The organism is Pelosinus propionicus DSM 13327 (assembly GCF_900114615.1).
Classification (GTDB): Bacteria; Bacillota; Negativicutes; order DSM-13327; family DSM-13327; genus Pelosinus; species Pelosinus propionicus.
Map to the genome: position 1 here is coordinate 1 of NZ_FOTS01000002.1, position 57,671 is coordinate 57,671.

General features: G+C 38.6%; 56 protein-coding genes and 1 pseudogene (1 of these 57 running past the window's edge). 12 read left to right on the plus strand and 45 right to left on the minus strand.

Annotation, left to right across the window (positions count from 1 at the left end; genetic code table 11):
* Positions 1-197, plus strand: a pseudogene (locus BMZ99_RS26685) (IS110 family transposase); the annotation flags it as partial.
* Positions 198-573: 376 nt separating this feature from the next.
* Here BMZ99_RS26685 and BMZ99_RS01025 read toward each other — a convergent pair.
* The 5 genes from BMZ99_RS01025 to BMZ99_RS01045 all read right to left on the minus strand — a co-directional run bounded on the left by BMZ99_RS01025 (position 574) and on the right by BMZ99_RS01045 (position 5,806).
* Positions 574-1,062, minus strand: coding sequence for a GNAT family N-acetyltransferase (locus BMZ99_RS01025; protein WP_090932071.1), 489 nt, complete (start codon positions 1,060-1,062; stop codon positions 574-576).
* Positions 1,063-1,250: 188 nt separating this feature from the next.
* Positions 1,251-2,033 carry a gamma-glutamyl-gamma-aminobutyrate hydrolase family protein gene (locus tag BMZ99_RS01030; RefSeq protein WP_245754755.1) on the minus strand — a complete coding sequence of 261 codons (783 nt, stop codon included), beginning with the start codon at positions 2,031-2,033 and terminating at the stop codon, positions 1,251-1,253.
* A gap of 205 nt (positions 2,034-2,238) precedes the next feature.
* Entirely contained in the window at positions 2,239-3,570 is a 1,332-nt protein-coding gene (locus BMZ99_RS01035; RefSeq protein WP_090932074.1) for an MATE family efflux transporter, read from the minus strand.
* Positions 3,571-3,616: 46 nt separating this feature from the next.
* Positions 3,617-4,426 carry a MerR family transcriptional regulator gene (locus BMZ99_RS01040; protein ID WP_090932076.1) on the minus strand — a complete coding sequence of 270 codons (810 nt, stop codon included), beginning with the start codon at positions 4,424-4,426 and terminating at the stop codon, positions 3,617-3,619.
* A 36-nt stretch (positions 4,427-4,462) separates the two neighbouring features.
* Positions 4,463-5,806, minus strand: coding sequence for an aminotransferase-like domain-containing protein (locus BMZ99_RS01045; protein WP_090932078.1), 1,344 nt, complete (start codon positions 5,804-5,806; stop codon positions 4,463-4,465).
* A gap of 209 nt (positions 5,807-6,015) precedes the next feature.
* On the opposite strand from BMZ99_RS01045, the gene BMZ99_RS01050 reads away from it, so the two are divergent.
* Positions 6,016-6,933: a DMT family transporter gene (locus BMZ99_RS01050; protein ID WP_090932080.1), complete on the plus strand. Its 918-nt coding sequence runs from the start codon at positions 6,016-6,018 to the stop codon at positions 6,931-6,933.
* A gap of 86 nt (positions 6,934-7,019) precedes the next feature.
* Here BMZ99_RS01050 and BMZ99_RS01055 read toward each other — a convergent pair whose 3' ends face one another.
* Complete coding sequence (locus BMZ99_RS01055; RefSeq protein ID WP_090932082.1) at positions 7,020-7,751, minus strand: AAA family ATPase; 732 nt, start codon at positions 7,749-7,751, stop codon at positions 7,020-7,022.
* Between the two features lie 143 nt (positions 7,752-7,894).
* Positions 7,895-8,530, minus strand: coding sequence for a L,D-transpeptidase family protein (locus BMZ99_RS01060; RefSeq protein WP_090932084.1), 636 nt, complete (start codon positions 8,528-8,530; stop codon positions 7,895-7,897).
* 305 nt (positions 8,531-8,835) lie between these two features.
* Between BMZ99_RS01060 and BMZ99_RS01065 the strand changes: the two genes are divergently transcribed.
* On the plus strand, positions 8,836-9,147 hold the full coding sequence (locus BMZ99_RS01065) for a hypothetical protein (RefSeq protein WP_090932087.1): 312 nt from the start codon (positions 8,836-8,838) through the stop codon (positions 9,145-9,147).
* Positions 9,148-9,181: 34 nt separating this feature from the next.
* Here the strand turns inward: BMZ99_RS01065 and BMZ99_RS01070 are convergent, their stop codons facing one another.
* Positions 9,182-10,069: a LysR substrate-binding domain-containing protein gene (locus tag BMZ99_RS01070; protein WP_090932089.1), complete on the minus strand. Its 888-nt coding sequence runs from the start codon at positions 10,067-10,069 to the stop codon at positions 9,182-9,184.
* A 141-nt stretch (positions 10,070-10,210) separates the two neighbouring features.
* On the opposite strand from BMZ99_RS01070, the gene BMZ99_RS01075 reads away from it, so the two are divergent.
* The gene (locus BMZ99_RS01075) at positions 10,211-11,080 is read left to right on the plus strand and encodes a DMT family transporter (protein WP_090932091.1); all 870 of its coding nucleotides are present in this window, start codon (positions 10,211-10,213) and stop codon (positions 11,078-11,080) included.
* A gap of 13 nt (positions 11,081-11,093) precedes the next feature.
* On the opposite strand, the gene BMZ99_RS01080 is transcribed toward BMZ99_RS01075, so the two are convergent.
* The 9 genes from BMZ99_RS01080 to BMZ99_RS01125 all read right to left on the minus strand — a co-directional run bounded on the left by BMZ99_RS01080 (position 11,094) and on the right by BMZ99_RS01125 (position 18,907).
* Entirely contained in the window at positions 11,094-12,434 is a 1,341-nt protein-coding gene (locus BMZ99_RS01080) for a Na+/H+ antiporter NhaC family protein (protein ID WP_090932093.1), read from the minus strand.
* Positions 12,435-12,727: 293 nt separating this feature from the next.
* Positions 12,728-13,300: an AAA family ATPase gene (locus BMZ99_RS01085; protein ID WP_090932094.1), complete on the minus strand. Its 573-nt coding sequence runs from the start codon at positions 13,298-13,300 to the stop codon at positions 12,728-12,730.
* Positions 13,301-13,370: 70 nt separating this feature from the next.
* The gene (locus BMZ99_RS01090) at positions 13,371-14,024 is read right to left on the minus strand and encodes a bifunctional 4-hydroxy-2-oxoglutarate aldolase/2-dehydro-3-deoxy-phosphogluconate aldolase (RefSeq protein WP_090932095.1); all 654 of its coding nucleotides are present in this window, start codon (positions 14,022-14,024) and stop codon (positions 13,371-13,373) included.
* A gap of 18 nt (positions 14,025-14,042) precedes the next feature.
* Positions 14,043-15,053 (minus strand): LacI family DNA-binding transcriptional regulator, encoded by a 1,011-nt coding sequence (locus tag BMZ99_RS01095; RefSeq protein WP_090932096.1) that lies wholly within the window; start codon positions 15,051-15,053, stop codon positions 14,043-14,045.
* 608 nt (positions 15,054-15,661) lie between these two features.
* Positions 15,662-17,239: a cbb3-type cytochrome c oxidase subunit I gene (locus BMZ99_RS01105; RefSeq protein WP_245754756.1), complete on the minus strand. Its 1,578-nt coding sequence runs from the start codon at positions 17,237-17,239 to the stop codon at positions 15,662-15,664.
* Positions 17,240-17,262: 23 nt separating this feature from the next.
* A complete protein-coding gene (locus BMZ99_RS01110) occupies positions 17,263-17,673 on the minus strand; it encodes a c-type cytochrome (RefSeq protein WP_090932100.1) in 411 nt (136 codons plus the stop codon).
* A gap of 146 nt (positions 17,674-17,819) precedes the next feature.
* Positions 17,820-18,281, minus strand: a complete 462-nt coding sequence (locus BMZ99_RS01115; RefSeq protein ID WP_090932102.1) for a pyridoxamine 5'-phosphate oxidase family protein — start codon at positions 18,279-18,281, stop codon at positions 17,820-17,822.
* A 46-nt stretch (positions 18,282-18,327) separates the two neighbouring features.
* A complete protein-coding gene (locus tag BMZ99_RS01120; RefSeq protein ID WP_090932104.1) occupies positions 18,328-18,642 on the minus strand; it encodes a cupin domain-containing protein in 315 nt (104 codons plus the stop codon).
* A 37-nt stretch (positions 18,643-18,679) separates the two neighbouring features.
* On the minus strand, positions 18,680-18,907 hold the full coding sequence (locus BMZ99_RS01125; RefSeq protein ID WP_090932106.1) for a DUF2798 domain-containing protein: 228 nt from the start codon (positions 18,905-18,907) through the stop codon (positions 18,680-18,682).
* A 165-nt stretch (positions 18,908-19,072) separates the two neighbouring features.
* Between BMZ99_RS01125 and BMZ99_RS01130 the strand changes: the two genes are divergently transcribed.
* Positions 19,073-19,417, plus strand: coding sequence for a winged helix-turn-helix transcriptional regulator (locus BMZ99_RS01130; RefSeq protein ID WP_090932108.1), 345 nt, complete (start codon positions 19,073-19,075; stop codon positions 19,415-19,417).
* A 124-nt stretch (positions 19,418-19,541) separates the two neighbouring features.
* On the opposite strand, the gene BMZ99_RS01135 is transcribed toward BMZ99_RS01130, so the two are convergent.
* The 7 genes from BMZ99_RS01135 to BMZ99_RS01165 form a co-directional block, all read right to left on the minus strand.
* Positions 19,542-20,855: an L-cysteine desulfidase family protein gene (locus BMZ99_RS01135; protein WP_090932110.1), complete on the minus strand. Its 1,314-nt coding sequence runs from the start codon at positions 20,853-20,855 to the stop codon at positions 19,542-19,544.
* Between the two features lie 225 nt (positions 20,856-21,080).
* Positions 21,081-21,560 carry a GNAT family N-acetyltransferase gene (locus BMZ99_RS01140; protein WP_090932112.1) on the minus strand — a complete coding sequence of 160 codons (480 nt, stop codon included), beginning with the start codon at positions 21,558-21,560 and terminating at the stop codon, positions 21,081-21,083.
* A 241-nt stretch (positions 21,561-21,801) separates the two neighbouring features.
* A complete protein-coding gene (locus BMZ99_RS01145; RefSeq protein ID WP_090932114.1) occupies positions 21,802-22,635 on the minus strand; it encodes a PTS system mannose/fructose/sorbose family transporter subunit IID in 834 nt (277 codons plus the stop codon).
* Positions 22,636-23,397, minus strand: coding sequence for a PTS sugar transporter subunit IIC (locus BMZ99_RS01150; RefSeq protein WP_090932116.1), 762 nt, complete (start codon positions 23,395-23,397; stop codon positions 22,636-22,638). It lies immediately after the preceding gene.
* A gap of 57 nt (positions 23,398-23,454) precedes the next feature.
* Positions 23,455-24,231, minus strand: a complete 777-nt coding sequence (locus BMZ99_RS01155) for an SDR family NAD(P)-dependent oxidoreductase (protein WP_090932118.1) — start codon at positions 24,229-24,231, stop codon at positions 23,455-23,457.
* Positions 24,232-24,260: 29 nt separating this feature from the next.
* Entirely contained in the window at positions 24,261-24,737 is a 477-nt protein-coding gene (locus tag BMZ99_RS01160) for a PTS sugar transporter subunit IIB (protein WP_090932120.1), read from the minus strand.
* Complete coding sequence (locus BMZ99_RS01165; RefSeq protein WP_090932122.1) at positions 24,709-25,179, minus strand: PTS sugar transporter subunit IIA; 471 nt, start codon at positions 25,177-25,179, stop codon at positions 24,709-24,711. Before BMZ99_RS01165 ends, BMZ99_RS01160 begins: the two co-directional genes overlap by 29 nt.
* A gap of 324 nt (positions 25,180-25,503) precedes the next feature.
* On the opposite strand from BMZ99_RS01165, the gene BMZ99_RS01170 reads away from it, so the two are divergent.
* Positions 25,504-28,185, plus strand: coding sequence for a sigma-54-dependent transcriptional regulator (locus BMZ99_RS01170; RefSeq protein ID WP_245754757.1), 2,682 nt, complete (start codon positions 25,504-25,506; stop codon positions 28,183-28,185).
* A gap of 142 nt (positions 28,186-28,327) precedes the next feature.
* Here BMZ99_RS01170 and BMZ99_RS01175 read toward each other — a convergent pair whose 3' ends face one another.
* Genes BMZ99_RS01175 through BMZ99_RS01190 form a run of 4 tightly spaced genes read right to left on the minus strand, consistent with a single transcriptional unit; the run spans position 28,328 to position 32,615 of the window.
* Positions 28,328-29,539, minus strand: a complete 1,212-nt coding sequence (locus tag BMZ99_RS01175) for an ABC transporter permease (RefSeq protein WP_090932126.1) — start codon at positions 29,537-29,539, stop codon at positions 28,328-28,330.
* Positions 29,514-30,230 carry an ABC transporter ATP-binding protein gene (locus BMZ99_RS01180; protein WP_090932129.1) on the minus strand — a complete coding sequence of 239 codons (717 nt, stop codon included), beginning with the start codon at positions 30,228-30,230 and terminating at the stop codon, positions 29,514-29,516. The genes BMZ99_RS01175 and BMZ99_RS01180 overlap by 26 nt, the downstream gene beginning before the upstream one ends.
* Positions 30,230-30,766 carry a hypothetical protein gene (locus BMZ99_RS01185; protein WP_090932131.1) on the minus strand — a complete coding sequence of 179 codons (537 nt, stop codon included), beginning with the start codon at positions 30,764-30,766 and terminating at the stop codon, positions 30,230-30,232. Before BMZ99_RS01185 ends, BMZ99_RS01180 begins: the two co-directional genes overlap by 1 nt.
* 34 nt (positions 30,767-30,800) lie before the next feature.
* Positions 30,801-32,615, minus strand: a complete 1,815-nt coding sequence (locus BMZ99_RS01190) for an alkaline phosphatase (RefSeq protein ID WP_090932133.1) — start codon at positions 32,613-32,615, stop codon at positions 30,801-30,803.
* Between the two features lie 244 nt (positions 32,616-32,859).
* On the opposite strand from BMZ99_RS01190, the gene BMZ99_RS01195 reads away from it, so the two are divergent.
* The 3 genes from BMZ99_RS01195 to BMZ99_RS01205 all read left to right on the plus strand — a co-directional run bounded on the left by BMZ99_RS01195 (position 32,860) and on the right by BMZ99_RS01205 (position 36,399).
* Positions 32,860-33,570 (plus strand): MurR/RpiR family transcriptional regulator, encoded by a 711-nt coding sequence (locus tag BMZ99_RS01195; RefSeq protein WP_245754758.1) that lies wholly within the window; start codon positions 32,860-32,862, stop codon positions 33,568-33,570.
* 322 nt (positions 33,571-33,892) lie between these two features.
* Positions 33,893-35,758 (plus strand): glycoside hydrolase family 9 protein, encoded by a 1,866-nt coding sequence (locus BMZ99_RS01200; RefSeq protein ID WP_090932137.1) that lies wholly within the window; start codon positions 33,893-33,895, stop codon positions 35,756-35,758.
* A gap of 83 nt (positions 35,759-35,841) precedes the next feature.
* On the plus strand, positions 35,842-36,399 hold the full coding sequence (locus BMZ99_RS01205; protein ID WP_090932139.1) for a carbohydrate binding domain-containing protein: 558 nt from the start codon (positions 35,842-35,844) through the stop codon (positions 36,397-36,399).
* Between the two features lie 106 nt (positions 36,400-36,505).
* Here BMZ99_RS01205 and nadC read toward each other — a convergent pair whose 3' ends face one another.
* The 13 genes from nadC to BMZ99_RS01270 all read right to left on the minus strand — a co-directional run bounded on the left by nadC (position 36,506) and on the right by BMZ99_RS01270 (position 52,144).
* On the minus strand, positions 36,506-37,336 hold the full coding sequence (nadC, locus tag BMZ99_RS01210) for a carboxylating nicotinate-nucleotide diphosphorylase (RefSeq protein ID WP_090932142.1): 831 nt from the start codon (positions 37,334-37,336) through the stop codon (positions 36,506-36,508).
* Positions 37,314-38,927, minus strand: coding sequence for an L-aspartate oxidase (gene nadB, locus BMZ99_RS01215; RefSeq protein WP_090932144.1), 1,614 nt, complete (start codon positions 38,925-38,927; stop codon positions 37,314-37,316). Before nadB ends, nadC begins: the two co-directional genes overlap by 23 nt.
* Positions 38,927-39,832, minus strand: a complete 906-nt coding sequence (gene nadA, locus BMZ99_RS01220) for a quinolinate synthase NadA (RefSeq protein WP_090932146.1) — start codon at positions 39,830-39,832, stop codon at positions 38,927-38,929. The genes nadB and nadA overlap by 1 nt, the downstream gene beginning before the upstream one ends.
* A 264-nt stretch (positions 39,833-40,096) precedes the next feature.
* Positions 40,097-42,679 (minus strand): RyR domain-containing protein, encoded by a 2,583-nt coding sequence (locus tag BMZ99_RS01225; RefSeq protein WP_090932148.1) that lies wholly within the window; start codon positions 42,677-42,679, stop codon positions 40,097-40,099.
* 230 nt (positions 42,680-42,909) lie between these two features.
* Positions 42,910-43,737, minus strand: coding sequence for an HAD family hydrolase (locus BMZ99_RS01230; RefSeq protein WP_090932150.1), 828 nt, complete (start codon positions 43,735-43,737; stop codon positions 42,910-42,912).
* Between the two features lie 54 nt (positions 43,738-43,791).
* The gene (locus BMZ99_RS01235) at positions 43,792-46,605 is read right to left on the minus strand and encodes a sigma 54-interacting transcriptional regulator (RefSeq protein WP_175490448.1); all 2,814 of its coding nucleotides are present in this window, start codon (positions 46,603-46,605) and stop codon (positions 43,792-43,794) included.
* 171 nt (positions 46,606-46,776) lie between these two features.
* Positions 46,777-47,832: an Ldh family oxidoreductase gene (locus BMZ99_RS01240; RefSeq protein WP_090932152.1), complete on the minus strand. Its 1,056-nt coding sequence runs from the start codon at positions 47,830-47,832 to the stop codon at positions 46,777-46,779.
* A gap of 51 nt (positions 47,833-47,883) precedes the next feature.
* The gene (locus BMZ99_RS01245; protein WP_090932153.1) at positions 47,884-48,714 is read right to left on the minus strand and encodes a PTS system mannose/fructose/sorbose family transporter subunit IID; all 831 of its coding nucleotides are present in this window, start codon (positions 48,712-48,714) and stop codon (positions 47,884-47,886) included.
* The gene (locus tag BMZ99_RS01250) at positions 48,714-49,475 is read right to left on the minus strand and encodes a PTS mannose/fructose/sorbose/N-acetylgalactosamine transporter subunit IIC (RefSeq protein ID WP_090932155.1); all 762 of its coding nucleotides are present in this window, start codon (positions 49,473-49,475) and stop codon (positions 48,714-48,716) included. Before BMZ99_RS01250 ends, BMZ99_RS01245 begins: the two co-directional genes overlap by 1 nt.
* A gap of 24 nt (positions 49,476-49,499) precedes the next feature.
* Positions 49,500-49,991, minus strand: a complete 492-nt coding sequence (locus tag BMZ99_RS01255) for a PTS system mannose/fructose/N-acetylgalactosamine-transporter subunit IIB (protein WP_090932157.1) — start codon at positions 49,989-49,991, stop codon at positions 49,500-49,502.
* A 45-nt stretch (positions 49,992-50,036) separates the two neighbouring features.
* Positions 50,037-50,474, minus strand: coding sequence for a PTS sugar transporter subunit IIA (locus tag BMZ99_RS01260; protein ID WP_090932159.1), 438 nt, complete (start codon positions 50,472-50,474; stop codon positions 50,037-50,039).
* 29 nt (positions 50,475-50,503) lie between these two features.
* Positions 50,504-51,160 (minus strand): bifunctional 2-keto-4-hydroxyglutarate aldolase/2-keto-3-deoxy-6-phosphogluconate aldolase, encoded by a 657-nt coding sequence (locus BMZ99_RS01265; protein WP_090932161.1) that lies wholly within the window; start codon positions 51,158-51,160, stop codon positions 50,504-50,506.
* Positions 51,161-51,187: 27 nt separating this feature from the next.
* Entirely contained in the window at positions 51,188-52,144 is a 957-nt protein-coding gene (locus BMZ99_RS01270; protein WP_090932163.1) for a phosphoglycerate dehydrogenase, read from the minus strand.
* 328 nt (positions 52,145-52,472) lie between these two features.
* Here BMZ99_RS01270 and BMZ99_RS01275 point away from each other — a divergent pair, with 328 nt between their 5' ends.
* A complete protein-coding gene (locus tag BMZ99_RS01275; protein WP_090932165.1) occupies positions 52,473-53,318 on the plus strand; it encodes a serine hydrolase in 846 nt (281 codons plus the stop codon).
* 358 nt (positions 53,319-53,676) lie between these two features.
* Here the strand turns inward: BMZ99_RS01275 and BMZ99_RS01280 are convergent, their stop codons facing one another.
* Positions 53,677-54,306 carry a hypothetical protein gene (locus tag BMZ99_RS01280; protein WP_090932167.1) on the minus strand — a complete coding sequence of 210 codons (630 nt, stop codon included), beginning with the start codon at positions 54,304-54,306 and terminating at the stop codon, positions 53,677-53,679.
* Positions 54,307-54,795: 489 nt separating this feature from the next.
* Entirely contained in the window at positions 54,796-54,999 is a 204-nt protein-coding gene (locus BMZ99_RS01285; protein WP_090932169.1) for a hypothetical protein, read from the minus strand.
* Between the two features lie 146 nt (positions 55,000-55,145).
* Here BMZ99_RS01285 and BMZ99_RS01290 point away from each other — a divergent pair, with 146 nt between their 5' ends.
* Positions 55,146-56,096: a 1,4-dihydroxy-2-naphthoate polyprenyltransferase gene (locus BMZ99_RS01290; protein ID WP_090932171.1), complete on the plus strand. Its 951-nt coding sequence runs from the start codon at positions 55,146-55,148 to the stop codon at positions 56,094-56,096.
* Between the two features lie 117 nt (positions 56,097-56,213).
* Here the strand turns inward: BMZ99_RS01290 and BMZ99_RS01295 are convergent, their stop codons facing one another.
* The gene (locus BMZ99_RS01295) at positions 56,214-56,684 is read right to left on the minus strand and encodes a hypothetical protein (protein WP_090932173.1); all 471 of its coding nucleotides are present in this window, start codon (positions 56,682-56,684) and stop codon (positions 56,214-56,216) included.
* 243 nt (positions 56,685-56,927) lie between these two features.
* On the opposite strand from BMZ99_RS01295, the gene BMZ99_RS01300 reads away from it, so the two are divergent.
* Entirely contained in the window at positions 56,928-57,425 is a 498-nt protein-coding gene (locus BMZ99_RS01300; RefSeq protein ID WP_090932175.1) for a hypothetical protein, read from the plus strand.
* Between the two features lie 139 nt (positions 57,426-57,564).
* On the opposite strand, the gene BMZ99_RS01305 is transcribed toward BMZ99_RS01300, so the two are convergent.
* Positions 57,565-57,671, minus strand: the 3' end of a protein-coding gene (locus tag BMZ99_RS01305) for a ferritin-like domain-containing protein (protein ID WP_090932177.1). The gene runs 397 nt beyond the window's last position; only the last 107 of its 504 coding nucleotides appear in the window; the start codon falls outside the window, past its right edge; it ends in the stop codon at positions 57,565-57,567.

Below are 57,671 nucleotides of genomic sequence, written 5' to 3' on the forward strand. Positions count from 1 at the left end.
ATTTAATTGAAGCTACTAGCCATGTAAAGAATCATTTATCTGAATATGCAGCTTTTTACCAGAAGAAGTATGATGAAGTTAAAACTCATCAGCACAAACGCGCACTCGCACTTACTGCTCGTAAATTCATCCGGCTGATTTTTGGATTGCTGGCCAACCATCAGCTTTACTCTCCAAGTAGAGTAAGCCAAAGTTAATAGATCCCATTTATTTACTTTTTCTTCGGCTTGAAGAAGAGGCTTGTTTAGTGCACCCATTTTTTGCGGATTACTTACAAAACTTATTTTTTATGGGCTTGACATATTACCAGATTGCTTTAATAATATTATTTTTATCTTTATTAATTTTATCAAGATTGTTTAGGAGTGTCAATATCGTCGATTCCTATTTAGCGATTCATAAAATTCATAAAAAAAGGCTGTACTCCAAAATTATGGAATACAGCCTCTAGTAAATGACTAGTCAGTTGTTAAACTAATTGTATTCTATTTTTATAAATATTGTCAAAAGTTATCTTAACAATAAGGCTTTCATTCAGGATGAAAGTCTCTGTATAACATCCATTAGTATTATTTAAAATCTCGTCTTATAAAATCTTGTATCCACTTTCATAATCGGAAATGTATCCGGCAATACCTCTTTTGCGATTTGGATAAAATTATTTTTTTCATAAAAACGATGTGCAGCTACAAATTTCTCGGTAGTACCCAGGTAAATTTCATGTATGTTATGCTCACTAGCCCATGACGTTAACTGTAATAGAAGCAGTTTGGCTACATTATGCCCTTTTCCTCGATAATCAGCTTTCACAAACATTTTTCGTAATGCACCTTGCTGATTGCCAATATCGATCAGTGCAATCGTTCCCACAATCTGTTGATCATAAATAGCAATCCAAAAATTTCCTCGTCCAGATTGATAGAAGTTAGGTATGTCACTTAAATCCGGCTGATCTTCTTTGCTGATCGGAATATTAAACTCACTTCGCTGAATGGTAAGAATTAAATCAATGACTTCATCTTGATATTCTTTAGAAAATTTCTGTACAATAACTGTTTCCACCTTATATTCACCTCTTTATAAAATAACCCTTTACAGTTTAAATTTCTGTAGTTTATAGCACGAATTGACTAAACACCGTAAGCATTCTGACTTCTCAATGAATTTGATATTTCAATTTGGCATGTAAAAGTTCATTTAAGTAGTTGATATTTCAACTACTTAAATTTTAATGCCAACTAGTTGAAATGTCAACCAGTTGGCATTAAAATAATTTTATTACTCGAAGCTAGATACAATAACCGTTTTCTTTGCTGCTTCGACGAAGGCTCTAAAAAGAACATATCAGCAGACTGGGCAACCATCATTTCCGGATGCCACTGAACCCCTACAATAAAGGCTCCCTCCCTTTTTTCAATTCCTTCAACTATACCATCTTTTGCTCTGGCATTCACAATAAATCCCGGTGCAATTTCCTTAACAGACTGATGATGAAAGCTGTTTGTTACAATGGAATCTTTCGAAAAAATTTGAGACAGTACCGTATTTTGAGTCAGTCCCACCGTATGGCTCGGGACATGTCTTTCTCCCTTTTGAAAATGTTTCAAACACTTGCTGGAATATTGGGCTGCTATATCTTGATACAATGTGCCGCCAAAAGCTACGTTGATAACTTGTAAGCCGCGGCAAATTCCTAATATAGGCTTTCCCAATGCCGCGGCAATATTAACAACTCGTATATGATGCTCATCCATCTCTGGAAAGATCGTATCTAATTCTCGCAATGGTTCCTCATCATATAGCAACGGATTGATATCGTACCCGCCTGATAATAATATACCATCTACCTGCTTTATCTGCTCTGTAATATCTTCTTCATCATTAATAGCAGGCAATAAAAGCGGTACTCCTTCGGCTGATACAATTGCTTGTATGTAATCATGACTAACTACTGCTTTCTTCATTCCTGAAAACAAGCCATCCTCGAGAAAAAGTATCGAAACCAGTATACCTATAATGGGTTTCTTAATCACAATCTCCTCCCTCATAATAGATTAAGGTCAAAAAAAGTGATTATGATCCCACTTTTTTTGACCTTTAGTTTCAATAATCAGCCGTTTATAATGATCGCTTTCTAAGCGCAATATCTTGGTAAGATAATAACACTCCTAATCAGCATTGTCAATGCGCTAAAAGCACAGTAAAAACAAAAACGCAATGTTTTTTCTCATCTTAATCTCAGCGCCTGAGGTACTTAAAATGCTTATACATCAATGCTATTGACAGTAACAATGTCATCATTTCAGCAATGGGCACTGTAAGCCAAATGCCCTTAATACCAAATAAAGCTGGTAATATAAGAATTCCTGCGCCAATCCAAAGAATGCCTTTACTCAAAGCAATTAAGGCAGCACTCTTGGGCTTTGAAATCGCAGTAAAGTAACCTGATGCAACAATATTAAGACCACTTACGAGAAATGCAAATGCATATAATTGTGCACCAACTACAGCAAAATTTAGAATATGTTCACTGTTACCACCCAAGAATATCGCAATAATCTCTCTAGCAAGAATAGAAATCACTGCAAAAAATCCTACACCAATCGTTAATGCCGATAAGGTGGCAAGCTTAATTGCCTTTTTTACCCGTTCCATTTTACCGCTGCCATAATTATAACTAATAATCGCACCAACACCGTCTGATAATCCAATCAGTATATTATTGCCAATAAAGGACAAATAGCTAATGGCTGTAAAGGCAGCTACACCGAGCTCGCCGACATAACGCATCAGCACAATATTAAAGAGAAAGGTGGTAACACCTGTTCCAATCTCCGATAACCCTTCGGCTGATCCATTATAAATGATTGTCGCAGCTGACGTTTTCTTAAAACTTCCTTTACATAATTTCAAAGTGGTTTTACCTGTTATAAAAGGAAAAATTGCTAATAAGAATGCGATACTATAGCCTAGTCCAGTAGCTAAAGCAGCACCTTTAACCCCTAATGCCAGCTGTACAATGAATAAATAATTAAACAGCATATGGCTTGTAACAGAAATAACTAAAATCACCATTGCATATGTGGGCTTGCCCATGACTTTTAATACATAATCTAATACAAACATAACCCCGAAAAAAGGCAGAAATAAGCCAATATAACTAATATAAGTTGTTACCATAGGCATTAATTGTTCATTAGCTCCCAGGAATAGAGCAATCTGTGTTGTAGCTCCAATAGCTATTATAGATAATAAGAGCGACACCCCCACAATTAAAATAAGTGCTGTTTTGAAGGTATCATTCGCCTCTTTTATATTGCCCTGTCCTAACATTTGACCAATATGACTCTGTGTCCCAATCCCGATTATCACACCAACGGCAAGCATTACACTCGAAAATGGCATAACAATATTTACACTTGCTAGCGCATCGGCCCCTATATAGTTGCCAACAAAGAAACCATCCACAATTGTATTGAGCCCTAAAAACAGCATCCCCGAAATGGTAGGAATACTGTATTTTAGAAATAAAGTCATAATCTTTTCTTTTCCTAATATACTTTCCCCCATGCTTATCACCCCTTATAAGAGGATAAACCTTGGAGTAACTCCAATGTCAAGAATTATCAGTTGCGATCCACACTTCATAGTAATCAAGACCATCTTTATGCGAGCTTGCCATGTATCTGCCAATTAAAGGTCCCTTTACTTGTCTCCCCTCTTCTTTTAGATAATCTAACGCTTTACTCAGTACATCATGTTCTGGCTCTACGTAACTTGTTCCGACGATTGTATATAAATATTCTGCCCCATTTAAGGAGGAGAGCTCTTGCTGCTCTAAAGAATCAAGTCTATACAAATTTTCTTCATCAAGGCTAATACCCACGCGAGCCGATCGAAAGCTTGGATTTTTTAAAAGTTCTTCCTGTGAGACTAGCAGGGTATAGCGAATACTGTCCAGCCACCCCCAATCCTCTTTTTTGTATTTTCGAATCATATCCACTAGATCATCTGCCTGTTTCTCCAGGAGTTTGTATTTAAAACTAGGAGCAGGGACCAGGACAAACTCACCCAAATGCTGTTCACATGCTTCGTAATGAGAAGCAACTTGATTAATCATTTTTTTCAACTTTATTAATTCCTGTATTCGATCTTCAACAACCCTTTGATTTTGATATAATATTCTTTTAATGTCACCAACATCCATTTGCGTCACAATCTGTTTAATATCTTTTATCGACAGCTCCATATTACGAAAAAATAATGTATCCATCAGAACTACAATTTCGTCATAGGAATAATATCGATATCCATTGGCCTTATCTTTATGAGCTGAAAGTATGCCTGCCTTTTCATAGTATCGCAGTGTATCAGTCGATACGCCAAAGAGCTTTGCTACTTCACCAATTATCCACTTCTCATTCATTCCTCAATCCCCCTCATAACCATGTCGCATCAACTACTAGTTGTTTTCATGTTTCACTTCTTTAACAATCGTCTTGACGCCCTCATCGATTTGCTCCAGCTGCGCTCGTGAAATGCTGATCCGTAGAAATTTCTCCTGCTCCAGGTAATGAGACAAATAAAAACCTTTTCCAGGTACGACACTAACATTTCTGCCAGCAAGCCGCTTCATCAAGCCATCTATATTCACTTTTTTCGGCAGTTTAAACTGCACATAGATACCAGAGCTTCCCTCCGACACTTCTAGCAGCTTATCCTTACTATTATATCGTTTTACTGCCTCATTCAACGCTTGAAAGCGCACTGTATACAAACTGCCAATTTTGTGCTTATGATACTCATACATGCCATTTTTGATATATACTTCAAGCGCTGCCTGAGACAGAAGTGAGGTATCCCCATATCGTTTGTAAGCAAAGAAGGCTTTTTGCAGACTTTCCGGCAAAACGGCCACTCCCAGCCGCAATCCTGGAAAAATAATTTTTGAGAAACTTTTTAGGTAAATAACATGAGAAGTTTGATCGTAGGCGAAAATCGGTTCAAAACCTTGCGCTTCTCCCAAATCCCCCATATAATCGTCTTCCACAATATACACATCATATTGATCAGCCAACTTGGCAATCGCCTTTCTTTCCTCCCTTGTATAAGAGGTACCTAGGGGATTGTGATATCGCGGCATGGTGTAAAAGAATTTAATATTATCATTTTTAAACTTCTCTTCCAATTCTTCCAAATCAATTCCATCTGCCCTACGAGTAATCCCGCAGACCGGCATTCCTTGCGATTCTAAGAAACGTAAGTAAATATCGTAACTAGGCTGTTCAACTAAAACCACTATTTTCTCGTTGGGAAACGGCATCTTCGCCAGAATTTCCAATGCCTGCTGGACACCAGAAGTCACAATGATCTGTTCCTTTTTTGCAAATACTTGGGCATTAGCCAAGTGAGATACAAGCGTTTGCCGCAATGTCTCCAGTCCTTTGGAATCACCGTAGGTGAACAAGTGATACTTATATTTGTCGATCGCTTTATTTAAGCAATGCTGGAAATCCAAATACGGGAATACATTTAAATCCGGAGAGGCTGAAGCAAAATCAATGACTTGACTCTTTTCATTGTTATGTAAATATCCAGGTTTGGCAACAACGTAAAAGCCACTTTGTGGAATTGAATAAATAGCATGACGCTTTTCCAGCTCTACATATGTCCGCATAATTGTGCTGATACTGCACCCATACAATTCTGCAGCGTCGCGAAGAGAAGGCAGCCTTTGACCAGAACGATACTGACCTTCACTAATTCTGCTCTCGATATCAGCTAGAATGGAAAAATATTTTTTCACACCACTTTCCCCCAGTTTAGTATCCCAAATATCAACATGGTATTTGCACTGAAACGAATCTCTTATAGTATTCTTTATTATACCTCATGAAACTGTTACGATACAATTTCACTAAATAAGCATTGTTGGAATCAGTATTTTGTAATACCGTTAAGATAACGGGTGAGACAATTGCAAATACTCCCGATTGTTTAGGAGGGTAATATACGATGAAGCAAAAAGAACTACGACTTGCTTATTTATTCGCTATACTTAATGCGGTGATCATTGGGTTTTCATTTTTATTTACCAAGATAGCTCTTGAATATACACATCCCCTCGACACGCTGACCTACCGTTTTGCTGCCTCTTTTTTTGTTATGTCAATCCCAGTTGTCTTCGGTTGGGTCAAACTTAGGTACCGCGACAAACCCTTGTATAAAGCACTGCTGCTAGCAGGTATTTATCCGCTGGGATTCTTCATGTTTCAATCCTTCGGACTCCAGCAAGCCACCTCTGCCGAAGGGGGCATTATGTACGCATTTACACCAGTTGTGACAATGGTATTCGCTTCTATATTTTTGAAGGAAGCAACAACTCTCTTACAGAAGCTATCCATTTTCCTGTCAGTATTCGGCGTTATATTTATCTTTATTTTGACGGGAAGCAGCATCGATTTATCCAATCTGACGGGGCTCTTCCTATTGTTTTTAACATGCATAACATTTGCCGGTTACAGTGTCTTGGCCCGCTCTCTTTCAAAGCATTTTAATCCAGCAGAACTTTCCTATTTTATGCTGGCAATTGGCTTTGCCGCTTTTGGAATAGTTTCTCTCGTCCACCATGGGTTGGCAGGGACATTGGATCTCTTTTTCTCTCCCCTTGTCAGCATTACTTTTATCACTTCGATCCTATATTTAGGCATCCTGTCTTCCCTCGTCACAGCCTTAACAGCAAACTATGTCTTATCCAAAATAGAAGCTTCAAAAATGAGTGTATTCACCAATCTATCAACAATTGTCTCCATTGCCGCCGGGTCACTATTCCTCAGTGAAAAAGTAACCATGTACCATCTCATCGGTTCACTGATGATTATAACCGGGGTTATTGGAGCGAATCATTTCGGACAGAAAAAGACCGTAGAATAAGCAAATCCCCATGCTATACAAGCTTAGCATAGGGATTTGACTCGCCGTCTTAGGCAATAATTAAATGTTACACTACTACTTTTCAATTATTCTATTAATACATCTAACATTTTTTCGCGATTATTTATAAATTCTTTCATTATGATATAATGCTCTGTTTCTTCATATGCAATTGCTTCAATCCTATTATTTGCTATTTGTAAAATCGTTGCGCCCGGGTATCCCATTAGGATAGGCGAATGAGTTGCAATAATGAATTGCGATTGTTGATCCGCTAAGTCATGCATTCTTAAAATCATTGCCATTTGCCTCATGGGAGATAAGGCGGCTTCTGGCTCATCCAATAGGTATAGTCCTTTTCCCTTAAATTTATTCATGAAAGTCGCAAAGAACGCTTCCCCATGGGACTGCTCATGCAGTGACTTTCCTCCATAGTAATGGCTCACTTGAAGTTCATCAATTTGCGTTGACAGATTATAAAAGGTTTCTGCACGTAAGAAAAATTCATTCTTAGGTTTTCTTATACCTCGTATTAAACGAATGCATTCATGTAACTGGGAATGAGACGTTCTCGTAGAAAAATTAAAGTTGCGAGTCCCGCCCTCAGGATTAAACCCCCAGGCAATCGCAATTGCCTCTAGCAGTGTAGATTTTCCCGTACCGTTTTCCCCCACAATAAATGTCACCTGCGGATGAAATTCCAACTCATCTAACTCACGAAAAATGGGCAGAAAAAAGGGATATTGATCAAAGCTATCTATTTCATCTCGCAATAATTTTATAGAACGTAAATAATGTTCTGTATTTAATCCATCCATACGAGTCTCCTACTCATTTATCAATTACTACTATATTACTGCAGTAAGCTACCATAATACAACTATATTTGGTATATCCCATTATTTCACCATAGGAGATTATTAATCAAAAATCATTTTAATAATACGTGACCATACCGATGCTATCGAATCATCACTGGCGTACCTACTCTGACCATGGCAAACAACTCTTCCACATGATGGTTATGCATGCGAACACAGCCTAGAGAAACCAATTGACCAATTGACCAGGGAGCCCGATTGCCATGTATGCCGTAATTAGGATCAAAATTCAAACCCATCCAACGTGTTCCTAATATACCTCCGGGATTCATAATCTTCGTAGCAATGGCAAAATCGCCTTCCGGTGTAGGCGTTGACGGCTTACCTATAGCTACTGGATAGCTGCGCAACTGATTCTTCCCATTAAATAAGGTAAGCTGACGAGTTGGTTTATGAATTAAAATCCGACCTCGTACCAAGGTCATGTCAGCTCTATGCCGGTTATCTTTTACAGGAGTTATTTCCATTACATCAGTACCATATAAGCGGCAATAGGTGATCGGATCTATCCTGCCTGTTGGCAACAATTTTTCTGATTTTTGAAACTGAAAAATAGCCTCGCCGATTTCTTCCGTATAAATAGTTTGCTCTACCCCTCGATAAAATCCCTTTTTTTTGAGAAGGCACTGAATCTGCCCTAGCATAGGCTGGCTGAGGCCCTTTGAGAGATGCGTTTCGGCCAATGAATATGGCAAGTAAATTTTTCTAATATTCATGTAGTCGTCCTCCATGTAACAATTCTTCTCATGAACCATTATATGCTTGGACAAGTACTCCTTGTGTTTTTTGAAACGACAATCCTTGATCAATAACTACTATCTATGCTCTTTTTTAAGAAAACCTAATGTAAGACTCGATGTGACTTCGTAACGATCAGGAATGTGCAATTTTTGTCACTAATTTCTCAGAGACAATCTATTATTAATGAGAGTGATTGCACTAAAAGTGGCTATAATAATAGTAGATAATCTCAACTTCCAATAATATTGTTAATACCAAATAATAATAGGGGTGAGGATTTATGAATATAATAAATCGTATTATATGTCCAAACTGTAATGATGACCATCTTGTATTAAAATATGTAGCTACATACGAATATTCATATGTACTAGATTCAGATGCTCCCGGGCTTAAGAATACGAATGAACTTCTCCCCCATATGTATGACAAACGTGAACAAAAAGACACCCAGCAGTATATAGAATGCAGAACCTGCGGAACCAGCTATCCCTGTTATTTTGATAGGTGGACTGAAAGAATGAATAAGACAGCGCTGCAAAATGCCGTCAACTCAGCCTACTTAGCAACACATCCTTCCGTTCAACCCTAATTTTTATTTTGGCAAAGCTAAGACTGTTATATCATTAAAAATCTAATAACCCTTGCCGCCTTAGCCAAGACTTTATGCAAGTTAAAAATTTGCTTGCAGCAGGAGAAGTATTTTTTATTGAGTTAAGAGCAATACCGATGGTTCTATATGCAGGCTTTTCAAGGTTTGCAATATGTACATCATGCATATTGCGGTATAATACCATCTCTGGGAGGATGCTTATTCCTAAGCCATTTTGCACCATTGCAATAATAGCCTGCTCTTCTATCACTTCATATTTGCTTTTCGTTTTCAGATTATTTTCAAGTAAAATTCGTCGTACATCACCAGTATCGCCCCATTTAGGCATGATAAATGCCTCTTTTTTTATTTCTTCAAAAGAAATTTCATTGCGCTGCCCTAAAGTATGCTCTTTTGGCAGAATACAAAGCATTTTATCCTTTTTTAATGGTATAAATTCAAATGACTGATGAACAGGCAAAGATACAAAGCCAAAATCAACAGCTCCATTCAATATCCAACGATGAATATCATCATAATATCCTTCATTTAATTTAATTTCAATAGCTGGATGCTGCTCTTGAAATTCTTTGATAATGCCTGGAAGCCATTGCGAAGATACACTGGTAAATGTTCCAATTCGTACTGTTCCAATTTCCAATCCTTTAATTTCAGCTACTTTTTGCCTTAAGCGCTCATTGCATTGCAAGGTTTCCCGCACGTATTTTAATATTAATTCACCGTTACTTGTTAACGTTACGCCTGCTCGGTCACGGGTAAGCAATAAAAATCCTAATTCTTCTTCCAGACTGGCAATGGCATGACTAACACCTGATTGTGTCAACTTCAAATTCTCTGCGGCTTTTGTTAAACTGCCAAATTCAACTATCCCATGAAAAATTTCATATTTGGAAATAGTCATACTGCTAATCTCCTCCCTTAGCATGATAATAATTCATGAAAGACATTAAAAACATTCACTTTTCTAATGATAATTATATGTTTATACTACTAATTAAACAACTTAAACCTAAAAGAACTTTTGTTAAATGGAGGATTCAATATGAAAACAAGATTCACAGCTAATGCAATGTTGCTGATGGTAACAATTTTCTGGGGCTTTTCCTATTTATTTATGAAAATGGGCTTGAATTCATTGCAGGAGTATAATCTTATTGCATTGCGATTTGGTATCGCATTTTTCCTAGCAGCTGCAATCTTTCCAATTCGCTTGCTAAAAGCAAATACAAAAACAATTCGTTATGCTTTTATCTTAGGTCTGATTTTATTTTTAGTTTTTTCTTGCATCATATTCGGAATAAAGTATACTTCAACCTCCAATGCAGCATTTCTCGTAAGTCTTACCGTCATCTTTGTCCCTATTTTAACATCCCTTATTGTAAAAAAACTTCCTGAGATTAGTGTTATCGTTGGAGTCTCTTTTGCGCTTCTCGGAGTAGGTCTATTAACGTTAAATAGTCAGCTTATTATCAACTTCGGTGATTTACTATGCATTGCTGGGGCACTGCTTTATGCAACGCATATTATTGTGACTGAAAAGCTAACAAAGGCAGTTGATTCCATCGCCCTTGGGATCATGCAGCTTGGATTTGCGGGATCTTTAGGATTTATTTTTTCTTTACTTCTTGAAACCCCCAGGTTTCCTATTACTACTGTTGAATGGCTGCCGATCTTAGTCTTGAGCATATTGTGCAGCGCAATAGGGTTCATTGTACAAACAGTTGCACAGCAGCATACAACATCAACAAATACTGGTCTTATTTTCTCTTTAGAACCTGTATTTGCAGCGTTATTTGCTTTTTTGTTTTTAGGCGAAACTCTTTCTATCCAAGGCTGGTTAGGCGCAATCCTTGTCTTACTTGGCGTTATACATCCGCAATTAAATCTTTACCAAATAAGAACGTGGAAATAGCCCCCCTCTGAATCTATATTCCTTTCCGTAAAAAAACTGTTTCCTCATGTTTCTCTAATCTTCTCGTAAAAATAGTAGTTAAAGGGACAAGAAAAAGATAAAAAGCATATAAAATGAAACTCGCATTCGCCGATAAAATCGCAGCAGGAACGGCTCCCGCAACATTCCAGGGAATGAGAGCCGAAATCATTATTACCGTATTTTCCATATCGACTGCAAGCTGTTCATTGCTTATTTTTCTTTTTGCATAAATCTTATGTTCAAATTGATGTGTAATCATTACGGCAAGAGTTTGATTGCAGCTAAAACCTGCAGCCACTATGCTAGTGATAATGGTCGTCAGATATACTCCTACTTTTTGGCTAAGTCTCTCAAAGAAAAGTTCAATTTCATTTAGCAAGCTCGTTCCTGCAAAAATCCCCGAATAGGCGGAAGAAACAAAAACAATCATTGAAACCTTCACCATGGAATATAGACCGCCCCCTTGGATTATCCCTGCAAAAATACCAGTTCCATCAATATGGTAGCCCATTAGAATATAGTCTAGCATTTCAAGTAAAGTAATTTGCTGATAAGCTACACCAATCACTATGCCTGCCAAAATGCTAATTCCCATAGAAATTTTTACATTGATTTTGCAAATTGCAGAAAGCAATATAATAATCGCAGGAATTGCTAAAATAGAGCTGATATTAAAATACATTACTATTTCATTCCCAATTTGGCTGCCGTAAAAGACTAGAGGATTATAATAAGATAAGCAAATGTAGCCTATGATGGATAATACTAAGGGAATTACTGATGTTTTCATCATATTTCTGATATTTGTATAAATGTCCGTATTAGTTAAAACTGCGACGAGGTTGGCACTGGAAGACATTGGCGAACATCTGTCACCAAAGTAAGCTCCGGCAATGATAGCTCCTGCAGCAACATTACTATCCACATTACCGCTTTTAGCTAATACGATAAGTACAGCACCTACTGTTCCTACGGTGCCAAAAGAGGTTCCTAATAAAAAAGAAACAGCACAGCTTAAAAGAAAGGCAAATAATACGAAATATTCAGGATTCATAAACATAATTGCATAATACACAATAAAAGAAATCGTTCCACACGCCCTCCAAACCGCTGTGATCGCACCGATGAGCACGAAGATCTTGATTACAATAAGAGATTTTTTTGAGCCCTTTAGCATCATGTTGCATAAATCAGCCAATGCGTATCCTCTACGCAAAGCAATCAGAATAAAACCAACGAGTCCCAGAATCAGGGGATAGAGTATAAAGATCTCTTGATACACACTATATAATAGCGAAGCAAAAAATAAAAATAGAATCACAATGGTATCCATAGATGCACCTCATTTTAAAGTATAAGACTGATTAAATCCTATGTATACTTTGTTCTGAAATAATTTCACAGAATAGATAACGAAAAAATATAGTATTACAACGTAATGTTCTTATAATATATCACATCGTAATCCTACTACTTCAGTCTATGGCTGGCAAGAGTATTCTACTTTTATTGTCTATTTCAAATGATTCAGCCATATTGCTAAAAATAAAGGCATACATAACAAGAGTCACGATTTATCAATAAAATGATAAATCGTGACTCTTGCTACACTACTTAATACTCTCTTTAAAGCTGACTTATAAATAAAGATTGAATATCTTGCATGTTAATTGATACGCTGTTATTACAGTATTGTACTATTCTTATATTCTCCCATAAACATTGTTTTTCTTGTACTAATTGTATGTAAGTATCCCAATTCTCCAGCTTCCATTGGTCTCTGTCGACAGCTCTTTCTATCATTCTAGACTTCAATATCGGAAAATCAACGTGTACTTGTAGTACAATGGTCTTCACATTCTTCCAATCATAGGTTTCTTTTAGTTGTTCGATATAGCGAACATTTGAAAAATAGCTAATGAACGGTGCATCAAGAACGACTGATTTTCCTATTTGAATGTTATCATCTGCAATATCTAATAATGTTTTATATTCCATATTCATTATAACATCACTATAGAACGCGCATTCCCTGTCATCAGGAGAATGTCCTTTTAATTCTAATAATTGTTTTGTAAATGTATTGCAAACAACATCTTTATCTAAGTAACAAAAGTTAAATTGCGATGCTATCATCTTTCCAATCGTAGATTTACCTGACGCAGGCAAACCTATAAGAAATAATAGAGTTGGGTTCAAAAGAAGCTTCTCCTCAAAATTACACAGATTTTATTTCTTATCCCACTACGTTAATCTACATTACACTTTATTAATACTCCATTACTACTTTTGAAAACCCCTTAGCTCTTTTTGTAAATTCTTCAAAATCTCCTGTGCTAATAAGTTTTCGGTCGGTAAGTCTTCCCCCTATCCCAGCACCTGCAAAACCAAGTTTTAAGTATTCTGGGAGTATTTCTTCCGTAACTCCTCCTGTAGCAACAAGCTTCACATGGCTAATCGGAGCCATAATATTTTTTATGTAGTCAAATCCGAGGTCTCCTGCTGGAAACAGTTTTACAAAATCCGCTCCTGTATTATGAGCTGTTAAGATTTCTGAAGGCGTCATTGCACCAGGAATGGAAACAAGAGCTAGTTCTTTTGTATATTTTATAATCTCGATATCAACATTTGGAGAAATAATATAACTTCCTCCCGCATCTTTTGTCGCTCTTACCTGTTCTTTCGTAAGAACTGTTCCTGCACCAATTTTCATCGTTCCTTCGAAATTTTCAACAAGCATCTGAATTGCCTCAGAAGTTTTTTTGATGCATTCGGGGTCACTTTGGTCAAAGGTCACTTCAACCATGTTGATTCCACCTTGGTGCAAAGCCCTAACTAGATTAAGCAGATCCTGTCCGTAAAGTCTCCGGCATATTGTTATTACCTTATATTTCTGAATAAAATCTATGACTTCTGTATTCATTCCCTATTCCCCCTTATATTATATTGCTTTTTTTGTTGTGCCCCTATGAATCATTTTTAATTCAAAGTTCTTGTACCTTACAAGATTATTGGGATCAAGAATTTTTTGAACTAATAATTCCATCGCACCAGATGCCATTTCCTCTACCGGCAAATTTACTGTTGATAATTTAGGAATTGTAAAATTTGAAAAGCTTTGATTATCAAATCCAAAAACCTCACATTCACCTGGTATGCTAATCCCATGATCATGTAATGCAGAAAGAGCTCCCATAGCAGTTTGATCACACACACAAATCAATCCTGTGGGTACATCGCCAGCCTTAATAAGCTTGGCAACTGCATCATAGCCACTCTCTTCGGTAAAGGAGCAGTGTCTTATGAGATATTCCTTTGCATCCAGCGTCTCAACAAATCCTGCAAGTTTTTGGTCCAACGCTTGCGACGAAAGATTCGATGCCAAAATGACAATTCGTCGATGCTTATTCCTAATAAAATGCTCTGCTACTTTTTGGCTTGTCTCAAAATAACTGGCCCAAACATAGGGATAGATTGGAGAAGTTCTGCTAAAAAGTACAATTGGAACACTTGGCGGCACTTTATGAATATATGCCTCATCTTCTGCTGATACATTCGCTAAAATTGCACCATTAAATACGTTTGAATCATACAATTCTTTTACACCTTGAATACCATCTTCGTCCATCGTTTTTACCAGAAGGTTAATTGTAATTGTTTCAAGGGAAGAGGTAAAACGGTGAATCCCAGTTAAAATGCGCCCAATCAATCCAACACGTGCATCGATAGGCCACAAAACAGCTAACGTTAAACTTGTATTCCCACTCTCGCTTTGGCGCAAATTACGCGCAGACATATTGGGGATATACCCTAATGAAAGAGAAGCTTCACGTACTCTTCGAATTGTGTCTGCAGAAAACCGAATTGCGCCTTCTTTTTGATTAAGAATCAGTGAAGCCGTGGTAATCGATACATTTGCCGCTTTAGCGATACTTTTAAGAGTGACTGCCATAAAACTCTCCTTTACCGTCCTGCTTTAGATCGTTTAGCTCTATCTAATAACGCAATACTGCTCCAACTAACAAGTCAACTATAAGCATTAATCATTTAGCACAATATACTCGTTTAGACTATATTATTACCATTCGTATATCAACGATTTGCAGGCTATCTAAATGAATCATCCATCTCTATATTGGTTAAAAGGTTTAACGTAAAACGTTTTACCCTTACAATATACCATTCCTATTCAAAAAACTCAATCCTATTTCTATGTCTATTCTTTCTTTATAAAAAAAGAGCCCGCAGGCTCTTCTAAATGTTATTTAGGATTTTCGATTGCTCCACGAACAAAATTGAGAACGGAGCACTTCGAAATCTTTCTATGTTCAGTAGGATACTTAGAACCGCTTATTACAAGACCGCATTGAGTGCAGCGAGTAAAAAATTTTTTTTCTATCATTCCAACGGGCGTAATATCCACCTTCTCAAACAGAGTACTACCACAATAGCACTTGTTCTTGCCCAATTTATCACCTTCTTTACCTTTTTTTCATGGTATCATGATTCCATCCTTTCTTGCAAAATTCCTATTGCGCCAAAATCTACTGTGACAATTAACTATAGCTTATTCTTCTTGTTTTCCCTCGTTTTATGTCTAATATTAGCAGTATATGCGATCTGTTTCTTCCATACTCCTCTTCTTTTATTTTTTTTATTTAAAAAAAGCAGCCTCTGGTAAAGAACCTGTATTCTCTTAAGCAGTGGCTCTATTTTTTTTTCTTCTTGCAGTAATTCTCCCACCAATCGATGCATATGGTGCAAATCATCACAATTCATCACAGAAATTCGCCCTTCACTTTGAAAGATTACTTTTATCTTGGGCCATATGTTTTTTATAACAATGAAGGTCAACGTTAAGCTCCCTATGGCGTATAAAAAACCGCCAAATGCCCTAATTAAAAGATACGGCCGAATCAATTCGTTAGTTTCTCCAATACTGAGCCCAATCACGCGCCAGAAATAAACCTGTAAACCACCAGCGATTAATAGGCCGATTCCCATCGTTAGCAATCCTCCATTTAAAGCAAAGATTGCCCCCCAGCACCAACGATACATTTTCTTTGCAAGTATGATTTCAGTAAAAAGGATATGGAAGCAGATTGCTAAAACTAAAAAACCAAATACACCAAATAATGCAAGGTGGGAATGAGCTGATGTAATATAGGTCCCGTGTACATAGCGGTTTAATGGTGGATAAGCCATGAAAAACCCTAAGAACCCAGCACCAAATATATGATAAAACATACTCGATCCAATGAGAGACAGCGTTATTTTATCCCGATTCGACAAATCAGAAATCCCCGTAAATGTTAGCGATTTCACCGTCGTATACAATAATACAATCGCTGGCAGTAATTGCATTGCACTAAAAGTACCACCGAGCCAAAGCCAATACGATGGTACTCCAATCCAGTAATAATGATGTCCAGTTGCCAAAATTCCAGCTAAGATTGCGAATGTAATGTCTAAATATATGGCTGTTTCTACAGCCTGACGCTCCACCTTTGTCACCTGAATCAGCAAAGCAGCTAATACTCCCGTACCAATAAGCTCTAAAGACATTTCCTCCCATATATGTACCACCATAAATTTGGCAATTTCATCGACAGTCGGGTGGGCATAGGATACGATATTGGGCACATAAAATAGAATTAATGTGACACTTCCCGTTACCATGCTAATTAGTGTTGCCCTACTCTTCGGCATATCAGAGGACAGATACGTCGTCAGCAGATTAAAGCATAGTACAACAGTACAAGCAGCCGTTGCCAGTTTCAAAGGCCAAATTGCTTCTAAATATTCTCTCCCTTCGTTAAATCCGAGCAGCAAAGATCCTAAGATTAGAGCCAATGTACTCGCCAGCATCCAAAAGTTAACCGTAATCAGCTTCAGGCTGTAAAATTCCTGCTGCGCTTCTTGGCAAAAAAAGAAATATATAGCACCCATCATTCCAATTAACGGCCAATAGATACTAATATTCAAATGAAAAGCTCTACCAGATACAAACGGAATTGGATTACCAAGGTCGGGAAAGAGAAGATCGATTGCTCCGCCCGATGCTACCAACCCTTGCAAACCAAAAAGGAAGTAGGCAAATAAGGCATATTTATAACTCAGGTGCTGAGATCGAAACAACTTTTCTAACCCCTTTTCATTACTTATTCCGAATCTTTCTTTTTATCAAATACAGGCCTTGGCGGCCACCCCATATTAGGAATTGATTGAAGAAAGCGAAAATAGTCGATCATTTCTTCTGCTTCCTCATGATTTACGTAAATATGCTGCTTTTTCTTTGCTCCACTAAGCAGTGGAGGATTGGTTAAATACTCTCTTAATCCATCACTTCCAAATTTTTCATATACTTTAGTAAGGTCGCCTCCATAATATCCTCCATTACCAAATATAGTATGACATTCGATACATGCTTTTTTCTGAAATACAATTTTCCCTTTGACTGCTTCAGAAGGTACATTGCTCAGATTACCTGCAATCGAGTCATATATAACAAAAGAAAATAGAGCGACGGAAAAAAATATGGCTGCTAAAAAAATTTTCAAGCGAAACTGCATCGTTCATTCCTCACTGCTATTTTTCTTATTTTCAATTATGCTAACTAGACGTCTTTAGTAATAGATCTGGAGAATTCTAGAACCAACTATACTTAAAAATAAATGCAGCTGGAAGTACATTCCTGCCACATTTATCTTTTTTTATATTATCTTCGTTTCTTACCCGTAATATGTTCTATATTAATACGAATTACCGAACATTTATCTTTAAAAGCATCAATTATTTTTAATCCTTTATCATAGTATTCAGGGCTAAATTTTTCAACTAATGCCTTTAACATTTTGATTTTCTCAGTTCCTTCAACCAAAGTCCCTTCTCCAAAAACAATAACACTTTCATAGTTTGCAGTAAAAGAGCTCGGCAGTACCTGTGTATATCCAACAACAGTAAAGGATACTTTATTATTGTAAGAAAGATTATCCAGTATATGGCCTTCTAAGTCACAATGCAGATAAATAGCTTCATCTAAAATAATATAATGCAATGGCAATCCATAAGGATATCCATTTTTATCGATTGTAGAGAGTACTCCATATTCGCTTTGTCCTAACATCTCCATAGCCTCATCATGAGTTACCTGTTTCTGAATGTCCCGAATACTTCTCATTGTTTTGCCTCCTATGCGCTCACTTACATCCTTTACTATCTTTGGGTTAAAATATTTTAACCTGCAGAACCACTAGATTACCTGTACTTGTATTAAAAAAGCCATGTCCTTCTCCTCGCGGGGATAAAATAATATCCTTTTCCTTAAGAATAAATTCTTTACCATTAATCGTGAGTATACCTTCACCTTCAACAACATAAAAGACCTCATCCATATCTTTATGAGTATGCTCGGGCGTATTTTGCCCAGGTGCATACAATAAAAGTCCTGTATCAAGTTTACTGCCTTCATGGGTGAGAGCTTTACGCACCGATTTTTCATTTGAAAAGTCTAATAACGAATTAACATTTATTTTTTCCATTCCAATTCCTCCTTGTTTTTATATAGTTTTGCTGCCTTTAGAAATCCTCCGTAATTCTCGCAATCCCCCGCCTAATAATAGGGGGAATATATGTTGCAATAGGAACAGCTAAGCTAAGAGCAATCATCCACTCCTTTATCCAATGCAAAAAAAAATTTTCAGTTCCACTGTTCGTAAATGTTAACACAGCGGAAATAATACATGATGTGAAACCTCCCATTAGTAATCCAAATACGATTCCTGCATATTTTTTATTAATCTTCATAATGCCACCCTTTCTTTTTTACCATAATGTAATTGGCACTACGTATTGCCTATAAGTACATTTGTTACTATAATAAGAGCGAAAGTTACTTTTTGCAATACGGCACTATTTCGTTCAATACAAACGAGATGGTAAGTATTATTGATTTTACTGGAGGCTCGCACTTTGGATACAAAAGTCTGTCCTATTGAAGAGGCAATTAACTTAATAGGGCATAAATGGAAAGTCCTTATTATTAGAAACTTGCTAACTAAAGATCATCAACGTTATGGCTGCCTTCAGAAAGGAATAAACGGCATTAGTCAAAAAATGCTTACTCAGCAGCTTCGACAGCTAGAACAAGATGGGCTGATTTCTCGCAAAGTCTTTGCAGAAGTTCCCCCAAAGGTTGAATACTCTTTAACTGAGCTTGGAAGAAGTCTTCAGCCAATCTTAGAGTCCATAAGTACTTGGGGAAAAGGATATCTGGGAACCAAAGGAACGGATTCTAAAGATTTTATTGATGACTAAACTAGTATCCCTCATCTCCGCAAATTCATAACTGGGAGTGCACATAACAATCTTTATTTAGCGCCTTTCTCAGATAATAAAAAAGTATCAGCGTAATTATGCTGATACTTTTTTATTATCTTTTTTATTGTTTATTCAGCATGATTTGCAAAATCTGCCCATCGGTCTGAACCATTCCCTGACATGCTAATTGTCCTAAGTTAGCAATCGATTGATCCACATCTTCCGCAACAATCCCTTCACTCTCTGTAACACGAATTCCTTCAAGAGCCATTAATACAGCCTTATATCCAGACATAACCGACGTAGAAACCTTCATGGCACAGCTATTGGATGCTCCATCACAAATGAGCCCTGCCACATCACCAATCATGTTAGAAATAGCCATACTAACCGTCTTAAAGTCTCCTTTCATCAGCCAGGCCATTCCTGCTGCTGATCCCATTGAAGCGGTGGTAACAGCACATAATGCTGATAATTTGGGAAGCTTATCGTGGATATAGATCGCCATCATATGAGATAACATCAATGCTCTTGTAAGGGCTTCTTCATCGGCTTTTACATGCTCGGCCACTACTACTACGGGCATCGTTGCCGATATCCCTTGATTGCCAGAGCCAGAATTGGTCATAGCAGGCAATGCCGCTCCGCCCATTCGCGCATCAGAAGCTGCAGTTGTACGCATTAAAATCTGAGTCAAAAGACCATCGGATAAAAGTCCTTGATTTCTATGATGTTCCATTGTGGCACCAATACGCAGCCCATACTGCCCGCTCATCCCTTCCTGGGATAATGAATTATTTAGGGTTGCTGCTTCGAGGATAAAATCAATTGTCTCCAATGGTGCTTGAGTGGCAAAATCGAATATATCACGAGCTCTTATCCCAGCTATTGAATATTCATCTTCTTTATCATCAGCAGGACAAGCCTCAGGTTCTGCTTGAAACACAACTTTGCCATTTTCCTCAATGCGTATCACTTGAGTATGGCTATCAGCAATAGAAACCGTCACCCATTCTTCTCCATGTATAACCTTTGCTTCAGAGTACAAAATCTGTGGTACCTCTGCAATCGTAATCTGAACCCGCCCTTGAGCAATCATTTGCTTACTCTCTTCAACCTGCGCTGCAGTCAGATGCTTAAGTACCTCTAGTTTTCCTTCCGGATCGCCACCAATGGCACCTACAGCAGCTGCAATAAAAAGCCCGGTCGTGCAAGTCCCCGGCACAGTAACCCCCATTCCGTTCTTCATCAAGTTAGCCGATACTTTTGCTTCAATCTTTTCAACAGATTTTCCTAACTTCTGAGCTGCAATAGCAGCTGCTAACGCTAACGAAATTGGTTCTGTACAGCCTAAAGCTGGCACTACTTCTTTTTTAACAATATTGATAAATTTTGACCATAAAGGATTCCCCGCTTCTAAAGACACTTCTTTCATATTGAAACACTCCTTTCACGCATATTATTTTAAAAAACTGCTTTTATCAATGAAGCTCTGCTACATCAAATGACCTGTCAGATTCTCTCGACCCTAAGTATACACTACAATCAACACTTATTACCGTACAAGATTTTGATTGAATCTGATTCTTTTGGTAATTTACTGCCAGTTACAGAAAAATCGACAAAAGCACTATTCTACTAAAGCGTATAGCACTTCTAATCATTCCTTTGTTTGTATATCATGATCAAGAGATAATTGCATATGCAATAATGGGAAAGGTTTACCCATACTATCAGCTTCTGATTTTCCTATAACAGTAAAACCTATGTGCTTATAAAAGCCGACGGCTTGTTCATTTTGTACATTTACATCTACATAGTTTGCATGAAAAGTGTCTATGGCGTGCATTACTAATTGATATCCAATTCTCCTTCCACGCCACGAGGGATGGATAAAAAGCATTTCAATTTTTTCTTTTTCTACCCCTATAAAACCAGCAATGAGATTTTGCTCATCACGTATACAAGCTAATTCTCCCATCTGCAGCAATCCACTTTGAACGAAAGGTTTAAAAAATTGAATATCCCCTTCTGTTAAAAAATGATGGGTTGCACGTACCGATGCTTCCCAAACTTCTAAAACTTGCGGATATTCTTCAGCTTTTATTATATCTACTTTATACCGTATTACAACAGCCATCGTCCTCACCTCAGTTAGAGTATCACTAACCCACTCTATTATTAAGCTCTATTAATATTTACCACCGAAATACGAAACTCCTGCACTATTATGAAAAAGCAGTTCTCCTGCGGGCTTTTTGCCGGTTTTTCCGGATCAAAGCTGTGGAGAACTGCTTTTAAAATCGTGAATAAAAATCTATAAATTCTAGGGAATTAGCTGGTATAGATTAATTGCTGCAGCGAATAGCAATAAACTTTTTTTAGAAAATACCTAATGCTGCACCTATACCTGAAATACCAGCAATTATGCATAATACTGTTGTTGATTTCATTTTCCTGTTTAATAAGTGAAGCGTAAATAATGTCATGACCAGTGGTAATAAGCCTAATAGCAATTTGTCTAAAACATCTGCCTGCAATTTCAATACAGATTCACCCAAGTGAAAGGAAACAGGAGAAGACAAGGTAACAAAACTTGCTGTAAGGCCCCCCAACACGATTCCCCCCATCGTTTGCGCTACTGTCATTACTTTTTGAATCATATTTCCCGCCATGAGCTTTTGCAGACCTTCACGCCCGAGGAAATATCCCTTCATCCACAAGTTATATGCAATCGTGAACATGATTAACGGCATTAGAAGGATATATAGACCTACACCGATCAAATTTCCTTGAGCAGAAATACTCAAAGCAAAGGACAAGAGAATCGGCGTCAATGTACCCTGCCATAACGTATCTCCGATACCAGCAAGAGGGCCCATTAAACCCGTTTTTAAACCATTGATCATCTGATCGCTAATAGGCTTACCTTTCGCTCGCTGTTCTTCCAATGCAATCGTCATGCCACCAATGATGCTGCCAAAATGCGGTTCAGTGTTAAAAAATGCCAAGTGGCGCTGCAGTGCTGCTTTCATTTCTTCTTTGTCATGTCCATATAGTTTCTTTAAAACTGGCGATAATGCATGAACAAAGCCATTTGCCATTAAGCGTTCATAGTTGTAATTAGACACGTAGAAAAACATCCAAAGCCAGAAGGATTTTACTACATCACTCTTCTTAAGCAAACTTTGTTCCGTTTTTTCTTGCTCAGCCATTTATCTCGCCCCCTGATCTTTCATTGAAAGTTCTGTATAAAGTATTGCAATGATAAATCCAATAATGGAAATCGTAATAATTGGAATATGGAAATATACCTGTAAGATGAAACCAATCAGAAAGAATAAGATGATGTACTTGTTAACAATTGCTCTTAGGTTCATTGCAATCCCCAATGCAGGCAATACTCCGCCAATAACAGTGAGTACGTGGAGCGGTGTTCCGCTGAGTGATTGAATAATCCTCGTCATGATATCGGCGCCATAGTATACGCCCAAAGCTACTGGCAATATCGATATAAATGCTAGAAATAATTGCGATGGTACAACATTAAAGAAGTTCACTTTCTTGTAATTACCTTCTGCTGCAGCTTTGTCTGCCATATGAACAAATGCGATATCTACCGTCATTCTCAACGTAAAGAGCATCGTCCCTAATAATCCGATCGGTACTGCCAGTGATACAGCTACCTGAGGTGTTGCTCCCGCTGCCATAGCCAGTGCCGTTCCCATCGTTCCAGCTAGACCCGGATCCATGGGAACAGTACCGCCTGCAGAAATATAAGCCAGATAAGGTAAGTTGATTGCTGCACCAATAATGCATCCGGTAACTGGATCTCCGAGAATAAATCCGACTAAGGTCCCGGCAATTAAAGGTCTGTTTGCAATGGTTGCCCCTAAATTGGTCAACCATGGAGTTCCGTTAAAACCCAAATAATATACCACGCCAATTAATATGGCCTGAAAAATATCTATGGACATTGAGCATCCCCCTCTTTTTTCATGTGGTGTGGATCAGTGCTTAATACACTTACTTTATTAATGCATTAAGCTGCCACCTGTTAAATTTATCGCCTGACCTGTCATGTATTCCGATTTATCACTAGCAAGGAAAATTGCCATATCGGTAAAGTTCTTATAACTGCAAACGCGTCCCATTGGAATGTTCTTGCAGAAATATGGCATAACATCTTCTGGTTTCAAATTACGTTTACGCGCATAATCGGCAATCTGCTTATCCCACATTGGCGTTTGTACAACGCCTGGGCAGATAGAATTTGCACGTATTCCTTGTTGAGCATATTCTAATGCAATGGACTGTGTAAGTCCGATCACACCGAATTTACTGGCACAATATGCCTGATACTGTGCGCCTGCTTTTTTACCCGATTGGGATGACATGTTAATGATGACGCCACCGTCATTTTTGAGCATGTGCATTACTGCACTCTGGCAGCAGAAGAACATGCCTTTAAGGTTGACATTAAGCGTCAGATCCCATATTTCTTCTGTACAATCGAGAAATGGTAAGATTTTCGATACTCCTGCGCAGTTCATCCAAACATCAATGCTGCCAAATGTATCAGCTGCTGCTTCGCCAGCTGCAAAAACCGAACCTTTATCTGCTACATTTACTTTTTGATACATTGCCTCGCCGCCATTTGCGTTGATTTTATCTGCTGTGCATTTTGCTGCTGCTTCATCAAGATCTAGCACTGTAATTTTGGCGCCTTCCTTTGAAAAAGCTATTGCTGCTGCTTTGCCAAGGCCGCTGCCTGCACCTGTTACAACAATAGATTTTCCTGTTAATAACATTGAATCCATCTCCTCTTTTTACTTTAGGCTTATTTCAAATATTCTTCCACGCCAACAGCTTGCTGATCAGGAATAATATGAATTACTAATTTTGTACCATGAGCCGTGATCTTCTTAAAAGTTTCTCTTTCTGTATCGGAAGCCGAAATGTTCTTATAGAATTTCGTGCGTTTTGTATTTGCCCCCATGCCGCCGATAATGATCTTTTCAAGGGGAAGTCCTGTTTCGATTACAGTTAAGAAACTTTCCGGAACTTTTGCCAGGATCATGAGTTTTTCATCATCACTCATTTTTTTAATCTCTGCGGCTGCTTCCTCGCAATGGTAAATATGCAGCTTAATTTCTCTAGGAACAGCCATTTCAATAATAGATTTCAGAAAGTCATCGGATGCTGTTTCATCATCGATGATTACGATGTGATTTGCTCCTACATATTGCAGCCAAGCTGTCATTACCTGCCCATGAATCAATCTGTCATCAATACGTGCCAGCACTATTGTCGCCATTGTAACTCGTCTCCTTATTGCCTATTAAGCTTTTTTTGTTCAACTCGCCAATTAAATCTTTAATTCCATATTGTCCGGATTCTATAAGAGCATCTACCATGCTATCCAGATCTTCTTGTGCCATTCTTTTTCCAATTGCTTCTAGCAGCATCGGAAGGTTGACGCCAGTAATTGCTTTGAATTTGTATTCTCTTAACAGAGGATACTTTAATGCTACCTGATTCGCCGGGCTTGCCGAAAACAAATCCGTAAATACCAAAACCCCATCACCATCATCCAATTCACCAACCTCCTTACAAATTAAATTTCCAAATGCTGTGATATCATCTCCATGATATAATCCTAATACTTTGCATTTTTCCTGCTTTCCTATAATCAGTTCAGCTGCATTTAAAAGTCCTGCTGCCAATTCTCCATGTGTTGCAATCAATATACCGACCATTCTTTCGCCTCCAAAATTTATAACAGCAACGATATCTATATATTCTCATTACATTGCTTCTCTATTTAATATACTTGCAAGTACTGTGCCAATTCAAATAATCGTCTATGTGTGTTATAAAAACATAATTAATTTGACAAAAAACTGCATATTTTTCATTATAGAAAATCCACGTGTGTCAAAAAGTCTGGTATTTCAAAATCCAGTGTTTGCCCCTCTCATCTGTGTCAACAATATTATTTTTTTATAGTCTGTGTCATTTTACTGTGTCACAAATATGGCGTTTCAGTTATAATGAAAAGTGAACTGTGTTGAAATGAAAGGGTGAAAAGTTTGCACTATGAGAAGAATTTAAAGCGAAAAGACCGAATTTATCAATTATTAAATAAAAATCTTGAAAAACAAGAAATCCAAGAGGCAGCACAGATCTTTAATTATGGTCTGCATGCCGGCAAAATTTCTACTGAGCTGCATATTGACCGCTCCAATGTCAGCAGAGAATTAAATCAACTGGTAAAAGAAACTACTGTGATTAAAATCTCTGGCAAGCCAGTATTATATTTTTCAAGAAAAGCCATCGAGTGTCTTTTTCACGTAAAAATTTTACAATATGTTTTTAATAGCAAAACTCTTTTTTTACAAATTCTAGATCCCCATGTTGGTATAGTTACTTTGTCTGAGACAAAACAAAACAGCTATTCCATGCCATCACTTCCAAAAAAAGATAAAATCGCAACAGAATCTTTTAAGAAGATTTTCGACACCCTTATCGGTACAGATTCCAGCTTAAAGAATCAAATCAAACAGGCTATCGCTGCCATCATCTACCCGCCTAACGGCCTGCATACTTTTTTGATGGGACCTACCGGTGTAGGTAAAACAACTTTTGCTGAGCTCATGTATCGTTATGCCATCGCAATAGAAAAATTAAGCGCAGATGCGCCTTATATCATCTTCAACTGCGCTGATTATGCAGGAAATTCTCAATTGCTTTTGTCTTATCTGTTCGGCCATGTCAAAGGTGCCTTTACCGGTGCTGACAAAGAAAAGCCAGGTTTAATCGACGCTGCTGATGGAGGCATTTTATTCTTAGATGAAGTTCACCGTCTTTCACCAGAAGGACAGGAAATGTTGTTTTCCTTGATGGATCGGGGAATTTTTCGCAGACTCGGTGAATCTGACAATCTTCATAAAGCCAATGTTCGCTTAATTTTAGCCACAACAGAAAATCCAGAAAAAGCGGTGTTAACAACCTTCTTGCGCAGAATTCCCTGCGTAATCAAAATCCCTAGTCTTTCTGAACGACCAATGAAGGAACGGATGCAGCTTATTTGCGCCTTCTTCATCGAAGAATCAAAAAAAATAAAACTTCCAGTCACAGTATCAACAGAAGTTCTAAAGTTATTTTTATTATATGACTGTAAGGGAAACATCGGACAGTTGAGAAATGATATTCAAATCACCTGTGCTAATGCTTTTGTCGATTATCTCACCGAAAACAAAGATACAATCTATATCAAGCTCTCTCAGATGGCAAACCGATTCACAGAAGGTCTTTTTATAATGGATCAAAAACGCGAAGAGCTGGTTCAGAGTTTTGATTTGAATTCTATCGTTGACCTTACATTCAGCGCAGAAACGATAGAAGATGAAGACCCTTTAAAAAAAATCATATTTCACGATGATTATAAAACAGAAGAAGATTTTTATGAAAGCATCTTACACAATTCCAGAAAATATTTCGATGAAGGAAAATCCATTGCAGAAATTAAGAATAACATTAATTTACAGGTAGTAGAATATTTCAATAAATTTCCTCCACAAAAAATAAATAAAACTAGTAACGAACAAGATTCCATGTTATATAAAATTATCCAGGAAGAAGTAATAAATGTCGTCAGAGAAATTCTAGCTGAAGTTGCAGCAGATCTTAATATTTGTATTGATTCCAGGATTATTTACAGTTTGGCACTACATATAGAGACATTAATGGAACGACTCAAAACTGGAGTTCATGTATATAATTCAAGTTTGCTAATGAATCAGACTCACCTCACGGATGAATATGAAATGTCATTAAAAATTAAAAACAAACTTGAAAAGAAACTTCATATAAAGATTCCAAATGAGGAAGCGGATTTCATTGCTATGTTCCTTTATGCCCTGAAGAATAGTGAACATCAGAATTATATCAGCGTCATTGTAATGGCTCATGGAAATTCAACGGCAAGCAGCATGGCAAGCGTCGCAAATGAACTGCTCCAAACGGATCATATTAAAGCAATCGATATGCCCTTAAAAAAAACAGTAAATGATACCTTGCAAAATGCGATTGAATTGGTACGAAACATCAACCCTCAAAAAGGTGTATTACTCTTAGTAGATATGGGCTCTTTAGCAACTTTTTCCGAGTCAATTACGAAAGAAACAGGAATTTTAACAGATACGATAAAAATGGTAAGTACACCTATGGTGATTGAAGCAGCAAGAAAATCTATGATGCCAAACATGACATTGGAACTTCTCGTTGAAGAAGTAGAAAAAACCAGCATTTTCATTGGACAAAGCATGAGTCTTTCAGCTAACAAAAGAAAAAATGAAGCCGCTGCCAGTAAAACTATTGCATCAGCCACTGAATTGGATTATTTTGACCATGACCGTGATAAAATGATGACGCTGTTAGGTCGAGTACTTACTTTTTTAAATCCAGTGAAAGCTTACGATTTGCTCAATCAAGTATATAATGCTCTTTTGAAACAGTTAGAGATTGCGCCTGACAGGGGATTAAAAATAAAATTTATGTTTCACAATATGGGTATGATTGAACGACTTATATCTAAGGAAATATTTGAATATACAAAATTAAAAGACTTTAAAAAAGAAAAAAAATCTATTTTCATTACAATAAAAGCCGAATATAAAATTATCGAAAATGCATTCGGCATCCATATCCCCGACAGCGAATTTGCCTATATTATAGAAATGCTGAGTATTTATTTTGATTAAACATAGCATATTGGCTTTAAGCTAGCATAGAGCATCAGCGATCGATCTATATTATGATTCTTTTTAATAAAGATAGTTTAAGACTCTACAAGCAGGAAAATTCTGCAATGTTGAGTCTTGAACTATCTTTGGACAGAACGGATCACAAATATTTTGCAACATCCATCTTGTAGGTAAGTACTGCAGGAATCAGTCCAGCCAGGATACCAAACAAAATACCTCCAATGGTAATGTATATTTCTTCAGAAGCAACTCCCGATGTCAGCACAATCGCTGTTTTACTTTCCATAATGTTTACCAATATGGAATAGATTCCATGTCCTGTTACTATACCAATCACAACGCCAAAAACGCTCAGCAGAGCACTTTCAGCCAGGATGACGTTAAAAATATCTCGAGTACTGGCTCCTAATGCCCGTAAGATAGACCGGTCCCTGGCACGTCCAAGAGCCGACCAATACACAGAAAGCGCCATAATCATTAATCCCATCACAATGATGACATAGGCAATGCCCCTTAGCATCTGCTCCCCTTGCCCTAAGATACTAAATAACTGAACAATAACCTGAGCAGGAAAAATCATCTGGGCTCCTTTTTCCTGCTGAAATTGCTGGTACAGGCGCATCGCTTCACTGTAGCCCTTGGGTTTTACCAGAATGGCAGTGACTTCATGCTCATGTTCGTGTTCATGACTGTCTTCAACAGCCTCAGCCTTAGATTCATGCTTCTCATGTGCCAGCCAGATACTTTCAATCGGAACTAAAACAGCCTGATCATAGGGACCACTCACTGGCTGCAGTATACCCACAACCTGATAGACATGGTCATGTGTATGACCTCCAGGTATAAAACCATGAGCTGATTTAAATTCATCTCCTAGCTTTAGCCCCAGCTCCTGAGCAGCTTTTGCTCCGACAACAGCTTCAAATGGCACAGAAAAGGGACGTCCTGCCGCAAATTGCAGCCATTCTCCCTGACCAACCCTGGGTTCATGGGAAAAGATATCACTCCCGCTTCCTACTATGGTATATCCTCTATAGTTATCACCAAAGGCCAGTGGAATAGCCGAAGCCACTAGTGGATTCTCTGACAATTTTTCATAAATCTCATGACTCACATTGCCAATGGGCACATCCTTAAAAAAAACCGTGTTTAAGACAAGCTGATTTGGGCTGCCTTTGGCCCCGACAATGAGGTCGAAAGGTTCCACAGCTCTAACCAAGCCAGCATGAGTACCAGCAGACAGCAAGGTCACCACTGCCAGCATGGCGATAGTAGCAGCTACGATAAGTACAGTCAAGCCACTTTGAACCGGCTTTGCCAGCAAATTACGCCAGGCGATTAGAAGTCGCACTTCCTATCACCTCCTCTGACTGTTTCCTTAGGGAACAAATTCGCTCAAACTGATTCATGATTTGTCTGTCATGAGTAGATACCACTAAGGTGCTGCCTGATTCTTTGGCAAACCGCCGCAGCATATCAAGTACCAGCAACCCATTATCCTGATCTAAACTGGCGGTTGGTTCATCAGCCAAAATCAGGCTGGGCTTATTAATGACGGCTCTGGCAGCAGCCACTCTCTGTTGCTCTCCCATGCTGAGCTGGTGAGGGAACTTACCAAGTTTGTCGGATACCCCCACCTGGTCTAGCAATTGAATCGCCCATTGTCGCTGCTCTTTCTTTGGAATCACATTTGCAAAACTCATAGCAACTAATAAATTATCCAAAACAGTTAGGCTGGAAAGAAGATTTAATTTCTGAAAGACGTAGCCCACTGCCTTGGCCCGCCATGTATCCCGCCAAGTCTCCAGCATAGATGAAAGAACAATATCATTGAATTTTATCTCACCAGCAGTCGGTGTTAAGAGTCCTGAGATAAGATGTAACAGCGTAGTTTTTCCCGAACCGCTTGGACCAACCAATGCTATCTGCTCGCCAGTCTGTATCATAAGATGATCAACAGCAACAGCCGTTATGGTCTGCAAAACATCACGATATTCTTTTCTAACCTGATTGAGTTCTAACATCTTCTCATCTCCATCCATTAATTAGCCTCTTCGATGTTGTCAGCAACGATGCGCACCAAACTGACAAAACCAGTTTCCTCATCCATCTGATAACCTAACTCTAATTGCCCTGTCACGGTAATAGGCCGATCAAAAGGCAGTGCAGCGACCGCTTTTGAAAGCTTGATCAGCACAATATCATCCGGCCAGTCAGCATCAGTTGAACAAAAAGGACAGATTGCCATAGGCACTTTTGTTAAAACAAAAAAGTTTAGGGTTGGTTTAAGAGGCGGTGCCATAAAGCCGCTTATTCGTACCTTTTTTCCTTTCAGACTTTCTAATTTCGGTGAAAACTCTAACCCCAGCGCCGAAGCACCACTATATAATTCATTAAATTCAAGAGGGGCAGCTTCCTCATTAAACCACGGCAGCCATGCCGGGGCCGCTTGCGCACGAGTGCAGAACAGGGACGATTCATTCCGAATCGTCCCATCTTGCCCTAACCAGTTTAGTGGCACCCAGATTAACATCATAGCAATAATGACTCTGCTGATTCGTCTAGTTAATTTGTCCATATATTGCCTCCGGGTTATTTATTCATTTTTTTCGTTATTTACTTTCTTTGCGACCATCAAGTCCCAAGGCGCGTACAATGCCGTGAAACACTTCCGTATTATCCATAATACCCTTAAAGTAATCTGCCCCAGGCCCTTCAGCTGTTAAAGGTACATCATCAGCAGAATGGACTTCTGACGGATCAGAAGCAGGAATATTACCCACTTTCAAATCCCCGCCTTGGGGAGCTCGTTTCAGATTGGCAATCGCTTTGCCGTCAGCCATAATAGCTGGTGAAGTAGGAACATCCTGGAACTTTTCGTTCTCATAATAATCGGGATGATTGGCGAACTGAACAGCCAATGTTACATCCGGATTGGGATCGTCAGGAAAACCATCTCCGTCGGCATCAGCAAAGGTAGGCCAGCCGGCATCAGCATAAATGCGAACTGCTTCGCGGCCGGTTTTACCGTCTTTTTCATGGTAAGTACCGGTAATGCTGGCACCATGAGCATGATCCGCTACGACAATAATCAGCGTATCGCCATTCTTTTTGGCAAATTCTTTAGCAATGCCTACTGCTTTATCCATTTCGATCGTATCATAAGTAGCTCGCTGCCAGTCCATGGTATGAAGCTGCTTATCAATCGAAGCGCCTTCTACCATGAGAAAAAAACCTTTTTGATTTTTACTTAAGACGTTAATGGCAGTCTTCGTCATGTCCATAAGAGTCGGCTGATCTGTGAATTTTCCAAGAACGGCGGGATTTTTGGTTACCTCACGGTCAACATATACATCCATGTTATCCAGCTGGAAAAGGCCAAGTAGTTTATCCGGTGTACCAGCCTGTTTTAATTGCGTTTTATTCGTTGCAATAGAATATCCTTGCTCTTTAAATTCTTCTATTATATTGCGCTCATCGCTCCGTTTGGAACCTGGTACACTCTTAGGTAAAAAGTGACGGGAACCGCCGCCTAAAATAACATCCGGCCGGTGCTGTGGATTGAGCATTTCCTGGGCAATAAAATTCTGCTCACTCCGCTTGCGAGTATGAGCTAACATGGCTGCCGGAGTTGCATCTGTTATATTTGCAGTCGAGACAATACCAGTCGACATGCCACGAGTACGTTTTACCAGTTCAATAATATTTTCTACTTTGGGATCATCAAAAGGATCTTTGGTATTATCAGCATATACACCCATAGCATTTACAGCACTTTTATGGCCAGTAGCATAAGCAGAAGCACTGTTCGCAGAATCAGTTACCAATGAATCATTCCCCGACGTTGTAATTAATGCTAGGTTTGACATTTTTTCCATTTCAAGTAAATCGTTATATTTACCTTCGGTAATGCCCTTAGAAAGAATACGAGCCATTTGCCTTGCCTGCAGACTCATTCCATCTCCAACAAAGAGGATCACATTTTTTGCAGGCTTTTTAACTTTATCAGCTGGAATATCATAATTTACAGCACGTTTTTCGATACCATTTTCAGTTTTTACTGTTACCGCCACACTCACCTTACCTGTTTGTGGAAAAGCAACTTGATTGATTCGGTATGTACTCATTTTGTCAAGCGAAATGATCGCTTGCTTTCCAAAGAATGTTTCTGCTGCTTTGCCATTTACCAACACTTCGATGGCAGTAGCAGGAATGTCGGTTTTTACTTCAATAGCAAAATCAAACTTTTGACCAACAAGAAATTTTGCACGATCAATGGGCATAATGTTGATATGTGGTACTTCCGGCGCACTGTAAGCAGCATGGGAGACAGTTGTACCAGACATAAGAGACATTACTACAAGTAGTGCCGCTAACAATCGAAAACACTGTGACAGGCATAAAGTAGACATTTTAAGGTTATACACAAGACACCTCCAACATATTTTCTTGACAGGCTCGACCTCTTACCCTCATTATGGCACTAAATTAGGCACAAAGGATTAATAAATTGTTAAGGTTATGTTAAAGAATTCCATTTGAATTTATTTCACTAACAGCGTATTTAATCCATATCTAGAAAATGTTTACAGATACCGCCTGAATACGATACAATAATGATGTAATAAGAATGGAGGTGGGTCCTTGTTTACTGTTGAGGAGATTCAAAGTTTGAATGAACTTGAATTGTCTTTATATGACTATATCAGCAAAAATAAGGATAAAGTTATATATATGCGAATTCGGGATCTTGCCAGTGAAGCACATGTCTCCACCACCACCATTTTAAGATTTTGTCACAAGATGCAATGTGTAGGTTTTTCTGAATTTAAAGTTAAGCTTAAACTCTATCTTCAAGAGCAAAAACCCCTAAAAATAATTGATGATCGAACGATCTTTTTGGAGTTTATGGATAGGGTTTCTACTCCTATTTTTCAAACTAGCATAAACAAAGCATGCCACATGATCTATAATGCCAGTAATGTAATTTTTGTCGGGATTGGCAGTTCAGGTATCTTAGCCTCCTATGGTGCGCGTCACTTTTCAGCGCTAGATAAATTTTCGGTCTATATAAATGATCCATTTTACCCGATTATCGGGAAAGACCTTGAGAATAGTGTTTCAGTTATTTTTTCCGTTTCAGGTGAGACGACTGAGCCCATTCGACAAGCAAATATGCTTAAGAATAAAAAGAGTCAAATTATCAGTATTACCAATAGTAAAAGCTGTACTTTGGCGAAAATAGCTGACCTATCGATATCCTATTATGTACAAACAGAAAAAACCATTAGCAGTGACGTAACGACGCAATTGCCAGTATTATATATTATTGAAGCCATTGCCAAAAGAGTACATAATATAGCACTCACCCCCCCTGTTTAAACTGACCGTTAAAAAGGAGTAATTTTCTCAATGAGAGTTACTCCTTTTCTAACGGCTTTTTGATATAACAAGGTGTTTTTCTAATGTAACGTATTTTCTTTGTGAAGACATGTTCCTTTATCCTAAATTACATTTACTAATTTTCAGAATAGTTTTATAATGATTCACATATCCCAGATATAGTAAATTGCTAGTACGATGTCTGCAAATGATTCGTGACAAACATAATCATATTTTTAGAAAGGAGCTGAAAAGAGCAACTACTTTCGATCTCAATAGATATTAAAATGTAAGTCATTACAAACAGTACGGAGGTAGACAAATGAAGAAATTTCTTGCCATTATCATTAGAGTCTGCATGCTTTCAATCCTGATATTCAATATGGCATTGCCTGCATTTGCAGCCCCTGAAAGTAGTACCAAAATACATATAGACCAGGTAGGATACCTACCACAATATCCTAAAGTTGCGATTGTTGTAGCAGGCAAGGGTCCAAAGGAATTTAAAGTAGTTAATACTGCTACTAATGAAATTGCCTATAAAGGAAACTTATCAGCACCGCGTACCGATAACTCCTCTAAGGATACTGTAAGACAAGCAGATTTCTCGGCAGTAACTACACCCGGTACCTATATGGTGACAGTTGATGGAATCGGTAGTTCTTATCACTTTACAATTGCAGATAATGTCTACAATATCCCCTTTATCCATACTTTGCGTTCTTTTACGCTGGCACGAAGCAATATCCTAATCAATGACCCGATAACCGGCCTGACGAATGCAGCAGGACATGAAAAATATAAGACTGCAAAAGTCTTTTTTACTGACGAAGTCAGCACTGCTGGACAGATTCTGGATGTAAGCGGCGGCTGGTATGATGCAGGTGATTTTGGTAAGTATATCCCCACAGGCGGAGTTACAGTAGCCAATATTTTACTGGCATATGAAGCTCAACCAGAAAAATTTAATAAAGGACAAATGTTTTTCCCTGAAAATCTATCAACTGTAGATGCAGCCTCGAATATGCCTGATATACTAATAGAAATGAAGGTTGAGCTAGATTGGATGCTAAAAATGCAGCGTCCGGATGGTGGTGTCTATCTTAAAACATCAGGAAAATATTGGCCTGAATTAAAAACTAAACCTATTGACGATGTACAGAATCGTTATATCTATGGTCTTTCTACCTATGGTACGGCTATCTTTGGAGCTACTACTGCTATGGCTGCCCGAATTTACGAACAATATGACCCCCAATATGCAGGTATACTGTTGACTTCCGCTCAAAAAGCCTTTGCCTTTCTAGAAAGCCGTCCTGAGCCTATCTTTCGCGTTGATGCCAATCAGAACACAGGATCAGGCCCTTATGACAAAACAAATGAACACGGACAACGCAGCTGGCTTCAATCGGTAGAAAGAGAGTACCCTAATGTTAAAATGACAGCTGACGCTGATGACCGTATATGGATTGCTGCAGAATTATTTAAGACAACAGGCAATTCAGCATATGAACTACTCTTACAGCAACGATATTCAAATATCCTTACACTCAAGCCTGATACCTTTTCTTGGATGAATACACTAGCCTTCGGACAATGGGCTTATCTTACCAATAAGCATGCAGACGAAACGTTAAAAAGTAAGGTCAAAGATGCCTTTCTTAGTTACGCAGATGCTACGGTAAAACAAATTGCCGCAGATGGTTATGCTTGTTCCTTACGAAATGATGAATACACCTGGGCCTCTAGCCGAATTGCGATAGCAAAAGGTAATATGCTGGTGCTGGCTTATCAGATCGAACCTAAAAAACAATATTTATATGGCGCAATGGATCAGGTACATTATATCCTGGGCAGAAATACGAATGGGATCAGTTACTTAACCGGTGCTGGCACCAAGACGCCGCAGAACGTACATAATAGAATCCATGAAAGTACGGGTATTGCAATTCCAGGGCAACTTGTCGGCGGACCGAATAATTGGCCAGGCGGAGATCCGATCCAGGAAAAAGTAATATCAACCAGTAAGATGCCTCCTGCTAAAGTGTATTTTGATGTAAGCGGTTCGTATTCCACAAACGAATATGCAATTGACTATACTGCACCAGTAACGTATATATTATCTTATTTCTCAAGAATTGATGACAGCTTAACATCGGAAGATCTCAAACTCAAGACTGAAAATTAAGATGATAGGTAACGCGCTAAAGAATAATCATCCCTTGATTTGTTCTTTCGTGTTCACTATATAAAAAGCAAGGAGGATAAACGATGAAAAAAAATTTAGTATTTACTTTCGTAATGGCATTTATGGTTAGCATCTTCAGTACTGCTTTTGCCGCAGAGGCTATTACTGTAAAAGGTCCAGGCAGTGCAGACAAAAACTATATTAGCTGCTTCGCAGGTCAAAAACCGTTTTCAGATGGAGCATCTGTGATCAAGCCAATAGTCGACTCCAAAGGTGTATTGACTATCAAGTATGAGTTACAAAAAGGTGGCTGGTTAGGAGCGACTTGTGAACAATTTCAGGAAGATTGGTCCAATTTTACTGGCTTACAATTTAATGTTGCAGGTGGGACTGGCAACAAAATCCGACTCGAATTAACCGATGGGAACGGTGTTTCATATGAATTCGTCTTCGTAGATGATTCTGCGAAGGGCAAGGTAGTTACCGTTCCGTTCAAGGATTTCAAAGTTAGAACTGATTATCAACCAGCTGGAGCAGATACGGATAATCCTTTTTCATTGACTCCTGTACGGACTCTAAATATTTCACCCCTCAGCGGCAAAGGCACACTGACTTTTTCTAACATGAAACTCTATAAATAACTCATATAAAAAGCTGTTCTTTGCAGAACAGCTTTTTATATTGTCAGAGTTACCTGCCTCTATAAGAAATTGATTCAATTACTTCCTTATCCGCTAATCTCTATAATTATGATAATCTCATGCTAATGTCAGCTGTCTTTACCGAATGAGTCAGCTCACCGCTTGAAATAATATTCACTCCAGCAGCAGCCAGCTCCGATATTCTTTCTAAAACCACATTTCCTGAAACTTCAACCAAAGCCTTCCCATCAACCATCTTTACAGCCTGCTCGATCATCTGAATGTGCATATTATCCAGCATAATAATATCTACACCCACTGACAAAGCTTCTTGCACCTGCTGCAAATTTTCAACTTCTACTTCTATTTTTCTAAAAAATGCACCTTGACTGCGCACACGCTGTACTGCTGTAGAAATACCTCCTGCAGCCTGAATATGATTATCCTTTATTAATACCATAGAGTCCAACCCATAACGGTGATTTCTCCCACCACCAACTGTTACAGCATATTTCTCCAACATACGTAAACCAGGCGTAGTTTTACGTGTATCCACGACAATTGCAGGAAAGTCATTTACAGCCTCGACATAACGCCTAGTATGAGTTGCTATCCCTGACATTCGCTGCAGCAAATTAAGAGCAACTCGTTCTCCCGCTAATAAGGAGCGAGTATTTCCTGCCATACTTGCTATTTTCTCTCCTCTTGGAACTGCTGTACCGTCGGCATAATAGGGATTAATCTGAATCTGAGAATCCAACAAGGCAAAAACTTGCACAAATACTTGCATTCCTGCTAAAATGAGGTTTTGCTTCGCGAGAAGAAATCCTTGGGATCTATGATCCTCAGGGAAAATAGCTTCGCTGGTAATATCGCCAAATCCAATATCTTCCAATAAAGATCTGCGCAGCAGATCATCTAATGCTAACTTGTTCATGCAAGACACTCCCTTTTCCCCATTGCTGAACCACATGCTTAGAAAAATCAGCATCTTTTTTATCAGGGTAATCCTCGCGGTAATGTGTCCCTCTGCTCTCACACCTCAGCAACGCTGCTTTTAGCACTAATTCCGCCAACTGACAAGCATTATACTCCTGATACCCCTGAATACTACTAACATAAGAACGATCGCTATTCTCTTCTTGCTGCAACTCTATCAGCACCGAACACATAGAGTCACCTTTGCGTACCACTCCTGCTACTTTATCTAAAGTGATTCCTAACTTCTTAGTATCACACCGCTGCTGCAATATTGCGCCCCCTATCAAGGATTTCCTGCTAATTAGAGAATGATTTACAGGAAATCCTTGATTAATAGACCGGGCGACTCTCCGTCCAAAGACAACACCCTCCAGCAATGAATTGCTGGCAAGCCGGTTTGCACCATGCACGCCTGTAGCTGCCACTTCTCCACAGGCAAATAAACATGGCAATGTCGTCTGCCCCCAAAGATTCGTAGCGATACCGCCAATAGTATAGTGAGCTGCTGGTGCTATGGGTATTAAATCTTTTTCCATATAATAACCATTTCCTAGCAATTCCCCATAGACCTGCCGAAAGCGATCCATTAAAAATTCTTTTCCAAGATGTCGAGCATCTAGGAATACAACCTCTTGCTTAGCAGACTGCAGCTCCGTAACAATGGCGCGAGAAACTTCATCCCGGGGAGCCAATTCACCGTCCCCATGATACGAACACATAAATCGCTCCCCTGCTGCATTACGCAGCAGGGCTCCTTCCCCTCGAAGCGCTTCTGTTAATAAAAATATATCTCCTGATAATGTTGCAAAGGACGTCGGATGAAACTGAACAAATTCCATATCCGCAATGGCAGCTCCAGCTCGATATGCCGCAGCAATTCCATCACCATTTGCGGCAATGCTATTGGTAGAACGGGCAAATAAACCGCTATAACCACCTGTAGCCATTACAACAACATGGGCACGAAGTGTTACTAACTTTTTAGAATGCAGAACAATACAACCATAACACTGATCATTCTGCGTCAAAAGATCGACTATAAAACAATGATTAAGCATATCTATATTTTCCTGCATTTGAATTTGTTTTGCCATCGTCTCTGCAATGTGTCGCCCTGTTGAATCATAGTAATGTACAATTCGGTGGTGAGAATGGCCTGCTTCTTTACCCAAATACAGCCCGTCCTCTCCTTGGTTGAAATGAGTACCTAAAGACTGTAAGAAATCCAATGCATTCGGCGCTTCTCTTATTGTAGCCTCCACTGCGGGTTCATGGCATAGACCTCTGCCTACTCGCAGTGTATCAGCAATGTGTTCTTCTAAGCTATCATCAGCCCCTAAAGAAATCGCCATTCCTCCTTGGGCTTTATAAGTGCTGCTTTCCTTAAGATGTTCCTTACTAACAAGGGCTACCTTAAGCTTCGGATCTAAAGACAGGGCAGCTGTCATGCCTGCAATTCCTGCACCAATGATGATAACATCATAATGCTGATCATCTAACTTAGCAATATTTATCTTGGGTGATACAATATAGCTTCGTTCTGTCATCACACTACCTCCAACATTCTTTGCAAGGTGAGCTGTGCGCGTAAAGCATATTCTGGCTCCACATGAATTTCATATTGCTGATCTTGCAATGCTCGATAGACACTTTCTAGTCTAGTCTTTTTCATATTGGGACATACCAACCCTGGATGCAGTAAGAAAAATTGCTTATTAGACAGAGTCTCTTTCAGCGTACATACAACTCCCATTTCTGTGCCAATCACAAATGCGCTTTCCTCTGAGAGTTGTGCATAACGAATAATCTCGGATGTACTGCCAACAAAGTCAGCTAAAGCAGCTACTGCCGGATTGCACTCCGGATGAATTAAAATTTTTGCTGTAGGATATAACTCTCGAACTTGATGTACATCTTTGGGTTGTACTTTGGCATGGGTAACACAGTAACCTTTCCATAAAATTAACTCCTTGTCCGGCATTTGCTTGGCAACATAATCACCCAAATTCTCATCGGGAACGAAAATAACCTTATGATCAGGCAGAGAGGCAACAATTTTAACTGCATTAGCCGAAGTACAGCATATATCACTCTCAGCCTTTACCTCTGCTGATGAATTAATATAACAGACGACCGGTACACCTGGATGCTGAGATTTTAAAATGCGTAATCCTTCTACTGTAATCATTTCTGCTAATGGACAGCCAGCATCTTTTTCTGGTAATAATACGGTTTTTGTCGGCGATACGATTTTGGCTGTTTCCGCCATGAAGCGAACACCACAAAACACAATTACATCCTGTTGGCTATTGGCTGCCAATTTACTTAAATAAAAAGAATCTCCGACATAGTCGGCAACCTTTTGCACCTCTTCTAATTGATAATTATGTGCTAAAATCACCGCATTACGTTCCTGTTTCAAACGCTGTATCTCTCTTGTTAACTCCAGCAATATTTTCACTCCCTATTCCCTAATTATAATCTTCCTTCTGTACTTCCTCCTTACTATATCTACGATTTACTCGATGGCTGAAATTCAGGACAGTCAGTCATTTTTCCAGTTTAAGTCTTCTTCATCTCATTGTAAGCCATCATCTTCATTATTGTCAATGCAGATGTAAAGACACCTAAATTGAAAAAGAAAAAGCCGAATATACACATAGAATCGAATCTTTTCGATCTAAAATGCACAAGGGCTTTGATTTTTCATAATAGATTACATCTCGGTCTCACAATCACATAGAAATTTAAGTCGTTCCATCTTAAAATTTGCATTTGCCAGGATTTCCGGCCAAATCGCCACCATTTGGTAAATTTTATATTGATTCTCCTTAGGCAGACTACTCCAATTGACAAGGGTTGGATCTGTTTTCTTCGTCTTGTCTTTCACATTCCCCTTTTTCCAGCCAGCCCCTTTACGATAGCGGCACCAATGAGTATGTTCATATGCAACAAGCATATCCAATTCTCTTTGTGTAAACTCTACAATAGGTGGAGTTTCTTTAACAGAAATAACATCATAATTAATCGTCAGCAAAGCATTGGGAATATTTCTTGCCTGATTGCGAGCAGATTCTTTAAGATCTTCGTCAAGATCTTCCCATTTTTTTAGTAATTCAGAATCTACATTTGTATTATGCTGATTGAGTTCTCTATATTTTTCATGAATGGCAATTGCTAGACTTTCAATTTTCTCACTAAAAAAAGTATCATGCATCAAGTGGCGTAGAAATTCCTCTTCATCAACATGTAATTTCAGCTGCTCTTGGGACGGCAAGTATGATTGTTCCCATTTTTTTGCATTCGTGAGCAGACTCATTTCCAGTATGGCTTCCATAGACCTTGATTCATGTTTATATCTTGGAATTTTAAGCATTGCCCGCAATACTCCATTATCAATTTGAGCTTCGCCTTTATCTTTGATAAGGTGAGGTACTTTTCTCTCTAACAGGGCACGCAATAGCATCGCCCGACGAATAATGAATAATTGATCGTTGTGCTGATTAGTCTGATTGGGCCCCAATATATTGACATAACCTCTTAAGCGGCTTAAGAAATCCGGCCCCTTTGCCCCTTTGAAATCTAGCAAAAAGCGTTTACGTTCCTGTTCATCTTCAATATCCTCACCACAAAAGTCTTGCAGGGTACTGCTTGTGCCGCCAGCAAATACAAAGATCGCTTTGCCAATCGAATGAAGAGAGTCCCCTTCCCTAAACACACCATCCTGCATAGGTGCTAAAAAGTATTTTAGCCAACCCAGTTTTTCTCCAAAAGGAGAATCAAATTCATCAAAAAATACTAGGGGAAGCTTACCTTCCAGACACACATCTCTTACCTTGTGAAAGGCATTAATTAACTCCAGGGGAGTGCTTAGTTGGGATAAATTAAAATTTAGCTTCTTAATGAGTCTAGGTGCAATACTGGAGGCGATTTCGGTTACGCCAAAGGACTTTCCTGACCCGGGAGTTCCAAAGACTGCCATACACAACGGACGAGGTGCATTATTCGTAGAAATATACTCCGTCATTAGGTTCTTAATACTTCTGTAACTTTCGATTTCTCCCCTATCCACAGTTTGCAAATTTCCAAACTGGGCAATCGGTATAAATTTAAGCGCATCTTGTACACCATTTTTGACAATGTTATACGCAATTTCCGCCAAGTTGGTTGAGCTGTTATCTTTGAGTATATACCAGCAAGACTGACAGCTTACATTGTCTGCAAGCCGTATAACTACATCTTGCACATGTTCTTTATATATAAAGTCATCTTCACCTTCTAAGAATATCTCAGGATTAGGAAAGGGAGCAATTCCAATCGTTTTACCGAATCCTTCGATAAAATATTTCTGTGCAGCAACAATTCCTTCCCGTATCCCTTCTCCTATTGATACAGACAGCTCTTCGTTATTGTCATATCCCGCAACAATACTGCGGGCAATTCCTGACACAAAGCATGAAGTAAAACCTGACATTTTCCCCTGACTATCCGTAATAAACTCTCCCTCAAATTCGTAAGGTAAAAAATATAAACACGATTCAGGCACGCCCTCATTCTTATAATAAATAGCGCCTTCGAGACCAAAAAGAACAACAAGGTGACGACATTGCGTCAGAAAAGCAAGATTCGGACTATTGTTTATCTGCCACACAAAATCCTGTGCAGTCCTTTCCCAGGAAAGACTTCTGCTAATGTTAACCCCTTTTGAACGTAAATCATCACTATTAATAATAACGATCGTTTTATCCATATGATTTTTCTCGAGATTTTTCCAGAGAAGAGTAGTATTGATTGGGTTACTCATTTTATATAAAATAATTGGGGACTTATCAGGCATTTTTACGGCTAAGGGCCAAAATTCTTCATTCGAATGATAGCCGTTATTTTCATCATCAATGATAACCATCTCAGCATTCGCGTCATCATTTGCAATTGGCAGCAATTTAGGCACACCAGAAGCAGGTCCAGCAAACCCTAGAAGACGCTTTACTCTGTACACTTTATCATTATTCTTTTTATTACCAAACCTAGGAAACAGTTCTACTTCTGCCATTGCTCTAAGATATTCCTTGGATGCAATCGATTCAAGATCTTGTATGTGAGGAGACAGTATACAAGACCCTGTTGCCAAGGTTACAAGCTTTGCTAATAACAGTGCTTCTCCTGGCATTAAAATACTATGGATGTTTAAACTATTTTGCCAATTTAACCCTGTATTATTTTGCGGATCTGTAGTCCAATATAGAGAATTTATACATATATCTCCGGATATGGCAATTTTTAAGTTGTTGCGTTGCATACTGATTACTCCTTGCAAGGTTATTTTTCTATTCTTAGACAGGTACAAATAATATATGGAAGAACTAATGCAGCCGATAAATACATTATATGTTAATTATGATTGAGTATCCACTTATTTCGCTTACATAAAAGGCACTATTTGCTCATCATCAGCAAATAGTGCCTTGGTCATACACATCTAATTTATAGCCTTACTCTTGTTTATATTCTCCCTTGCAACCATAAAACTCATGTCAACCGTTTATCAAGAATGTACTGGTGAATTGCATAGGCAACACCATCTTCATTATTAGACAAGGTTACATACTTGGCGGACTGCTTTACTTGTTCTTCCGCATTGGCTACTGCGATTGGATAACCAGCTAACTCCATCATGCTGATATCATTATAATTATCGCCAAATACCATTGTATTAGCAAGATTAATGCCATATTTCTCAGTAAAAAAGCGCAGTGCCTCCCCTTTGGAAGTACATTGAGCCATAATATCAAGACCATTTTTCTCAGATGAAACAATGGTCAGCTTCCCTTCTGAATTATGAAGCTGAGAGAATTCATCGATTTGACTTTTATTAAGTTTCCATATAAATAATTTCAATAGCTTTCCTAGAGGTAAAGCATCAGACTGAGTGATCTCTTTTAACGGTACTCGCAACGAGAGGTGTACCTTAGCATTATACTGATGAAACACAGCAACTCTTTCACTATTTTTTCGATGATAAATACAATCATAACTACTGACAGTAAAATCATAATCTTTTGCTAAACAATATTCAATTATGGTACGGTCGGTGGGTGAAGGAAGGTGCTTACTATATAGTATCTCTCCCGTATCTTGCCAGCGAACTAAGCCGCCATTACAAGAAATAATTGGTGTTGAAATTCCCAACTGACGGGCTATGTCCTTAACGTAAAGATCATTTCTCCCAGTAGCCAATACCACCATAATCCCACGTTCTTGTAATATGCGTATGGCACTAATGTTTGCATCACTAAGAGCCATGGACGAATTCAGAAGCGTGCCATCTAAATCACATACGCAGCATTCAACATCCATATCATTTCTCCTTCAAGCAAGTTTCAGGTTCTACGTCTTCTTGCGCTTATAATGTTACTTATTTATAACAGGAAGTGTACTTAGAAAATAGCAGGTTTCAGAATCAGGAACCTCTACTCTCAGAGTTATCGCAGCGTAATCTACGAAACTTTTTAATTGCTGAAAGTCGGTCTTCCTCTCGCTTTTAATCTGTTCACTCCAATCCGGAGGCTGCAATGCCTCACCAGCATGAATACGGTCAAACATACAAGCAGCATGCAAATAAATACGAACAATAGCATCTTGTGATATTTTTCCATTGAAAAAATAATGTTCAATTTTTTCAACTAACTCTTCACAACAAGCTTTAACTTGATTTACTGATAATGTCTTTACAAATTTATTAAGTTGCCCAGCAACTAAAGCATATGCCTCTCCTTTTGCGCATTCATCCAGACTTATTTGATTTTCTTCTATTGAGTCCAACTTTAGCAAGGCACAAATACGATGAATGCCATCTTGCGAAAATAATTCACTGACATGTACAAAAGGTATCGCTTCTAACCTTGGATCAATACTGCCAACAGCAATTCGCAGATCCTCTCCAACCTCTTCAGCCATCCCTTGTATGTCACTCATAGCCCCCGCGGTAATAAAGCTCATATTGTGAGTTTCCGGAATATTGTCAAGCAATATTTCTTTAATTTTTTTAGCTACCCCTTCCCCGCTAGAGCAAGTAACTAAAATAATGCCTCTACCTTCTTTACGATCAACTTTAGACTGTCTTTTCTGTCTTAAGGTCAACGTATATTCATCATATGAGGTATAAATATTAGATACTGCCTGTTCTAGATTATCATCAGTTGTTAATACTCTTCTTCCTGCTTCCAAAACCAATGCAGTAGTAACATTAGGAATAATTTTTAAGGGGACATGGGTCGCTTTGGCAAGCATGTTTTCCATTGTAACTAAAAAACCCATATCTACCAAGATAATAACTCCACGGCCTTCATTGGCCTTTAAGACCACTTCCTGCAATTCTTCTACCGTTTTTGCATTACTTTTATTTAAAGGAATATCATAGGATTTCACATGATCTGTACCTAACAAGTTATTGGCTACCTCTGCCATGTTTTGTGCAGTCCCTCGCCCATGTGCCACTATAATCAGACCGATTCTAGATGTGGCGATATCATCAGAACCATGAATTAAAAACATGGCAATAAAACCAAGCTCATCAGGAGATATCGTGACATCAAGCTTTCTTGCTAAAACAGCAGCATTGTGCTGTACTATGTCAAATGCCTGCCCATGTTCAGTTTTTATCGCTTTAAGATTGGGATTATAGACGACTCGCCCTGATGCGACTCGATCCTTAAATTGCTGCAAGTGCAGTGCCAATGCGACTAGCGTTTTTCTGCCATATTTCCGATTCATCTTGCCTGCAGCATCATTCAAAAGTAAATTTGCAGCTTCCCAAAAGTCTTGTTGAATAATACTGATCGGCATATCAGAATGCTCAGGCTTGAAAAATGCCTGGACAACTGACTCAAAATATTTTTCTAAATCTTTTCCGACTTGATATTCGACATCTTCATCCGACATCCGCATCTGCCGATGGCTAGCAATTTTCTTATCAATAAAACTGTAGAGATCAATAGGCAAATCATAATTATTGGATAAATTTTGAGTTAAAGGCTGCCCTCCAGGTTCAACAACAAGACCATCCTTAAAGAGCTTATTAATAGAAGCATCAATGACCTCTTGATGCCTGATGACCATGGAAAATATCCTTTGTGGTATCACATTTGTATCAATAGTTAGTTTATCCACTGTTGATGCCAAATAAGATAGATAGCTTCTTGCGCAGCATAACTGTAAATCATTGCGCAATTCACCAATATTGGCTGGACAATTATAATACGTAAAAGTACGTAAGGCTTCTCCTGAAATCCATATTGGCAAATCCAAACGAATGGCCTCTTGTTTTACAAAAAGAACAATTAAACCAATTCTTTCTTTTACGGGTCTTTCGCTAATTCTGGGCAAGGTAATTTGTACTGGTATACGACGTCGAAATGTCATCAACAATGAACTGGAAATATCCTCAGAAGTTGCACAAATCAACATTACTTGCGCTTTTCGCTCTTCTCGACTCTCACCAAGCCTTCGGTAGATCCCTTTATCCACCAACGTAAAGAGCAGCTCCTGTCCCGCTGGAGGAAGCCTATGTATCTCATCTAAAAATAAAATTCCTCCACTTGCTCGATCCACCAGACCTTCGTGTTCCTCATTCGCACCTGTAAAGGCACCTTTGACATAGCCAAAGAGCTGAGAAAGCAGCAGTTGTGAGTTATCTGCATAATCAGCGCAGCTAAAAGTAACAAACGGAACCTTTTCATTTCCGTTCCCTCTCCGAGCCCATATTTGCGCTGCATACCGCCACATTGCTTCCGCCATCAAACTTTTACCAACACCACTTTCACCACAAATCAGCGTGTGTAAACCATTTGGCGGATATACTACAGCAGCCTTCGCTAACTCAATTTGGGCCTTTATACTGCCTTTACTTCCAATGATATTTGAAAAAGGAATCTCGTGATCAGCATCGTTATTCTTATTTTCTGAATTTTTTTGACGCAAGGCTTGAAATTCGTTAGCCTGACTATTTCCATTCTCAATAGCAAAATACATGACTGGTCGTGTACCATTTTTTTCAACATAACCTAATTTACATAATTTATTTAGATCTGCCGAAGCATCACTGCGATGAATCTCTAATTCGGCAGCAACTGCAGCAGCACTTACACCAACTGCTTTACCTGCTGTGAGACCTTCCTTTGTGATTCGTTCTACATATTCCATTACCTTATCCATTCTAGCAGCCATTACCTTCACTCCTTACCCCAAAAGCCACAAATGACGATACTGTTCCATAATCTTTTTAACCTAGCGGATGCTTTATCGATTTAAAATTCCTTCTAATACTATATTGTAAGTCTTTTAGTAATGGTTGCCAACGATTAATGTTAACATTAATTGTTGGCAACCATGCTTAGCTTATGCTTTGACTAAAGGCACCCCATATTCACTGGAAATCTCCTTTAATTCCTCAAGCAATTCCTTAGGAATTTCAATCCCTTTCAATAATAACTGTTGTTCTAAAGTCTGCTCCCGTTCTCCTGGCAAGTATATCTCACTAACACCAGCTGCTTTTTCAACAGCTTTGATTTCTTCACAAAATTTATCAGTACGCTTATAGTAGTCATCTTTGCTAATAAACCCATCAACTTTTATCACAATAATAAGATGTCCAACGTCAGCCTGATTATGTGTACCTTGATAAGAAGCCACATCTTGGCCGAAGGCAGCTCCTGTCAGTACACCGCTCAAATGATCAACAGCAAGCGCCAATGCATAGCCTTTGGGTCCAGCCATTGGCAAAATCATACCTAACAGTGCTTCTTCGGCATTCGTAGTTGGACGCCCGTTTTTATCCAGTGCCCATCCTTCTGGAATCGTTAATCCCTGTTTTGCAGCCGTAATAATTTTCCCTCGGGCAACAATGCTAGTGGCCAAATCAATTATGACCGGATTTTTTTCTAACCGAGGAAATCCTATAGCAATTGGATTAGTACCTAAATACGCTTCCTTGCCGCCCCAAGGAGGAATCGCTGATAAAGCATTCGTAAAAACAATGGAAAGATAATTGCGTTTAGCTGCCATGTCACAATAAAATCCTGCAGTTCCAAAATGATTGCTACTCCTGACACCTACTGCGCACAAACCAAAGTCTTCTGCCGCATCCATGGCCGCTTCCATTGCCTTGGCTGCAACCACCGAACCGAGTCCATTATCACCATCCACTGCAAATAAAGCAGGCCAAAGTTTATTAATGGTAATATTCGGCTGAGAATTTATCGATCCATCCTTTATTCTCATAAGGTATCGAGGGAAACGGCTGACCCCATGAGTCCCAACTCCCCATAGGTCAGCTTTTAAAAGATTGTCAGCAACAATTTTACCATCTGCCGCGGGCACACCAGCCTTTATAAGCACCTGTACAATAAATTGATGCAGTGAACTAACAGAAAATATATTTTGCTCGCTGCTCATACCATAATCTCCCCTTAACTCTACTCATTATGAATCCACAAAGTAATAAGTTTATTTAATAATACCTAATGCCCCGCCAATCAATGCAAATGCAAATAAGCTTAAAAGCACGTTAATAACGCGGTGCCCTTTCATGATTGCTCGCCAGCTAACGATAGTTAATAATAAAGGCAATGCTTTCGGAACGATCTGATCCAATAATTCTTTAAAGACTATTTTCTTACCCGCAATTACCGTTTGCAAAGCAATATCAACAGTTATAAACTTACAAACCATGATTCCTAATACAAATAGACCCATTATGGAGAAAAAGGTTGTTAATTTTTTAAATAAACCGCCTTCTAGTATGGTCGTTACTGCAGTTGTACCTAGTTGATAGCCTTTACGAATGCTTAAGCGAGTAATTGTATAATCATACCCAATCATACCGATTGCAAAAGCCAGTGGTCCCAGAAAACTGCCAGTAGACGCCCAGCCAAGGCAGATACCTAATAATACGGGCTTATAGAGTGCCCCTGATATCGTATCACCAATTCCTGCTAGGGGTCCCATTAACGAACTTTTTAAATCAATAATGGTTTCCTCTGAGATATCTTCACCCTTGGCTTTTTGTTCTTCCAATGCAATGGTTATGCCATGGATAACAGCTCCCCAGCGAGGTTCCGTATTAAAAAACATCATATGCCTTTTTAAGCCAGCAATTACTTCCTCTGGTTTATCAGGATATAATTTTTGTATGATTGGACCAATCATAGATGCAAAGCCTCCAGCCTGCATTCTTTGATAGTTATAGGATAAATGACTCATCAGCCACCAACGCAATGTGGCCATTTCAATATCTTTTGAGGTTAAGCTTACTCCCGTCTCTACTTTTTCAGCCATTATATTTCATCCTCCTCGCTCATACCAGCTGGCACCTCTTTAGGCTGCAACGAAATGTATATATATCCCATTGCAGCGCCAATTAAGGCTGCAAATAATAAATTATTCATCCCCATATAAGCACTTACCGCAAAACCAAGACCAAAAAAGACCAGCAGATCTTTACGAGCCATATATTTCAACAGCATGGCCACCCCTACAGCCGGCAGTACTTTGCCGACAGTGTTAAATCCAGCAATCCCCCAAGCTGGCACCGAAGCTAATAATCCGTCAATAACAGTCGGACCGTAAAAGGCTGCCAAAAACGCAGGAATTCCTCTTACCAGTATGACAACCGCTTGAGAAGGTAAAGCCTGCATCAGCATAATACCTCGAACATCGCCTTTTTCTGCATACTTATCCTGTATGGAAGGCACCATTGAATTGATAGACATAAATAAAATCCAAGCATAATTGCCAATAACGCCAATGGAAACAGCAACTACAACTGCCTGTTCCGTACTCATATTACTTTGTATTGCCACTGCAGTGCCCAGCAATCCTGCTGAATAAAGATCTGATGGATTGGCTCCCCCAGTACTGTTCCAGCCTAAAAAAGCTACATTAATCGCTGCTCCAATGATCAATCCTTCCATTGGTTTTCCATAGATCAGTCCCACCCAGAATCCTGCCATCAGCGGTTCTCTAATTAACCACCACCCAATAGGGTTTGATGAAGATTGCGCCCAAGCTAACAATCCTACAAAAACAGCTTGAATCATAATTTTTCCTCCTTATTTCCAACTTTAAAAACTTACGCTTTCCATTACTTTTTCGTATTCCATTGGCTTGTCTTCAGGAGTCGCCTGGAAAAATACATTTACGCCTCCACTGCTCATCTCCGTTAACATAGCAGCGTCCTCTGGATTTAATGTCATATTGAGATAAACTGCTTTTCTCCCCGGTCCTGCACCCAGTCCGCCGATTTGCAGTTGCTCAATAGGAAAGCCCTTTTTCCAAACTTCAAGTGTGGTATGAACATCTTTAAATAAAACCAGTGCATTCCCCTCACCCAGCTGATTTTTGTTCCATGCTGCCATAAATGTGTCAATGCCCACTACGCTGCATTTCACATCAGCAGGTGTAGCCATTTTATAAATATTACTCATTACCGGGTCCTTCGCCAACGTATTATTGACAACAATAATCTTAGTAGCTTGAATTGTTTTTAGCCACTTCGCCACTACTTGTCCATGGATCAGGCGAAAGTCGATTCTGATTAAAGAAAGTTTAGCCATATATTTCATCCTTCCTAGCGGTTTTATATTTTATATTCGATACTCTCACAAACTATCTAATTCCTGTACTTCAACCAGGATGTTTTGGCATCCATCACGTCCTGCTTTAATTACTGCCTTTGCTAATTCTTCCCCTCGCATCCCCATCCGAGCAGTTACGGCTTCAATTACCATACCAAGACTTAAGCCAGCAACCGCACTCACATTCCTAGTGGTTGAAATAGCTGCTGAAACATTGGCTGGAGTACCGCCAAATAAATCACTAATCAGCAAAGATCCCTCTGTCATGGACTCTAATACCTTATTAATCTCTGCCATAAAATCAGCCGGTTCCATACCTGGCATCAGAGACAACGCTTTTACACTTTCCATTGGTCCCATGATCATTTCAGCACTTTTAACTAATTCTTCGCCAAATTTTCCATGAGTTACAATAACGATACCTGGGATACCTTCTTCCAATTCGTTACTGGTATCTGACATTATAATCGCCTCCTTATCTTACAATTTGCTTACTTACCTTGTTGACGTGCCTTTTGAATAGCTTCTACAAACTCTCTGGCAGCTAGTGTAACTTTGTTGTAATCACCATCTTTTTTATGAGCTTTCGTCACATAACTGCCTACACCGATTGCATCGCAGCCTGCATGAATCCACTCATGTACGTTTTGAGGCGTTGCTCCGCCAGTCGGCACAATGGATGCTTGGGGAATCGGCGCCTTGATAGTTTTTACATACTGAGCACCTAAGAAATCTGCTGGGAATAACTTCACCATATCAGCACCAGCCTCTAGTGTTTCCACGACATCTTTAGGAGTCATAGCACCAACAATAGATATAGCCTGATAGCGGTTGCTTACTTTAACCATATCAACATTTAAATGAGGACTAACTAAAAGCTCAGCTCCAGCCAAGATGGCTGCTCTTGCAGTTTCTGCATCTAAAATTGTTCCAGCACCGATAACGACTTCACCATTTTTATAGGTTTGAGATAAAGATTCAATAATTCTTAATGCACCTGGCACACTCATCGTAATTTCTACTGCCCCAACTCCGCCTTTGATGCAGGCTTCCGCAATTTTTTGCGCTTCCTCTGTATCATCACTGCGAATAATAACTACAATACCACCATCAATTATTTTACGTAAATTTTCAAACTTTTTACTCATTATTCATTCCTCCTAATTTTTATATTATTATTTTACAACTGAATATTTAGCCTCAGAGCCGGATAAAACTCGTACTATTTCTTCTGCTGCCATGACACCAGCCCCCACAATTGCCTCATTGGTATACGCACCGGCATGAGAGGTAAAAACTACATTTTTCAGCTCCATCAAAGGCGAATTTTGGGGTGGCTCCTGTGCAAATACATCCAAAGCAGCACCAGCAATGATACCTTCCTTCAAGGCCTTATACAAATCATCTTCAACAATGAGTTCTCCTCTAGCCGTATTAATAATATAGGAGGTCTTTTTCATCTTACGCAGCCTGTCCATATTAACCATACCAGCGGTTTCTAACATTGCAGGAGCATGCAAGGAGATAAAGTCGGCTTCTGAAAATACTTCATCTAAGGATAAATAGGTTACACCATAATTGTCAATAAACTCTTGTCTAGGGTATACATCATAGGCAATAATTTTCATACCAAAGCCATAAGCACGTTTGGCTACCTCGCCGCCGATATTTCCCATACCAATGATTCCCAAAACCTTTCCTCTCAGTTCAACACCGGTATGACGATACCACTCTCCCTTTCGTATGGAACTATCCATTTGGGGAATTTGTCTAGCGATTGCCATCATTAATCCTAGTGCTAAATCAGCTACAGATTTACTATTAGCGCCTGGAGTGATCGTAACTGCCACGCCATGTTCTTTAGCAGCATCTACATTGATCGTGTTGTATCCCACGCCTTGTTTAGCAATGACCTTAAGTGTCGGAGCCCCTGCAGCAATTACCGCCGCTGTAACTATTTCACTTCCCGCAATCATCCCCTCGACTCCCTTTATCATCTCCAAAAGCTCATTCTCTGTTAATGCACGATCATGAGGGTTTACTATCAGTTCATAACCTTGTGCATTCAAGATTTCCATAGCCTCTGGTGAGCGAGAGCGCTCTCTAGATCCTATCAAGACCTTTTTCTTCATAGAAGCAACTCCTTTGTTAGAAATATCTAACTTCTTGAGAATTATATTTCCCTACAAGTAGAATTATCTATAATTATTATGCAAAATCCATGCCACTACACATCACCCTAAAAGTCTTTCTTAGCTTACCTCCTTCACTACAGAAAAACAGAAAGTAGTGTAGTACTATCACTACACTACTTTCTGTTTTTGGTGTACTAGCTAATTCTATATCACCATTAACAACCATTGCCAGTATATTTCTTGCTTTAATGGAGGATACTCCCCAATAGTAGTTCCTATGAATGATCTAAGTAAAAAACATATTTTATAGTTAGGAGATGTCAATATGAACAAGACAATCTTCATACTCTTTTTTATGATAGTATTATTTTTTCTCAGTGCTTGTAGCTCTTTAAATGCCCCCCAGGAAAAGCCAGAGGTAGAAGCAGATCCGCCAATTTCTAACCAACCACTAGCAGAGCAAGAATCTTCTTTGCAGCTAATGAACGAATTAAAGCAGTTTAATGGCAAAATCGGTTTATATGCACGCAATCTTAAAACGAATCAAATTCTTCAATTTAATCAAAATATGATTTTTCCCACAGCATCCACCCATAAATTAGTTGTTGCAATTTCCGTCTATAAATATTTATATCACGATGCCTCTACTAGCGAAAAGCAGCACTATGATGAGAATATTAAACAAATGATGATCGTCAGCGATAATCCTGCTTTTTATGAGTTATTGGATATTATAGAAGCAAAGCAACCGGATGCCCTTACTCGCGTCCTAAGTGACCTAAATCTTGTCAATACCAGAATCCACAACCGTAAGGCTTTCAAGGAATATGGATATCACAGCGTTACAACCCCTTATGAAATGTCGCAGGTTTTTGAAACAATCTATAATGAAACCTATCTTGGAAAAGAATTCTCATCCATTTTAAAAGAAGAATTGAGCAATACTATATTTCAAGATGAAATTCCCCGCTTTCTGCAAGGGAAAAAGGTACTGCATAAGGTTGGAGAGCTTCCTGGAGTCCAATGTGATGTAGGTATTATTGATGACGGGCAGAATGTGATTCTAATTAGTCTGTATACTACAACCGAGCAGCCGCTGCCTTATGCCAGTAATTTTATTGCTGATATTTCTGCCAAGTCATACAATATTTTAAAATCCTTACATCTGTAACAAACAATAATAGTAAAGAAAAAACACAACCATCCAGTGGTTGCGCTTTAGTATGAAAAATTATTCAGATTTATTTGCTAGAATTGTTAGAGTCTTCTTTTCAGCTTTTTTCTTCTTCTTTTCCTTATTCTTTGGGCTCTTATCTCCCATATCGAACATCTCCTTTTCTATAATAAACCTAGATTTAGTATACCATAGTTTTCCATATTGCGACGTTGCTTATACAATCACATTCAGGCATACGTTCCTTTACAGACAGGAGAAACATGCAAATATCATGTTTTTCATTAAATAACGTACTATTTCATGAAATACCTATATAAATTATTTTCATAGGACCATCATTCTACTATTTGTTTCAACTTATTTTAACAGCAACATATACAAAGCCGCCTCCAAATCTGGTCGTTTCCAGCCAAAGACCCAAATCAAAAGTAAGCAAACGTCCTCCATCATAACAAGTAGCTAAATAACAATTCTGACTTTCGTCATAAGACAGAGAAACAAGTACAATCCAGTGCCAGCTTTCCAGAGCTATTACTCGTCCTTTATGCAAATTCAAAAATGCAATCGGACAATCCGATGCGAGACCTTCTTCTAAGAATTTTACTACTTGAAAAAGTGATTGCCGCTTGAATCTAAATGCAGAAAGGCTAAGTTCACGACATTGCCAACTTAGTCCATAATACGCTGCAAGAACATTTACTCCCCTGCAAAATTTTCCAGTGCTATTGAGTCCCAATAACCAATTAGGAGTAACAAACTTCCATACATCCTCCAGTATTTCTATTATGGTGGAAATACTATGGTCTTGGTATGGCAAAGTTCCTCCTTCACGTTTATTTAAATACAAAAGCAGCATGGCAGCTGCCGTGGGACCGCAGCCTCTCGTCTTCTGAAAAGACGTCTTATACCACTCTTGATTATAACCATATACTATAGGACTGCCTGTTTTTAGCTGTAACCATTCAGGATGCTTGATTTCCATTTTCCATCCCCCTTAACTGACTTAGTAAAATCCAATAATACTAGTATTTATAAGATATGCTAAAAGAATAAGTACTTCCATTAAAACACGCACTTCTTTCTTCAATATATTTAGCAAGCCACTGTATTTATCCTGCAAATTAAACTAATAGACAAATGTAAAACCCCGTTCAGTTTATTGACTGAGCGGGGTTTTACAGACAAAGAATCTTTACAGTTTTAATCATTCAATTTCTCACTTAGACGATATAAATATAATAAAAAAACGACCGTCAGTACAAGATGCAGTACATTCGATAACCATGGCTCTATAACAAACATAACATCGTCTCCTTTATAAAAACTTCAATTATCTGCCATTACTTTAATTATCGTAATAAATAGAAGATTTTTACACGTGTAAAATGTCATAGTTTTCTAGGCCTTTTGTCCTTTTATTGTACAATAAGACCGTCTGACTTACAAGGAAAGACGGCCTTATTTTCATAGTCTACTCCAGATCATCACCAACAATCTCTAGTATTTTAGTATTATTATCTGAATCGATACCACAAATAACATATTTGTCTTTATATTTACTACTATCTTCATTTTCCAAAGTGACAGTCTTTTGAGTATCATCCATAAAAACAATATTGATTTTTATGGCATTTCCTTCCTCCACAACATTCGTGACTTTTCCTGTACTAACCATTGCTACACCTCCTTTAGATTATATTTCCATAAATGATATTTTTCATTTGAAAAATATCTTATGAAGAATGAAGAAAAAGGATTTTTTTCGATGATATGGAATTATATATACAAAAAATGATAATAAATAGGAGAAGGTGTCAGAATATGCATACACCACAGCAAGTCAGGCAACCCATACAAGCGCTTACTCCAGTAATTAGACCTAAATGGAGTATCTGGTGGAAACTACTTCGTCCACACACCTTAACAGCCTCTTTCGTACCAGTAGCTATTGGCACCGTTTTAGCCTTACCTTCCCATCAAATTCGGCTAGACTTACTATTTATTATGCTCCTAGCAAGTATTCTCATGCAAATTGCAACAAATATATTTAATGAATATTACGATTATAAACGTGGCTTGGACCACGAACACTCTTTGGGAATTGGTGGTGCTATTGTTCGCCATGGTGTTGATCCTCAGCAAATCTTAGCTGTTGCACAATGTACAGTGATTTCGGCAATCGTATTGGGACTCTATCTTTGCCACGAAAGCAGCTGGTGGCTGCTCCCTATTGGACTTTGTTGTGCTGCTGTAGGCTATCTTTATTCTGGCGGTCCTTTTCCTCTTTCAGCAACACCATTTGGTGAGCTGGTTTCAGGTATTTGTATGGGACTCGTCATTATTATGATTTCCTTTTATCTTCAAACTGATACTGTCTCCACCATAGCCGTTATGGGCTCAATATCAACTTCTATTTTAATCGGAGCTATTTTAATGTCTAATAATCTTCGTGATTTAGAAGATGACAGAAGACATGGTCGACAAACTCTGGCAATCCTTTTAAAGCGAACCAAAGCAACTTACTGTTTAATCGGAATGTTTTCTTTCTCTTATGTATGGATCTTATTTTTAGTGACCATTGATATACTGCCTCTTTGGGCTCTTTTATGTTTCATCAGTATCCCCAGAGCCATCCAAGCTTCACAAATTTTTCTTAAAAATACAACTCCAGAATCTCTAGCGCCAGCCATGGTAGCCACAGCACAAACCAATACTCTTTTTGGCTTTTCCTTGATTCTGGGGCTGCTCATTCAATATTGGTCTGCCCACTAAAAATGAACTTACATCTACTACCCTAAAGGGATAAAGGCTCTGCATCCATGAATTGATAAACGAACCTCCTGCAAACTCACGTTAGAGTTTTTGCAGGAGGTTCTCGTTTATCATGATTTAATTTTTACAAAGTACTGTCAAAGCAATGATTTGATCAATGCTGATCCAAACGATCTGTCCTGGAATAAACGGAAAAGATGGGCATGTCAAAGACAAAATCACAAATTCTTGCATTGTTTTTACTTCATGCTCATAATCATTTTTATGTTCTTCAAAACCCTTTTTATCGTGGGATTTATGTTCCTCCCAATCATTTTGTTTATCATCATGTTTATTTTCATGACAACAGCAATCTCCCACCTCTTTTTTACTATCATCCTGCAACTCACTTAAGCCATCAACGGAAATCAGTAGATGCTTGGAACTTCTTTTTAACCTGAGCTCAGATTCTTCAAGAACAACACCAGTAAATATGCCTTGCCCATTTACTCGTCTGCAATGTTTGGTGTCCGCAACGGCAGTTGTAAGGATTGTCACTGTCGAACCAAAATCAAGCTTTAATCCACTAGGATGCTGCTTTATAGACAAAACGTTCAACTCCTACTCATAAAATTTGGGGTTTACTTTATTCTATTCAAGGAAAATATGAACGTGATTATCAAGAATCTTTTCGTGAAAAAATCAGTACTACTGTTGATCCCGCAGCACAGTTCCTTCCTAATAACAGAAAAATAATGCCGCCATTGTCTCGATATTAAGTAACTATTACATAATCACTTTCATATTATGAAGTAAGCAGTAAGTCAAATTGTAAAAAGGAGAGATATCAATATGGGATTCCCAAAAGACTTCGATTTCGCCAGTTGCCTTCATGTAACTTTGGTTCTCAAGGATTTTCAGGTACTGACTGGACGGTTTAAAGGTCTGATAGGCGATCGGACAGAACACGATTGTTGCGACAAAGACCACGAATATGAACACGAACACAAACACGAAGATGAAAAATGTAAAAAAGACGATAAATGCTGTAAATCACCAAAATTGGACATTGATGTTAAAGTAGAGGACGATTGTGAATTTATTCTACTAGAGCTGACAAGATCGGCTGCAGCAATAAATCTCAGCTCATTTACCTGCAACGTACACGATGACTGCATTAAAGACATAGATTTCGTTATATCCGGAACAACATTCCCCGTAGGCACATGCGTTGCTATCAATGTCTGTAATATACTTTATGCCGGTCCATGTGCTGTTTTCTGCGATATACCTTTCCACATTGGCAGACACGTGACTGGCAACGGTCTAACTATATCACTGAAAGAGTAGCTCTCTATGCTTAAATAAAATATCTATGTTAAGTACATTCTCTACTAACTTGGATCTGACTTGTCAGTATGACTGCACTTGACCTCGCCTCCTATAAGATATGAAGAAAGGCACTAGTGTATAGTGCCTTTCTTATTTATTAATATGCATCCCTTTTCGGATTAAACTCTGCTGCTTCTACCCAATCATTAACATGGTTTAGCATTTCAATAATATTTTCAATCACTTCTACATGTTTTTCTTCTT

Coding starts and splice junctions, on each gene's coding strand:
- BMZ99_RS01110 (WP_090932100.1), bottom strand. CDS start 17,673: ATGCAGTTTCGCTTGAAAATTTTTTTAGCAGCCATATTTTTTTCCGTC.
- BMZ99_RS01265 (WP_090932161.1), bottom strand. CDS start 51,160: ATGAGTAAAAAGTTTGAAAATTTACGTAAAATAATTGATGGTGGTATT.
- BMZ99_RS01035 (WP_090932074.1), bottom strand. CDS start 3,570: ATGGGGGAAAGTATATTAGGAAAAGAAAAGATTATGACTTTATTTCTA.
- BMZ99_RS01115 (WP_090932102.1), bottom strand. CDS start 18,281: ATGAGAAGTATTCGGGACATTCAGAAACAGGTAACTCATGATGAGGCT.
- nadC (WP_090932142.1), bottom strand. CDS start 37,336: ATGAACAAGTTAGCATTAGATGATCTGCTGCGCAGATCTTTATTGGAA.
- BMZ99_RS01275 (WP_090932165.1), top strand. CDS start 52,473: ATGAACAAGACAATCTTCATACTCTTTTTTATGATAGTATTATTTTTT.
- BMZ99_RS01145 (WP_090932114.1), bottom strand. CDS start 22,635: ATGGCTGAGCAAGAAAAAACGGAACAAAGTTTGCTTAAGAAGAGTGAT.
- BMZ99_RS01140 (WP_090932112.1), bottom strand. CDS start 21,560: ATGGCTGTTGTAATACGGTATAAAGTAGATATAATAAAAGCTGAAGAA.
- BMZ99_RS01135 (WP_090932110.1), bottom strand. CDS start 20,855: ATGAAAGAAGTGTCTTTAGAAGCGGGGAATCCTTTATGGTCAAAATTT.
- BMZ99_RS01150 (WP_090932116.1), bottom strand. CDS start 23,397: ATGTCCATAGATATTTTTCAGGCCATATTAATTGGCGTGGTATATTAT.
- BMZ99_RS01050 (WP_090932080.1), top strand. CDS start 6,016: ATGAAGCAAAAAGAACTACGACTTGCTTATTTATTCGCTATACTTAAT.
- BMZ99_RS01225 (WP_090932148.1), bottom strand. CDS start 42,679: ATGCAACGCAACAACTTAAAAATTGCCATATCCGGAGATATATGTATA.
- BMZ99_RS01245 (WP_090932153.1), bottom strand. CDS start 48,714: ATGGCTGAAAAAGTAGAGACGGGAGTAAGCTTAACCTCAAAAGATATT.
- BMZ99_RS01235 (WP_175490448.1), bottom strand. CDS start 46,605: ATGGCTGCTAGAATGGATAAGGTAATGGAATATGTAGAACGAATCACA.
- BMZ99_RS01240 (WP_090932152.1), bottom strand. CDS start 47,832: ATGAGCAGCGAGCAAAATATATTTTCTGTTAGTTCACTGCATCAATTT.
- BMZ99_RS01120 (WP_090932104.1), bottom strand. CDS start 18,642: ATGGAAAAAATAAATGTTAATTCGTTATTAGACTTTTCAAATGAAAAA.
- BMZ99_RS01080 (WP_090932093.1), bottom strand. CDS start 12,434: ATGGATACCATTGTGATTCTATTTTTATTTTTTGCTTCGCTATTATAT.
- BMZ99_RS01285 (WP_090932169.1), bottom strand. CDS start 54,999: ATGGTTAGTACAGGAAAAGTCACGAATGTTGTGGAGGAAGGAAATGCC.
- BMZ99_RS01300 (WP_090932175.1), top strand. CDS start 56,928: ATGGGATTCCCAAAAGACTTCGATTTCGCCAGTTGCCTTCATGTAACT.
- nadB (WP_090932144.1), bottom strand. CDS start 38,927: ATGACAGAACGAAGCTATATTGTATCACCCAAGATAAATATTGCTAAG.
- BMZ99_RS01160 (WP_090932120.1), bottom strand. CDS start 24,737: ATGGCGACAATAGTGCTGGCACGTATTGATGACAGATTGATTCATGGG.
- BMZ99_RS01155 (WP_090932118.1), bottom strand. CDS start 24,231: ATGTTATTAACAGGAAAATCTATTGTTGTAACAGGTGCAGGCAGCGGC.
- BMZ99_RS01090 (WP_090932095.1), bottom strand. CDS start 14,024: ATGAATACAGAAGTCATAGATTTTATTCAGAAATATAAGGTAATAACA.
- BMZ99_RS01055 (WP_090932082.1), bottom strand. CDS start 7,751: ATGGATGGATTAAATACAGAACATTATTTACGTTCTATAAAATTATTG.
- BMZ99_RS01250 (WP_090932155.1), bottom strand. CDS start 49,475: ATGATTCAAGCTGTTTTTGTAGGATTGTTAGCTTGGGCGCAATCTTCA.
- BMZ99_RS01125 (WP_090932106.1), bottom strand. CDS start 18,907: ATGAAGATTAATAAAAAATATGCAGGAATCGTATTTGGATTACTAATG.
- BMZ99_RS01040 (WP_090932076.1), bottom strand. CDS start 4,426: ATGAATGAGAAGTGGATAATTGGTGAAGTAGCAAAGCTCTTTGGCGTA.
- BMZ99_RS01205 (WP_090932139.1), top strand. CDS start 35,842: ATGAAAAAAAATTTAGTATTTACTTTCGTAATGGCATTTATGGTTAGC.
- BMZ99_RS01280 (WP_090932167.1), bottom strand. CDS start 54,306: ATGGAAATCAAGCATCCTGAATGGTTACAGCTAAAAACAGGCAGTCCT.
- BMZ99_RS01180 (WP_090932129.1), bottom strand. CDS start 30,230: ATGGATGGAGATGAGAAGATGTTAGAACTCAATCAGGTTAGAAAAGAA.
- BMZ99_RS01185 (WP_090932131.1), bottom strand. CDS start 30,766: ATGGACAAATTAACTAGACGAATCAGCAGAGTCATTATTGCTATGATG.
- BMZ99_RS01290 (WP_090932171.1), top strand. CDS start 55,146: ATGCATACACCACAGCAAGTCAGGCAACCCATACAAGCGCTTACTCCA.
- BMZ99_RS01065 (WP_090932087.1), top strand. CDS start 8,836: ATGAATATAATAAATCGTATTATATGTCCAAACTGTAATGATGACCAT.
- BMZ99_RS01070 (WP_090932089.1), bottom strand. CDS start 10,069: ATGACTATTTCCAAATATGAAATTTTTCATGGGATAGTTGAATTTGGC.
- BMZ99_RS01095 (WP_090932096.1), bottom strand. CDS start 15,053: ATGGCAGTCACTCTTAAAAGTATCGCTAAAGCGGCAAATGTATCGATT.
- BMZ99_RS01200 (WP_090932137.1), top strand. CDS start 33,893: ATGAAGAAATTTCTTGCCATTATCATTAGAGTCTGCATGCTTTCAATC.
- BMZ99_RS01255 (WP_090932157.1), bottom strand. CDS start 49,991: ATGGCTAAACTTTCTTTAATCAGAATCGACTTTCGCCTGATCCATGGA.
- BMZ99_RS01060 (WP_090932084.1), bottom strand. CDS start 8,530: ATGAATATTAGAAAAATTTACTTGCCATATTCATTGGCCGAAACGCAT.
- BMZ99_RS01165 (WP_090932122.1), bottom strand. CDS start 25,179: ATGGTCGGTATATTGATTGCAACACATGGAGAATTGGCAGCAGGACTT.
- BMZ99_RS01075 (WP_090932091.1), top strand. CDS start 10,211: ATGAAAACAAGATTCACAGCTAATGCAATGTTGCTGATGGTAACAATT.
- BMZ99_RS01260 (WP_090932159.1), bottom strand. CDS start 50,474: ATGTCAGATACCAGTAACGAATTGGAAGAAGGTATCCCAGGTATCGTT.
- BMZ99_RS01230 (WP_090932150.1), bottom strand. CDS start 43,737: ATGGATGTTGAATGCTGCGTATGTGATTTAGATGGCACGCTTCTGAAT.
- BMZ99_RS01270 (WP_090932163.1), bottom strand. CDS start 52,144: ATGAAGAAAAAGGTCTTGATAGGATCTAGAGAGCGCTCTCGCTCACCA.